The sequence below is a fragment of the Deltaproteobacteria bacterium genome (genome assembly GCA_016183235.1).
Classification (GTDB): Bacteria; UBA10199; UBA10199; order DSSB01; family JACPFA01; genus JACPFA01.
On record JACPFA010000049.1, the window covers coordinates 1 to 41,656 of the forward strand.

40 protein-coding genes are annotated in these 41,656 nt (G+C 44.6%); 25 read left to right on the forward strand and 15 right to left on the reverse strand.

The genetic code is table 11. The features are described 5' to 3' along the window. Positions 1 to 190 precede the first annotated feature (190 nt). The 8 genes from HYU97_12060 to HYU97_12095 all read right to left on the reverse strand — a co-directional run bounded on the left by HYU97_12060 (position 191) and on the right by HYU97_12095 (position 11,563). A complete protein-coding gene (locus HYU97_12060) occupies positions 191 to 997 on the reverse strand; it encodes an AAA family ATPase (protein MBI2337483.1) in 807 nt (268 codons plus the stop codon). 27 nt (positions 998 to 1,024) lie between these two features. Further along, positions 1,025 to 1,576, reverse strand: coding sequence for a transposase (locus HYU97_12065; GenBank protein ID MBI2337484.1), 552 nt, complete (start codon positions 1,574 to 1,576; stop codon positions 1,025 to 1,027). Then, the gene (locus tag HYU97_12070; protein ID MBI2337485.1) at positions 1,512 to 2,174 is read right to left on the reverse strand and encodes a transposase; all 663 of its coding nucleotides are present in this window, start codon (positions 2,172 to 2,174) and stop codon (positions 1,512 to 1,514) included. The genes HYU97_12065 and HYU97_12070 overlap by 65 nt, the downstream gene beginning before the upstream one ends. An 894-nt stretch (positions 2,175 to 3,068) precedes the next feature. Continuing rightward, a complete protein-coding gene (miaA, locus tag HYU97_12075) occupies positions 3,069 to 4,004 on the reverse strand; it encodes a tRNA (adenosine(37)-N6)-dimethylallyltransferase MiaA (protein ID MBI2337486.1) in 936 nt (311 codons plus the stop codon). Next, the gene (mutL, locus tag HYU97_12080; protein MBI2337487.1) at positions 3,983 to 5,806 is read right to left on the reverse strand and encodes a DNA mismatch repair endonuclease MutL; all 1,824 of its coding nucleotides are present in this window, start codon (positions 5,804 to 5,806) and stop codon (positions 3,983 to 3,985) included. The genes miaA and mutL overlap by 22 nt, the downstream gene beginning before the upstream one ends. Further along, the gene (locus HYU97_12085; protein MBI2337488.1) at positions 5,748 to 9,035 is read right to left on the reverse strand and encodes a right-handed parallel beta-helix repeat-containing protein; all 3,288 of its coding nucleotides are present in this window, start codon (positions 9,033 to 9,035) and stop codon (positions 5,748 to 5,750) included. Before HYU97_12085 ends, mutL begins: the two co-directional genes overlap by 59 nt. Positions 9,036 to 9,061: 26 nt before the next feature. After that, entirely contained in the window at positions 9,062 to 9,649 is a 588-nt protein-coding gene (locus HYU97_12090) for a hypothetical protein (GenBank protein ID MBI2337489.1), read from the reverse strand. 399 nt (positions 9,650 to 10,048) lie between these two features. Continuing rightward, on the reverse strand, positions 10,049 to 11,563 hold the full coding sequence (locus tag HYU97_12095; protein ID MBI2337490.1) for a hypothetical protein: 1,515 nt from the start codon (positions 11,561 to 11,563) through the stop codon (positions 10,049 to 10,051). Between the two features lie 111 nt (positions 11,564 to 11,674). Between HYU97_12095 and HYU97_12100 the strand changes: the two genes are divergently transcribed. The 3 genes from HYU97_12100 (at position 11,675) to HYU97_12110 (ending at position 14,515) form a co-directional block, all read left to right on the forward strand. Next, positions 11,675 to 12,808 (forward strand): pyridoxal phosphate-dependent aminotransferase, encoded by a 1,134-nt coding sequence (locus tag HYU97_12100; protein MBI2337491.1) that lies wholly within the window; start codon positions 11,675 to 11,677, stop codon positions 12,806 to 12,808. 673 nt (positions 12,809 to 13,481) lie between these two features. Beyond that, positions 13,482 to 14,108 (forward strand): hypothetical protein, encoded by a 627-nt coding sequence (locus tag HYU97_12105; protein ID MBI2337492.1) that lies wholly within the window; start codon positions 13,482 to 13,484, stop codon positions 14,106 to 14,108. Further along, positions 14,108 to 14,515, forward strand: coding sequence for a hypothetical protein (locus tag HYU97_12110; protein ID MBI2337493.1), 408 nt, complete (start codon positions 14,108 to 14,110; stop codon positions 14,513 to 14,515). Before HYU97_12105 ends, HYU97_12110 begins: the two co-directional genes overlap by 1 nt. Positions 14,516 to 14,531: 16 nt before the next feature. Here HYU97_12110 and HYU97_12115 read toward each other — a convergent pair whose 3' ends face one another. Beyond that, positions 14,532 to 15,323: a nucleotidyl transferase AbiEii/AbiGii toxin family protein gene (locus tag HYU97_12115; GenBank protein ID MBI2337494.1), complete on the reverse strand. Its 792-nt coding sequence runs from the start codon at positions 15,321 to 15,323 to the stop codon at positions 14,532 to 14,534. Next, positions 15,302 to 15,751, reverse strand: a complete 450-nt coding sequence (locus tag HYU97_12120; GenBank protein ID MBI2337495.1) for a helix-turn-helix transcriptional regulator — start codon at positions 15,749 to 15,751, stop codon at positions 15,302 to 15,304. The genes HYU97_12115 and HYU97_12120 overlap by 22 nt, the downstream gene beginning before the upstream one ends. A gap of 142 nt (positions 15,752 to 15,893) precedes the next feature. Here HYU97_12120 and HYU97_12125 point away from each other — a divergent pair, with 142 nt between their 5' ends. Both HYU97_12125 and HYU97_12130 read left to right on the forward strand, forming a co-directional pair. Beyond that, positions 15,894 to 16,697, forward strand: a complete 804-nt coding sequence (locus tag HYU97_12125; protein MBI2337496.1) for a phosphatase PAP2 family protein — start codon at positions 15,894 to 15,896, stop codon at positions 16,695 to 16,697. Then, positions 16,663 to 17,241 (forward strand): hypothetical protein, encoded by a 579-nt coding sequence (locus tag HYU97_12130; GenBank protein MBI2337497.1) that lies wholly within the window; start codon positions 16,663 to 16,665, stop codon positions 17,239 to 17,241. The genes HYU97_12125 and HYU97_12130 overlap by 35 nt, the downstream gene beginning before the upstream one ends. Before the next feature lie 416 nt (positions 17,242 to 17,657). On the opposite strand, the gene HYU97_12135 is transcribed toward HYU97_12130, so the two are convergent. Together HYU97_12135 and HYU97_12140 are read right to left on the reverse strand one after the other, a co-directional pair. After that, positions 17,658 to 19,598, reverse strand: a complete 1,941-nt coding sequence (locus HYU97_12135) for an AMP-binding protein (protein ID MBI2337498.1) — start codon at positions 19,596 to 19,598, stop codon at positions 17,658 to 17,660. Positions 19,599 to 20,196: 598 nt separating this feature from the next. After that, entirely contained in the window at positions 20,197 to 21,336 is a 1,140-nt protein-coding gene (locus HYU97_12140) for a type IV pilus twitching motility protein PilT (GenBank protein MBI2337499.1), read from the reverse strand. Between the two features lie 231 nt (positions 21,337 to 21,567). Between HYU97_12140 and tadA the strand changes: the two genes are divergently transcribed. From tadA to HYU97_12230, 18 genes are all read left to right on the forward strand, one after another. Further along, positions 21,568 to 23,268 (forward strand): Flp pilus assembly complex ATPase component TadA, encoded by a 1,701-nt coding sequence (tadA, locus tag HYU97_12145; GenBank protein ID MBI2337500.1) that lies wholly within the window; start codon positions 21,568 to 21,570, stop codon positions 23,266 to 23,268. Continuing rightward, complete coding sequence (locus HYU97_12150) at positions 23,268 to 24,506, forward strand: type II secretion system F family protein (GenBank protein ID MBI2337501.1); 1,239 nt, start codon at positions 23,268 to 23,270, stop codon at positions 24,504 to 24,506. Before tadA ends, HYU97_12150 begins: the two co-directional genes overlap by 1 nt. A gap of 181 nt (positions 24,507 to 24,687) precedes the next feature. Beyond that, positions 24,688 to 25,107, forward strand: coding sequence for a type II secretion system protein (locus HYU97_12155; protein ID MBI2337502.1), 420 nt, complete (start codon positions 24,688 to 24,690; stop codon positions 25,105 to 25,107). Between the two features lie 106 nt (positions 25,108 to 25,213). Beyond that, positions 25,214 to 25,627, forward strand: coding sequence for a type II secretion system protein (locus tag HYU97_12160; GenBank protein ID MBI2337503.1), 414 nt, complete (start codon positions 25,214 to 25,216; stop codon positions 25,625 to 25,627). A gap of 92 nt (positions 25,628 to 25,719) precedes the next feature. Next, positions 25,720 to 26,136: a prepilin-type N-terminal cleavage/methylation domain-containing protein gene (locus HYU97_12165; protein ID MBI2337504.1), complete on the forward strand. Its 417-nt coding sequence runs from the start codon at positions 25,720 to 25,722 to the stop codon at positions 26,134 to 26,136. An 8-nt stretch (positions 26,137 to 26,144) separates the two neighbouring features. Further along, positions 26,145 to 26,675, forward strand: coding sequence for a prepilin-type N-terminal cleavage/methylation domain-containing protein (locus HYU97_12170; protein ID MBI2337505.1), 531 nt, complete (start codon positions 26,145 to 26,147; stop codon positions 26,673 to 26,675). A gap of 32 nt (positions 26,676 to 26,707) precedes the next feature. After that, on the forward strand, positions 26,708 to 28,021 hold the full coding sequence (locus tag HYU97_12175) for a hypothetical protein (GenBank protein ID MBI2337506.1): 1,314 nt from the start codon (positions 26,708 to 26,710) through the stop codon (positions 28,019 to 28,021). Between the two features lie 12 nt (positions 28,022 to 28,033). Beyond that, entirely contained in the window at positions 28,034 to 28,501 is a 468-nt protein-coding gene (locus HYU97_12180; protein ID MBI2337507.1) for a hypothetical protein, read from the forward strand. A gap of 118 nt (positions 28,502 to 28,619) precedes the next feature. Further along, positions 28,620 to 29,471: an AAA family ATPase gene (locus tag HYU97_12185; protein MBI2337508.1), complete on the forward strand. Its 852-nt coding sequence runs from the start codon at positions 28,620 to 28,622 to the stop codon at positions 29,469 to 29,471. Further along, positions 29,458 to 30,195 carry a tetratricopeptide repeat protein gene (locus HYU97_12190; protein MBI2337509.1) on the forward strand — a complete coding sequence of 246 codons (738 nt, stop codon included), beginning with the start codon at positions 29,458 to 29,460 and terminating at the stop codon, positions 30,193 to 30,195. Before HYU97_12185 ends, HYU97_12190 begins: the two co-directional genes overlap by 14 nt. Then, on the forward strand, positions 30,195 to 31,145 hold the full coding sequence (locus tag HYU97_12195) for a hypothetical protein (GenBank protein MBI2337510.1): 951 nt from the start codon (positions 30,195 to 30,197) through the stop codon (positions 31,143 to 31,145). The genes HYU97_12190 and HYU97_12195 overlap by 1 nt, the downstream gene beginning before the upstream one ends. A gap of 152 nt (positions 31,146 to 31,297) precedes the next feature. Further along, the gene (locus tag HYU97_12200; GenBank protein ID MBI2337511.1) at positions 31,298 to 31,837 is read left to right on the forward strand and encodes a PilN domain-containing protein; all 540 of its coding nucleotides are present in this window, start codon (positions 31,298 to 31,300) and stop codon (positions 31,835 to 31,837) included. Between the two features lie 3 nt (positions 31,838 to 31,840). Then, entirely contained in the window at positions 31,841 to 32,500 is a 660-nt protein-coding gene (gene pilO, locus HYU97_12205; GenBank protein ID MBI2337512.1) for a type 4a pilus biogenesis protein PilO, read from the forward strand. Further along, complete coding sequence (locus tag HYU97_12210) at positions 32,497 to 32,856, forward strand: hypothetical protein (protein ID MBI2337513.1); 360 nt, start codon at positions 32,497 to 32,499, stop codon at positions 32,854 to 32,856. The genes pilO and HYU97_12210 overlap by 4 nt, the downstream gene beginning before the upstream one ends. An 18-nt stretch (positions 32,857 to 32,874) precedes the next feature. After that, entirely contained in the window at positions 32,875 to 34,359 is a 1,485-nt protein-coding gene (locus HYU97_12215) for a hypothetical protein (GenBank protein MBI2337514.1), read from the forward strand. 1 nt (position 34,360) lies between these two features. After that, positions 34,361 to 34,822 carry a DUF309 domain-containing protein gene (locus HYU97_12220; GenBank protein MBI2337515.1) on the forward strand — a complete coding sequence of 154 codons (462 nt, stop codon included), beginning with the start codon at positions 34,361 to 34,363 and terminating at the stop codon, positions 34,820 to 34,822. Next, positions 34,819 to 35,175: a rhodanese-like domain-containing protein gene (locus tag HYU97_12225; GenBank protein ID MBI2337516.1), complete on the forward strand. Its 357-nt coding sequence runs from the start codon at positions 34,819 to 34,821 to the stop codon at positions 35,173 to 35,175. The genes HYU97_12220 and HYU97_12225 overlap by 4 nt, the downstream gene beginning before the upstream one ends. Positions 35,176 to 35,318: 143 nt before the next feature. After that, positions 35,319 to 36,281: an MBL fold metallo-hydrolase gene (locus tag HYU97_12230; protein MBI2337517.1), complete on the forward strand. Its 963-nt coding sequence runs from the start codon at positions 35,319 to 35,321 to the stop codon at positions 36,279 to 36,281. Positions 36,282 to 36,513: 232 nt separating this feature from the next. On the opposite strand, the gene HYU97_12235 is transcribed toward HYU97_12230, so the two are convergent. Both HYU97_12235 and ispH read right to left on the reverse strand, forming a co-directional pair. Beyond that, positions 36,514 to 36,984: a DoxX family protein gene (locus HYU97_12235; protein ID MBI2337518.1), complete on the reverse strand. Its 471-nt coding sequence runs from the start codon at positions 36,982 to 36,984 to the stop codon at positions 36,514 to 36,516. Positions 36,985 to 37,169: 185 nt separating this feature from the next. Further along, entirely contained in the window at positions 37,170 to 38,096 is a 927-nt protein-coding gene (ispH, locus tag HYU97_12240) for a 4-hydroxy-3-methylbut-2-enyl diphosphate reductase (protein ID MBI2337519.1), read from the reverse strand. A 41-nt stretch (positions 38,097 to 38,137) separates the two neighbouring features. Between ispH and HYU97_12245 the strand changes: the two genes are divergently transcribed. Further along, complete coding sequence (locus tag HYU97_12245) at positions 38,138 to 39,631, forward strand: SagB family peptide dehydrogenase (GenBank protein ID MBI2337520.1); 1,494 nt, start codon at positions 38,138 to 38,140, stop codon at positions 39,629 to 39,631. Positions 39,632 to 39,753: 122 nt separating this feature from the next. Here HYU97_12245 and HYU97_12250 read toward each other — a convergent pair whose 3' ends face one another. Continuing rightward, complete coding sequence (locus tag HYU97_12250) at positions 39,754 to 40,182, reverse strand: hypothetical protein (protein ID MBI2337521.1); 429 nt, start codon at positions 40,180 to 40,182, stop codon at positions 39,754 to 39,756. Positions 40,183 to 40,579: 397 nt separating this feature from the next. On the opposite strand from HYU97_12250, the gene HYU97_12255 reads away from it, so the two are divergent. After that, a complete protein-coding gene (locus tag HYU97_12255) occupies positions 40,580 to 41,104 on the forward strand; it encodes an OmpA family protein (protein ID MBI2337522.1) in 525 nt (174 codons plus the stop codon). Positions 41,105 to 41,656: the final 552 nt, after the last annotated feature.

The window sequence follows — 41,656 nt, forward strand, 5'->3', positions numbered from 1 at the left end:
CCAAGAAGCTCTTAAAGAGCTAGACCTTTTGAGATCTCGAGGATCATAAGGTTTTAAAAGTCCCGTAAGGGACATAACCTTAAACCTCAGAAAGGAACGTGCTGTATGAACTATGCTACAAACTATATTGGATGTGATGCTGTTGCGTTTCACATTGACTGAGACTTGAGATTTCAAGGTGTTTGAGACTTTAGGCATGGAGGAAGAGTTCTGTTGAGGCGATGCGGACGTCGTCTGGGGTTACGACCTGTCGTTTTTGGGCGGCAGCGGTAATGAGGGCGCAGCGGGCGAGGTTATTGATGTTTCTGGGGATGCCCCCGGCAGCCTGGTGGGTGGCGGTAATCGCCTGGGATTCAAAGAGAGTCGGGCGGCATCCTGCGATTTTGAGGTGATGAGCGATGTAATCCGCGGTTTGTTGTTCGTTACCGGCGGTCAGGTGCATGCGTGCGGTGATACGGGAAGCCAGCGGGCGGGATGTGGGATAGGTTAATTTATCGATCAGATCATCCTGGCCCACGAGGATGACAACGATAATGGATTTGGAGTCGCAATCGATTTGAGTCAGAGTATGGAGTTCTTTGAAGGCCTCCAGGGACAAAAGGGAGGCCTCATCGATGATGAGGAGCGGAGTTATTTTTTGGGCGGCAATCTCTTTGAAGGTTTGGATGATGGCGTGATGCATACGGGCGCGGTTACCCGGCAGTGGGATGCCCAAGGCCATGAGGATGCGGCGATAGGTTTCGATGGTTGAGCCGGCCGAGGCAATGATTTCGATGGGGCGGTATTCGGGATGGGGGAGATTGTTTAAGGCCCAGCGGACGGCGGTGGATTTGCCTGCGCCGACCTCGCCGGTTAAGACGGCCCAGAACTTGTGAGTGGCCACGAAGTTGAAACGACCCTGCCAGTCCTTGAGTTGATCAGTCACCAGCAAGTCCTCCCATTTTAAATCTTGAGAGAAGGGTTTTTTGGCAAAGCCGAAGTGGTTTAAGTAATCCATGGTTGTTTTCCTTTCCTGGTTTTTTCATCATTGCCCAAACGGGACCTTGCCCGAAGGGGGGGTATTTTTTTGAGTGGAGGGCTCCATTTCAAAATCTCTTTTGGAGCGTTTGATTTTGGCATTGGAATGGGGGAGCACGAGCTTAAGAAGCCCCAAGGATTTGGGTCCATCGAAGGCTTCGACTTCATCGGGGCGGGTTGGATCAAACTTAAGCTCCAGTTTTTTGCCGATGGAACCTATGGGGGCTTCAAAAGCCCTGCCGTTTAAGGACACGACCCGATCTTTGCCGACTTTACGCAAAGCCCGATTTCTAAACATGGCCTCCAAGTGTTCAGGTGCAGGACGAGCGGCCTTCAAGTGTTGGATAAACCGCTCCAGTGGAGGCTCCCCGGTAGTGGAGTGGGGAGTTCGGTGATAGTAGCCGTCGATCCACGCGTGGAGAGCTTCATTGAGAGCCTCCAAGCTTTCCAAGTCAGATAAAGAGAGTTGGGGCAAAAAGTTCTCCCGCACGGTTTTAAACCAGCGTTCGCACTTGCCCTTGCCCTCGGGTTGGTAAGGGGTGGCATGGATTAAGCTCACTCCCAGGCTTGCCAGGGCATACCGCAGTTTGGCGGAACGAAAGGCGGAGCCGGGAGTGGTCATCGATTAAGGCGATCAGATAAGCTTTTCTGCTCTTGATTTTGGGGCCGTGCATGACATCGGACTGGGCCAAGTCCATGGGGTATTCCGCCTCAAAGCGGCGGCGGTCGATGGGCGCGGTTTCAGGAGCATCCATGAGGCCATGGCGTTTGAGCAGGCGATAGACGCTTATTTTGGGAAGATGCTGGCCTGAGGCAATGATTTTAAGGGAGCGGGCTTGGTAAATTAAAGCAGCAACGGTGAGTTTGGGTTTTTGTTTTTTAAGTTCAAGCAACGCTTGGGCCAGCTCACCTTTCATTTTGCGGCTTGACCCACGGTCACGGCGTGCTTTGGGGCGCAGGCCGTCAATGCCGGATTGGCGGTATTGGGCCAGCCACCGGAAGAGAGTGGCCCGGCTTAAGCGATAAACATGCCCGTTGGGAGCAATCGGCGTGGTTCCAACGATCTTTTCCATGAGACAGTGCAAATCTCCGCGTTCCGCTTCCAAAAGCGGGGTGATGCACTGGTAACGGAAGTAAGCAATCGGGTCATAATCCACGGGAAACCTCCTTTTTGAATTGATGGAGGCGACCCTAACGAGGAAAATCCCGAAGGACTATGACACTCTTGGGTGGGGGAGCCAAAACCGGGATAAAGGAGCCCGGCCTTTCCATAAAACGTGGCAAAGCCCTTCAAGAAAATCCCCGGCTATTTTGATTTTTTCGGCGACACGCATCCACCAGCGCATGCGGCTCCTGGAAAAGGAATCGTGGACTAAACGCCAGGGTTTATTTTGAAAACGCAATCGGCAGGCCTGGATGATCTCCCGGATGCTTGCCTGGAAACGGAGCCAAAGACCTTCAGGAAGAAGGGTTTTGGCCCGAAGACAAGCAGAACACCTCCAGCGCCTGAGCCAAATGCGCCCCCAAGAGCACCAACGCTCCCGAAAGTCGTGCCACCAGCAAGACTGCCCGCAGCACGGAGAATAATCCGGCTTAATCCAATTTGCCTCTTTACCTTTTATGAGGATTTCGTTTAAGGATGGTCCCCTGCCCTTATCAGGCAGGTTCTTTTTATGCATGGTCAAAGCTCTAGAATCCGGGAAGCCCTAAAGCAACCTGGATTCTGGACTTTGGTTCTCTTTTTTTCTTACCCGCCCATCTCATTCAAACTGAAACAACCAGTCTCATAGAGAGTGGAATGCAACAGCGAGGCGACTTTGCAGGTGAAGGCACTTTTTTGACCCATCGCGGAATCGCCGGGGCCCCCAATGCGGATTAGCGGGCACGGAAAACCGCGGCTCACGTCATCCCGGACTTGATCCGGGACCCATGATGGACAACGCGGAAGGCTTCCGTGCCCGCTAATCCCATTAGGGTCGGCGATGGAGCGCCGGGTCAAAAAAGTGCCTTCACCTGCAAAGTCGCCTCGCTCGCTTTTTAGGTACAGTAATTTATTTTATTAAAAATGTTTTGATCTGCTCAATCGCTTGGGCGATTTCGGCCTCTGAGTTTGGGTTGATCCAAAGATTTATTTTTTCTTTTTTAAACCAGGTGATTTGGCGTTTGGCGTATTGGCGGGTTTGGATGAGGATGGCTTGTTTGGCGTCGTTTAAGCTTATTTTATTTTGAATGACTTTTTGTAATTCACAATAACCAATTGCGGTGGCCGATAATTTTTCAAAATCATAACCTTGTTGCATAAGCCCCTCAACCTCGTTCTGCCAGCCAGCTTGCAGCATGGCTTCAATACGCTCTGCGATGGCGTGGTGAAGTTCTGGGCGTGGTAAATTTAACCCTAAAATAAAACAATCGTAGGGGGAAATTTGTTGTTGTTTTAGCAAATGCGAAGGTGGTTTTTGAGTGAGTTCGTAAATTTCTAAAAAGCGAATGATGCGGGCCTGATCGTTGAGTTGGATTTTTTTGGCTAAGCTGGGATCAACCTGTTTTAATTGGGCATAAAGATTATTTAAACCTTTACTTTTAATAATAGTATTTAACTTATTTCTAATAATAGAGTTTCTTTTAGGTAAATTATCAAGGCCGTAAAGGATACTTTTCAGATAAAGCCCGGTGCCGCCTACTAAAATAGGAAGAATTTTTTCTTGAAGTAAGGGTTCAATTTGTTTTTTTGCCCTTTCAGCAAAGTCGCCAGCACTCATGGTTTCATCAAGATCGAGTAGATCAAGTAAATAGTGGTTAGGGTTGCGTTCGTTTAAGGGTAATTTGCCCGTACCGATGTTGAGTTGGCGATAGACTTGTTGGCTATCAAAATTGATCACCGCACCATTCAATTGGCCAGTCAAGGTGCAGGCCAAGGTTGATTTGCCAACCGCCGTGGGGCCAACGATGGCAATCATTTTAGGTTTTAAAGGACTCGCTTGAACCATCGTTCGATTTCGTATTGGGAGATTTCGACCATCACCGGGCGACCATGGGGGCAATGATAACTGTGGGGTGTACCGTTGAGATCTTTTAAGAGTTGTTCCATCTCAGGCAAATTTAAAGGGTCCCCTGCCCTAATTTGATGATGGCAGGCCATAGTGGCCAAAGTGTGATCTACTTTTTCAATGAGTGGGGCCAGGCGGTTTTCATTTTCTAAGGAATCCAAAAGGCTAAATAAGATTTTTTTAGGATCTTCTTTACTCAATAAATTAGGCACGGCTTGAATCATAAAAGTGTTGCCACCAAAAAATCGAATTTCAAAACCAAACTGTTCTAATTCGTCGATATATTGTTTTAGTATTTCGCCTTCAGAGGGCCGCAGATCAACATTGATGGGATGAAGCAAGCGTTGCGAAGGGATAACCCCTGCCTCAAATTGTTGTTTCAATTTTTCAAACCCAATCCGTTCGTGGGCTGCATGTTGATCAATCAACACCAGCCGTTCATCAGCCTGACAAAGAATATAGGTCTGCAACAACTGCCCAATAATTTTGAGCTGAGTGTATTGCAGCGTTCCCGTTTTTATTTGACCAAAAAGCTCTTCACTATTTGGGCTGAGAGAGGAGGCGGCACCCCTATTCATGGGCCGAGCCTGCGCGGCGGGCCCTTCATGCGAGTCTGCCGGCATGGAAAGCCGCGGCCCGCCGCCCTCTGATTCCATGAAGGTCGCCGCGAGAGGCATCAGCCCATGAATAGGGGTGCCGCCTCCTCTCTCAGCCGAATGGTGTAATTTTTGTGCCCAAGGTGATTCACTAAGGCGACGATATAAAGTCTCAGAGATGAGACTATGAATGGCCCGACTATTTGCGAAGCGCACTTCGCGTTTGCTGGGGTGTACGTTCACATCCACTTGTTGTGGATCGATATTCAAATCTAAAATGACCATGGGGTATTGATCTCTCATCAACAAAGATCGGTAGCCCGCTAAGATAGCGTGATTGATAACTCGGTCTTGCACGTAGCGGCCGTTGACAAAGACAAAAAAGTTTTTGGATTGGCTGCGAGAAAAATTGGGGTGAGATAAAAAGCCTCTCATTTGAATACCTGGCACTTCGCGTTCAAAGCTATAGAGTTGAGCTTGAGTTTCACGGCCAAAGAGGTCCCCTACTCTATCCAGTAAATTAGTTGTGGTTTGAGTTTTTAATAAGGTCTTGCCTTGGTGAATCAGCGACCATTCAATATTGAGATGATAGAGGGCCATACTTAAAATAAAATCGTGGATGTGACCCCATTCGGTAGCGGTTGATTTGAGAAATTTTAAACGGGCTGGGGTGGCATAAAACAGGTCTTGTACTTGCACGGTCGTGCCCGCTTGGCGAGTAATGGGGCCAGTTTGCAGGGTTTGGGTATTGTCCCAAAATTGCCCCAGGGGTTGATGCTCGGGTGTTGCCGATTCTAAACGGAATTTACTCATAGCGGCGATCGAAGGTAGGGCCTCACCACGAAACCCTAGGCTGTGTAAATGAGTTAAATCGTCAAGGTGTTGGATTTTGCTTGTAGCGTGGCGGGTGAGGGCAAGCTCGATTTGATCGCCTGCAATGCCTCGCCCATTATCTGAAACTGCAATGAGTTGTTTGCCGCCTTCTTTTAAGGTAATGATAATAGAGGTGGCACCTGCATCAATGGAATTTTCAACTAGCTCTTTAACCACCGATAGCGGGCGTTCAACAACCTCGCCCGCGGCGATTTTAGTGATCAGTTCCTCGGGTAGTTTGCGAATGGGATGCATACCCTCGTTTAAGGCCATAGGGAATCAACATACCCAGGGCCAAAATCAATGTCCAGCCAAAGAACGGGGCGTTAGTTCCCATGGTTAGGGTATTCAAACTACAACCGCCTTTATCAACCAACTGCTTTAAATCATCGGGTCGGTTGATCAGTGGATCGGTGCCTTGAGCAAGTTCTTGGCCGTCTTTGGCGCCATCGCCATCGGTGTCGTCACTATTGGCACAAGTTTCACCGGGGTCACATTTGCCATTTTTATTGGCGTCTTCTTGACCATCATTGATGCCATCAAAATCGCTGTCGTTCAAGTAGCAAGCCGTTTCACCATCGTCGGTTAGGCCGTTCTTATTTTTGTCTTCATGGAAGTCAGAAAGGCCGTCGCCATCGGTGTCACCCTTGGTGGGGTCGCATTCGTCTTGGGCCACAAAGCCATCGTGATTTTTGTCTTCGAGCCCGTCACTAATGCCATCACCATCGGAATCGGAATTACGCGGGTTAGTTTCGCCAGGATCCACCGCACCATTTTTGTTTTTATCTTCAAGCCCATCGGGCAGGCCATCACCATCACTATCGGCATTGCCTTGATCGGTTTCACCAAAGTCGAGTACACAATTGAGATTAATATCTTCGGTTTTGTTAGTAAGACCATCACCATCTGAATCCATGAAGGGGTTACTAGCTGCAACCCCGGGCACGCATTCAAATTGACAGTCTGGATCTGAGTTTAAGGGACAAGAGTCTTGACCATCTTTGGCCCCATCACCATCGGTATCCGCTAGTCGTGGGTCAGTTTCACCGGGGTCGACTTGGCCATTTTTATTAAGGTCTTCGGTGCTGTCGGGAATGCCGTCGTTGTCGGTATCGGTTTTTTTAGGGTCGGTTTCGCCCGCATCGACAATGCCATTGGCATTGCTGTCTTCGATACCATCTAAAATGCCATCGCCATCGGTATCGTTGGAGGTAGCACTCATTTCATTGCCATCGCGGATACAATCGTGGTCGAGATCTTCAAATTTATTGGCCACGCCATCACCATCGGCATCTTTGTTTTCGGAAGGGATTTGGCCCTTGATACACTGATTACTACATTCTGGATCGGCATTGGTTGGGCAAGGATCGGTGGCGTCATCAAGCCCTTCGCCATCGCTATTGGGATTTTTAGGATCCGTTTCGCCAGGATCGACTTTACCATTTTTGTTAAGGTCTTCATCACCGTCGTTGAGACTGTCATTATCAGAATCTTGTTTGGTAGGATCCAGGCCATTCGCAATTTCAATACCATCGTTAATACCGTCTTTATCGGTATCAGGGTCATAGCCATCGGATTCGTTGCCATCTTTTAAACAGTTGTGGTTTTTGTCTTCATCGACCAGGGGTGCACCATCACCATCGGGATCATAGGTCGGTGCAACTTGGGCACCAGGCACACAAGCTGACTTACAGCTGGGTTCGCTATTTTTTGGGCAAGGATCTAAACGATCGTTGCTGCCATCGGCGTCAGTATCAGATTTTCTGGGGTCGGTTTCATTGGCATCGATCACGCAATTATGATTCCAATCTTCATAACGATCAGCAATGCCATCAAAATCAGTATCAATCGAATCATCCGGGATTTCTCCGGGGATACAAGGTTTGCTGCAAGTGGTGTCGGGGTCGGTGGGGCATAGATCGGAACCATCGGGCAAAGTATCACCATCGCTGTCGAGTTTTTTAGGATCCGATTCCCCTGGGTCTACTTGGCCATTTTTATTTTTGTCTTCTTCATTATCGGCTTTTCCATCGAGGTCGGTATCGGCATGGAAGGCCTTGGTTTCTTGGCCTTCGTCCCATTGGCCATTAGCATTTTTGTCTTCTAAGTTATCAGGGATGCCATCATCATCGCTGTCGGCCTTGGTGGGGTCGGATTCTTTGCTATTTTTGACGCCATTTTTATTAAAATCTTCAGTGCCATCGGGAATGGTATCGCCATCGGTGTCTTCATCGTTAGGGTTGGTTTCAGTTGCTTCTTGAAAAACCCCATCTTTGTTTTTATCTTCTTGGCCATCAAAAAGATCATCGCCATCAGAATCGGAATTCACAGCATCGCTTTCACCTTCGCTGGGGTCCCATTGGCAATTTTTGTTTTTGTCTTCTTGATTATCTTTAACCCCATCGCAGTCGGTGTCTTGCAATTCAGGAGAACCGGCGCCAATTGAACAGTTGCGAACCAGGTTGGTCCCCGGTTCAGTTGGGCCTGCACTACAGTCAATATCGGTATTGGTGTTGAATTCGCTTAAGTTATGAATGTTCGACATGGCCGAGGTAGAAGTGTCTTTCAAAAAGGCGATAGCAAACACTTCTTCACCAGTGGAAGCGTCAAAAATAAAATGCACGGTTCGGCTAGTAAAATCACTGCTCTTTTTTTCACCAATCAGAGTTACACCATCTTTAGGGTGAGTACGATAAAGTTCAACCCTTTCAACATCAGTGTCAAATTTGATGAGCACATCAAACTGCCCGCCGGGTAATTTAATGCCCGATTCGATGAGGGGTTTAAAATTATCGCCTGGAGAAACTAAGGCCTGTTCGCCATTGTCGAAGAAATTGTTTTTGCTTACTTCATTAAGGGCATTGTCTAAAACAACACCACTACCGGTGTTGTTTTTAAAGGTGCTGCCTGTGACCGTATATTTTGTGCCCGAAATCTTTAACCCTGTGCCATTGCGGTCGGCGATGATATTTGTGACGGCACCTTGATTACCCTCAAGGTTAAGCCCAACCCCTTTATTTTCTTCGAACTTAGAATTTTCAACATTAACAAAATCGGCTTTGCCGCAAAGCCCATCGCCGCCGGAGCCGCGAATAATCACATTTTTAAAGGTAACGCGGGTGCCTTTTTTTACGGTGATGGCACAACCGCTGCTAATGGCGCTGACGTCAATAACCCTCTGCCCTCCGATACCTTCAACAATAATGCCATCTTGATCCTCTGAGTTATCGAAGCTTAGGTTGGAAGAAAGTAATGTGTTGGTGTAAAGAGGGATCTTAGTGTGGCAAAATTTTGGATTCTCAGAACCCTTTAGATTAAAACCATCCACCTGGCGACGAAAGGAATCATTGTAGGCATGGTCATCAAGGCTTGTTTTAACGGGGCAAATTTGACCATCGCTACCACCACCTTCAGGAATCACCCAACCCGCAAGAGTTGGTTTTAATCCAGTAAGGCAAAAAAGGACAATTAAACAAACATACCCAATCCTTTTAGGATTCATAATGGGCTCCTTGTATTTTTTTAACATCAAAAAAATTTATAAGCGACACTTACATTCACGCTGTGTTGGCTGCTGAACCCAGCTTGTGTAGTGGGGTCTCCCTCTCTTGGTGCAGGGATATCAACTGTATTCAACGCAATCCCATAGGCATAACCTATATCAACATGAAGATCTTCAGTGCCCGTTCGAATCACAAGCCCTGGCCAAACCCGGGTTAATAAATCATCTTCAAATTCATAAGGGAATGGAGCATTAACATCATATGTGCCGTTTAGAATATTAAAGGCGAAATGTAATTGAGCCCCTATGCCAAAGTGCTCGCTAGGTTTCCATAAAATGTCGCCCCCTGCCCAAATAGCCCATTCTAGAGGGTCGCTATCAGCCGCCGAACTTTTGCGATTATTGGCCCTAAAAATATTAAGCGATCCGCCTAAACCAGCATCTAATTCTAATTGATCCTTGAGATAATTGTATTTGGCCATGAGACGAAGGATATGTTCGCTATAACTAGGCCCTGGGTCACCAATGTATTTCACCGCTGTTTGGTTAAGACCGCCATCAATACCAGGCAAATAAGAAATTTCTGCTTTAATTCCGTGTAGACCGTCGCCCATATGCTTAGCTCCTTGTAAGGTAGGGCCGTTATGCATAAAGCCCTTTTGGTTTTTTTAGAAGCTCCCCTATCCGCGCTTAAACTAACCTATGTAAATTAAACCGCTTTTTGTTACTAACCAGTCGGTTGTATGGGCTACAGATTGCGAGGGTTATGGAGCGAGACAAGGAAGATGAGCAAAAAGCGCGGAGGCGTAGCCATAGCTACGCTGAGCACTTTTTGTGAAATCTGACGCAAGTCGCAGCCCATAAACCGAAGTAAGCTGTAGCCCATACAGCCGACTGGTTAGTAAGACTGGCTGTAAGTCGGAGGTTCTGGTTTTAAGTTGCTTATTTTTTTTGTAACAATTCTAGGGAGTTTGGGTGACGGAGGGGTGTGATTCAAGAAACATCGTATTTAGCTAAGGGCGTTGGAGGGTGTAGCTTTTTTGCATAAGCTTGGGGGTTTCTAAACTATTATCTAAGTATTGAAAAACAATCGTATCGGTTGCGCCGTTACTTTGAATACGCACTTGCACCGATTCATACTTGCCGGCATTGCCAGGAATGTTTGTAAAAAAATCACCCGTATTAATCTCGTTACCTTCGTTATCGTACAACACAGCTTGTAGCCCCCGCTCATTTGAGACGGCTACAATGCTATAATCGCCGTTTGGGCTCGTGGCTGCATCGACATTATAAATGGGGTGAAAAACCGAAACGGGTTGGTTTCCACTGGCATTACCATCATAGTCAAAACGGCGATAAGACAAAAATCCAGCCGAACCATAAACCATAAAACTATCGAGGGTGTTGCTTTGAGTTGCCAAATTTAAGTAGTCGCCCGTGCTTTCGATGCCAGTGAGGATGGGATCGCTGGTTTCAGGAGACACCCCCGCCATGCGATAAACGGAGAGAACTTTGTTTGCACCAGCCGTGGTTAAAAGCCATTGACCTTCTGACAAAGGACTTATCGCAACATTCGATAAACCATTAGCCAAGGTGAATTCACCGGATTGGACAAGCTGCAGACCCTCATTATAAAGGCCCATTTTAATGAGGTTACCCCCTAAATAAGCCACGACGAGCAAATGCTGTTCGTCGGTCGCTTCATTATTTAAAATTGCAGTTCGGACTTGTAAGGACTTAACCGGAGCTTCAACGGTATCGGCCTCTGCTAAAATGTCTTCTTGGTTTAGGCCGCCTGTTTCTGCATTAGCGGAAAGAACGCGCACCGAAACATTTTTAGCATGGGTTTCGTTGAGGTTGTCAGAAGCTAAAAAAGCTATGGCTAGTGAACCATTGGGTAAGGTTTCGAGGGATGTGCTCAATAAAGTTTGGTTACTACTATAAAGATGGTGAGTTTTATCTGGCGTAGACAAGGCCAAACCTTTAAAAGCTTGGTCATATTGTGCCCACGCAGCAACCGGCCCCTGATTTGTAAAAGCTAATTTGTGATCATTGATCGTTTCGGCTGGTAAAGCAGCGTTGACTTGACGGGTTTCTCCTTCGGTAAGGAGGGAGGAATAATCGGTAGTTGAAGCGGATGCAGAACCGGTATCAGCACAACCGGTCAACGTTGAGGTCCCAGTTAGAAGCCCTAGCATTCGCACCCAAGGATTTTTGGCGAACAGTGCAATGGCAAGGCCTGCCACGGTTACTTCTCCAGCGTAGGGATGGGATGTGGGGCGGCTTGACGTAGGTGGAAGTGCAACTCCACGGGACAATTGAACTGCGTAGGATCGCTGGATCCATGCTTCCGCAGGGATGAAACCCCGGCCTTCTGTCATCCCTACCTTCGCAGGGATAACACCCCGTCCTTCTGTCATCCCTGCGGAGGCAGGGATCCAGAGTTTTTGGGTAACTACGTTTGCAATGCTAGTCCCTATTTCTGAAAAAAAATCTATTGTTGTCGATATGGGGTCAATTCTAACCATGGATTTTCCTTTGTAGATGTTGTAGGCCGATATCGTTCAATTTTAACAAAGGTTGTCAATATTTTACCCGCTTCTTTTCCCAAACGATTAGCAAATGCATGTCCTGAGCGCATGCGAAGGATCAGGTCTTTTTTGGCCATGGATATTTTAGAGGCAAGCCTTACCTTAGGTACCCAAGGCCACTCGGTGATTTCACTCGCCCTGGGCGAACCGGATCTAGACCCTCCTAAAATTGCCATCCAGGCCTTGCAAAAGGCCTTGGCCCGCAAAGTGACTAAATACACCCATTCCCAAGGCACGTTAGAATTAAGGCAAGCCATAACAGAGCACTATCGCAAAAAGTATGGAGTTAGAATCAGCCCGGAACGGGTGGTTGTTACTCCTGGCACCAGCCCGGCCATGCTCATCGCGCTCGGGGCCTTGCTTGAAGTGCGTGATGAAGTTTTATTGTCGGACTTGCATTATCCTTGTTACCCCAACTTTCTTTATTTCCTGGGGGCCAAACCTCGTTTTATAAAAACGCAAAGCAAAAACGGTTTTCATTTTACACCAGAGCAAGCCCGTCAAGCATTGCGACCCAAAACCAAAGCCCTTTGGATCACCTCCCCTTCTAATCCCACGGGGCACGTCTTATCCGCAAACACCTTGGCGCAATTTGCAAAATTAAAAAAATTTATGATCTCCGATGAAATTTATCATGGGCTTACCTATGAGGCAAAAGAACATTCTATTTTAGAATTTACGGACCAGGCCTTTGTGTTTAACGGATTTTCAAAGGCCTATGCCATGACCGGTTTTCGATTAGGTTACGTGATTGTGCCGGATGCCTTTATTGAACCCATCCGCAAACTGCAACAAAGTTTTTATATTTCGACCAACTCTTTTGTGCAGGCCGCAGGTTTAGCGGTATTGCAAAAAGGCGCGGTGGCCCAACGCCACATTCGAAAAATCTTTATGCAACGCCGCAAGGTTATTTTATCAGAATTAGCGGCCTTGGGAATGAAAGCGGCGGTTGCGCCCCAAGGGGCTTTTTATGTTTTGGTGGATGTTCGAAAGTGGACCAACGATTCTTATAAATTCGCCTTTGATTTATTAAAGCAGGCCCATGTGGCGGTGACACCAGGCATAGATTTTGGCAAAGCCGGCCTTGGCTACATCCGCTTTTCCTACGCCAATTCCATCACCAACATCAAAGAAGCCTTTAAACGCATCGGAAAATTTTTACTCACAAATCGTCGCACCTAAAAAGCGAGCGAGGTGCCCTTGCAGGTGACTTAGCTTTGCCGACCCGGCGCTCCATCGCCGACCCTCATGGGGCTAGCCGGCACGGAAGCCTTCCGCGTTGTCCATCATGGGTCCCTGCCTTCGCAGGGATGACATGGGCCTCGGCTTTCCATGCCGGCTAGCCCGCATGGGGGCCCCGGCGCTTCCGCGGTGGGTCGGCAAAGCTAAGTCACCTGCAAGGGCACCTCGCTCGCTTTTTATATAACTCTAAATATTTGAGTAGATATAAAAAGTTTGACTGAAGTGGGCTAAGGGTGTTGTCGAGAACCTGTAGCACAGGAGTAAAGCCGTAGGAGGTTCAAAAAATCTTATTATTTTTTTGAATTAGAGGATGACGAAGGAATACTCTAATTCAATTAAAAATAAAAGATTTTTTGGACCGAGTAGGCTTTACGGGTGCGGGTTCTCGACAACACCCTTAGCCCACTTCAGTCAAACTTTTTAGGTACGACGATTTACACCCAGGGGTGTCAAATTTTCCTACACTTTATTCCAATTTTGACACACTCCTCCATATTATTTTTTTCCTTACTTGTTTATAAGTATTTGCAATTATTAAGTAATAATCAAATTTTAGCTTGTTGGCCTTTTTGGCACAAGTTTTGCTCTACCCATTAAGGTGGAGAACTTTGAAATGCTAAAAAGGTTATTGGGTTTAGGGATATTATTAGTCACGTTCTTATTGACACCTCATCAAAAGGGCCTCGCTCAAACTCAACAATTGAAGGTCAAAGAATTTTCGGGAAGGATCATGAATATTCAGGTCAATCCCATTGTGTGCCCACAATGTTTGGTGACCTGCAGTAACGAAGATGGAATTGCCGAAGATGATGAAGTCCCTTTGTGTTTTTCGATCAAGCAAGCCGAATGCCAGGGCGAGAGTGGCAATTTAACGCCCGCCATGGAGATTGAAGTTTGGTTAGAACCAGTGGGCGAAAACAAACCAGTTAAGTTGGTCATGATTACCACTCACAATTTATATTTGCCTTTAAAGATGAATACCAGCACTCGCTATGTTGATTTGAATTTGCCGAATTTGGTGGCAAGCATGGCTGAGGTGGAATTTAATAGCAAAGGCATTCAAACAAAATTTATTACAACCAACGTGCCAGCCTTAGGGGACGTGATTATTGGAGCTAAGATGCAACCCTTGCGAGGCGCTGAAGGTAACCGTGAAGTTTCCGACTTGAGTTCAGATGAAAAATATGGTTCTAATGTGGTCGAAAGGGTAATTGTTACTCCCATTGGGGTAAGAAAGTAATGCGAGTTCTAGTTATTTTTATTATTACATTGTTGGTTTCCTCCACGCTTTCCGCGCAAATCGATAAAAAGACAGGTTTTATGGGGGATCCGGCTGCTAAGCGCGGTGGGCTTATTGGCTACGACGAAGGTCGCAAACAAGCCAAGCTTGATAAAGAGGCCGGTAGCCCGGCGGCGTCTAAAAATGCAGAATCCTTTAACCATCCTGAAAAATTTCATCGTGCTGAATATGGGTCGCAAGCCAGTTTTATTTTGGCTTTTAAAAGGGGATTTTTAATTGGCTATAACGAAGTTTATTCTGGCAAAAAGATTGATCCCAAAAAGTTAGAACAAGGGATTGATCAACACGCTAATGCGCAAAACAAGCCCACCTATCATCGTGTCAACGTTGTTGACGATGCCATGTAATTGTGGCTTACAAAGTTTATTTTTTCCGTGCAAACTTCTTTTGCTGCTGAAGCGAGGTTGCCAGGGCTTTTGTTTCTTGAAGAGGCGCAAGTAATTTTTCGTATGCAAGAAGACGATGAATCAATTCTTGTCTTAAAAGTTCAATGCGCGTGTAAGCTTCATCAATGGTAAGTTTAGCTTTTGGCAATAAAAAAGCGCATGCCTCTTTGCGCAAATGGCTACCTTTTAGGCTGATCAACAAAGATTCTGTATTGAGTCCAGCATCGAACGGCTTGCCCAATTTTATTAATTCTTCAATGTTCCATTTTGGGATTCTTTCTAAGATCCAATCGAGATCAAAGAGATCTTTTTCCGAAGCCCTACTCACTAAACATGCAACTTTCATTGCAAGCAACGTGGAAATGTCAGCAAAAACAAAATTTTCTTGGCTTTTCTTTGATTGACCTACTCGAAAAAGATTTTCATCCAATACGATATCGATCGTAAATTCATGCCGCTCTATTTTTGCTAAAGTTCGAAAATATCCTGCTGAAGTTCTCTCATGAGAAAAAACTGCGCCCTTCTCTTTGAGACTTCGAACGGCGCGCAAAGCAGCTTGCCATGCAAATTCATCTTGTGCAAAAAGATCAAGATCATCAGAACGACGGTGTTTGGCATAAAAGCCGGCCAAGGCTGTTCCACCAACCAGCCAAAGACCATCGGGGCAAAATGCAAAGATGTGAGCTAAAGCTTTATGTAAAGCAAAAGGCACGGCAAGCCGTGAAAGCGTTGGCAGGGGCGCTATATTTAAGAGTGATAAAGTGGCCATAAAGTTTCTAGTTCTGAACGACGCTTGGGTTTGATAAATTTTTTGTAATGAGGAAAGCATTCTAAAACTTTTTTTCCAATCACAAAAGAAGCTTCATGAAAGCCAAGCACTTGAACTAATCTGGCAAGTGCTGGCAAGCGACTTTCGCGCAATGCAGCCACAAAACTTTCCATGCTTGGATAAAGTTGATCCCACAAAAATAAAGTGTTGAATTCATCAAGCGAAGGAACCGTTTCGATCAGTTCAGCCGGGGAAAATCCAAACGATTGGGCCAAATGAAAAAGTGTTTTGGTTTCAATGTTAAGCAAAGGACTTTTGCCGCGAAACCATTTGGAAACGGCAGCACGTGACACGCCAGCACCTTCAGCAATTTGGGCTTGGTTCAATTTTTTTGAAACAATTATATTTTTAAGTGTTTGTAAATACATATTTTTATAATAAATTTGTTAACTTAAGTTAACAAATTTAAAAGACTTCGTCAAGAAGCAACTTTTTGTAAAATTTACATTGTCTTGAATGCCATACAATTATTATTTGGATTATCTTGGGTACCATGCTAACTCAAAGCCCATGACTCGAGGGATTGCGGCTCTTTTGATTTTATCTATTTTATTTTTTCCACTGCCGGCTTTTACCGAAGAATCTAAACCCTCATTAGAACCTGAAACAGCCCCTGAAGATTTTTTTGAAAATCATTCTCGCCGGGCAGAAAAATTTTTTTTCAAAGAAATGCCACGCCATATTGGCAACGATTTTAAATATACCTTTTGGAGTTCTACGGGTGCGGTTTTAGTTGGCAGCTTAGGGGCATCGGCGGCCTTTCATCCTTTAGATGATGATTTGAATCGCAAACTTAACGCCAATGAAATATTTGGCAAAACTTTTAACGATGTGAGTGGCTGGGTTCTTTCACCCTATTCGCAGTTTGGGGTTTCACTTATCACCTGGGGTATCGCCAAAAAATTGGATAAACCCAAATTAGCGATGACGATGGAATCAACCTTAGAGGCATTGGCTATTACCGAGGTTTTAACTCTAGGTGCTAAACTGGCCACACAGCGCACCCGGCCTAATGGGGAAAGGTTTAGTTTGCCCAGCAATCATACCAGTTCTATTTTTGCAACCGCTACCGTGTTAACGTCGGCTTATGGTTGGAAGGTGGCTATACCGGCTTATTCTCTGGCTACCCTTTCGGCTTTGACTCGTATCGATAGTAAAAAACATTGGCTAACTGATGTGCTAGCCGGCGCCAGCCTTGGCATTGCTGTGGGTTGGGGAACTACAAAATTTCATAAAAAAGAACATCCTGATATCTTTTTAACTCCACAGGTGACAAGTCATGGGGCAGCCATCCAGTTTACCAAGATCTATTAAGCACGAAGTAGCGCGCAAGCTTTTGCACCTGCCGGTGTTTTTGTTTCCCTGGATAGCCACGCATTCTCTCGTATTGTTTTGGGCCGTTGGGATTGGGCTGATTTTAATTTATATTGGAATTTATTATTTAGAAATCAAACTTAAGGTTCAAGTTCCCCTTTTAACCCGATTGATCCACTATTGCCGGCGGGGACCCACGCTGGATTGGGGCCCTATTTACTTAATGGTTGGGTTTTTAGTGGCGTCGAATTTAGGCCCGGTAAAAAATTTATGGTTTTGCGCCTATATCATTGCGGTTTGTGACTCAATGGCTTCGTTGGTGGGGAAATCATTAGGTGGGCCAAGGTTAGGCAAATTATCAAAGACTTATGTGGGGAGTGCTGCATTTTTGATGCTGGCATTGGTTGGATTTATTTATTTTTTTTCACCTGGCCATGCCGTGGGATTAGCTATAGTGCTTACTTTGGTGGAGATGTTTTCGGTGCATGATTTAGATAATTTCACTTTGCCAGTGAGTACGGCCTTATTGCTTATTTTAAAATAAATGTCACCGTCATCCCGGACTTGATCCGGGACCCATGATGGCGAAGAATCTTCCAATTCATCTGCAAATAGAGTCACGTCTTTTTGAATCCGGCTTAAGGCTCCCTCAACCCTTAAGCATTGGGGTTTCGGGTAGCCTCTTCCCGCTTCAAAAAGACTTTGGGCAAATATTTTTTACAAAGTCTTTTCGAGGTCCTTGCCGTGATGAAGCCATCGCGGAAGCGGCGACCCTCATGGGGGATTAGCGGGCACGGACTTTCTGTCATTGCGAGCCCAACGGGCGTGGCAATCTCACCGGTTAAACCGAGGGGATTGCTTCGTCGCAGACTCCTCGCAATGACAGAGGGGGCCCCGCCGCTTCCGCGCCGGCTTCACCACGGCAAGGACTTCAAAAAGACTTCGCATAAATATTTTTACTTAGGTCATTAAAGGGATTTGTTCTAAGGCTTGGGGGTTCTCGACGGATGATAAATCACCCAATTCTTTTCCTAAATATTTTTTCTTAATTAAACCCCGCACAATTTTGCCGGAACGGGTTTTGGGTAGCATGGGAATGAAATGCAAGGCCTCGGGCCTTAAGGTTTTGCCTAAGACATCGGTGATATTTTGCACGATTTCTTTTTCTAAGTTTGAGTTGGGGGCAAAGTCACTTTTTAAAACTGCAAAAACCACAACCCCTTCGCCTTTAATATCGTGGGGAACACCAATGGCAGCAGCTTCAGCAACAGCGGGGTGATTCATAACGGCTGATTCAATTTCGGCGGGGCCGGTACGGCGACCGGACACCTTAATAGTATCATCAGCGCGGCCGCGCAAAAACCAAAAGCCCTCTTCATCAACATAGGCCCAATCGCCATGATTCCAAATGTTGGGCCATTGTGAAAAATAAGTTTCTAAATAGCGTTCGGGGTCTTTTAAAAAACCTTTGGTCATAGAGGGGCTTGGTTTTTTGCATACCAGGTAACCCACTTCTCCCCGTAATGATTTCCCCTCTTCACTCCACACGTCAACATCCATCCCTAAGCTGGGGCCTTGGAGCGAAACGCCTTTAATGGGTGCGATGGGCAATGGTGCTAACAGACAACCAATGATTTCGGTGCCACCTGAAATGTTAATGATGGGGCAACGCTCGTGGCCCACTTTTTTGTAAAACCATTCGTAAGATTCAGGGTCCCAAGGCTCGCCCGTTGAACCCAAAATACGTAAATGTTTAAACGCATAAGGGCTTACCCATTCGTCGCCGGCCTTTTTTAAAACCCGAATGGCGGTGGGTGAAATCCCTAAAATCGTAACCTGGTGCCGCTCCACCATTTCCCATAAACGGCTGGCCTTGGGCCAATCGGGTGCCCCTTCATAAATGACAAAGCTGCTGCCTAATGCAAGTGTACCAATCATTTCCCATGGGCCCATCATCCAGCCAATATCGCTGAGCCAAAAGAAAACATCTTCGGGTTTGGTATCAAAATTATAACCTACTTCTTTAACGACTTGAGCCAATGCTCCCGCATGAGTGTGCACACAGCCCTTGGGCTTACCGGTGGTACCTGAGGTATAAATAACCAAACTCGGATCTTCGGCAGCCATTTTTTCAGTGGGGCAAGTTTGCCCACGGTGTTTTGCCACCAGGGTTTCGTAGTCGAGGTCTCTACCCTTTTGCCAAGGCGTGTCTTCGCGAAATAATCTTTTGACCACAATCACATGCTTGACTTGAGGGGTTAATTTTAAAGCCTCATCACAGGCTTCTTTGATGAGAATATTTTTGCCGCGGCGCAAACCGCCGTCAGCAGTGAAAACTAGTTTCACCTCGGCATGCTCTAGCCGTACTGCTAAGGGTTGCGGGCCAAAGCCAGAAAAAACAGGCACAACCACGGCGCCTATTTTTAAAATGGCAAAAAAAGCAAAAACCATTTCGGGGACCATGGGCATATATAAACAAACCGCATCCCCTTTTTTAATGCCCAATTCTTTTAAGGCAAGACTTAAGCCTTGAACTTCTTCGTGCAACTGTTGGTAAGTAATTTTTTTAACAGCCCCACACTCCCCTTCCCAAATAAAAGCAATTTTATTTTGCAGCTCTTCAAACTCTTGATAACGATCAATGCAGTTCAAGACAATATTGGTTTTGCCCCCCAAGAACCATTTTGTCCAAGCCAGCCCCTTAGAATCATCGTAAACTTTTTGATAAGGCTCATACCAAGCAATTCCTAAATCACGTAAGGCTTGATCCCAAAACCAACCGATGTCTTGCACACTTTTATCAAGCAACGCCGAGTAACTCTTAATGCCATGCCTTTGCATGAAGCGAGTGATATTGGCATTTTTAATCATCGCCTCACTAGGTTTCCATAAAATCGTCATGCGCGCATAAAATCATGCATGGCATTAAAGTAAAGAAAATTTTATCAGCGCAAATACGTGGCAAATTGTTGTACCTAAAAAGCGAGCGAGGTGACTTTGCCGTGGACTTAGCTTTGCTGACCCGGCGCTGCAGCGGCGACCCTAATGGAGTTAGCCGTCACGGAATCCTTCCGCGTTCTCCCGCCAAAGGCGGGAGCCTCGGCTTTCCATGACGGCTAACTTGCATTGGGGGCCCCGCCGCTTCCGCGATGGGTCAGCAAAGCTAAGTCCACGGCAAAGTCACCTCGCTCGCTTTTTATATAATCCCAAATATTTGCAGAGATATAAAAAGTTTTAGTGAAGTCGGCTGAAGCTGGAAGGGGTTTGTCCCCTCGCTGTTGCTCGGGATAAACTCCAGCTTTCACCTCTATGGCTATAAAGCCGTGAAAGCTGAGACTTTGAGTGCGCCTGGGGGCCGTAACCCCCAGGCGACACGGACCCCTGGAAGCTTCTGCCGACTTCACTAAAACTTTTTAGGTACGATAATTTGCAAATGATTGAAGAATAAAGTGGAAGATTCTTCACCCTGCTGGGTTCAGAATGACAGTGTTTTATATTATTAGGCGCGATGGGCGTTGGGATTGGCCAGGTTGGCGGCGTGGGATTGAGTGTTCATGCCCGTAGGCCGGCGGGTCTTTTTCCAAAGATTATCAAACTCACCCACATCGGGGCTGTATTCTCTTGCCACGGTCATTTCTACGATGCCCTTGGCTGCTAGCGCGATAAGTGCTTGATTCATGGTAATCATTCCACTTTCGGTTTGCCCCGATTGCATTAAGGCATAGATTTGATGAGTTTTGCCTTCGCGAATTAAATTTCGGATTCCGTGATTGGGAAATAACATTTCAATGGCTAAACAACGCCCGCCGCCAATTTTGGGCAATAAGTGTTGAGAGAGCACCGCTTCGAGGATAAACCCTAATTGGCTACGCACTTGTGGCTGTTGATTGGGTGGAAACACGTCGATGATACGGTCGATGGTTTGCACAGCGGTGTTGGTATGCAAGGTGGCAAAGACCAAGTGGCCGGTCTCGGCTACGGTAATAGCGGTTCGAACCGTTTCTAAATCGCGCATTTCACCGATGAGCACAATGTCGGGATCTTGGCGCAACAAATATTTTAAGCCATTGGCAAAACTCAAAGTGTGTTCCCCTACTTCGCGTTGGTGAATCAGACATTTTTTATGTTCAAAGATATATTCAATAGGATCTTCGACGGTGATCATGTGTTCTTTACGGAGGGCATTAATTTGATCCATGAGACTCGCGATAGTTGTAGATTTGCCTGAACCCGTTGCGCCAGTGACTAAAACTAGGCCATTGGGTTTGTGGATAATCTCAGATAATTTTTCAGGTAGGCCTAACTGCTCCGGCGTGGGGATTTTTTCGGGCAAGGCACGAAAGGCACCTGACATGGTGTATTTATCAAAATAACAGTTAACCCTAAAACGCGACAACCCCGCCACGCCAAAAGAATAGTCTAGTTCTTTATGTTCGTTAAGTTTCTTAATTTGAGCTTCGTTCAATTTTTCGGTGCAAAGTTTAATGGCCATCTCAGGGGTAATCACGGCGTCATCCAGGGGGTTTAATTGCCCATCAATGCGATAACGGGGTGGCGAAAAAGCCGAAATATGCAGGTCACTGGCACCCTTTTCCACCATCTTTTTTAACAAATAATCGAGGGTTAATTCACTTGGCATAAGGCCCCTTTTCCATACATTTTACGTACAATTCATTGAAAAAACAAACTAAAATTTAAAAATTAATTTTTACATAAGTTGGCATAAATATTGATTAAAAAATGGGGTGGGTAATTTTTTTAAAAAAACTATTTTTCTATTCCCATTATGTACTGATTCGGCTAAGATTAAATTTGCTAAAGGGGCAAAAATTCGCCGTCTGAGGCGAGTATATATAGTTGGGGTTTACTCGTGAAAGCGTCTACAAATTGCCAAGATTTTTTAAAGCACTTAGGCGAAGAGATGGTTCAGTCGGGTTTAATCACCTCTGATCAGCTCGCCGTGGCCCGGGTCACCCAAGACAGTATGGGTGGCAATATTGGCAACATTCTCCTAAAAAAAGGTTTCGTGGGTGAAGACCAAATCACCAATTTTCTTTCGGGCCGCCTCAATATTCCCTTACAATCCATTAAAGGTTTATCCATCGATACTAATTTGGTGCGTTTGATCCCCTATACCTTGGCGTATCGCTATTCCATGTTGCCCCTGGCCAAACGTGAAAATAAAATCCAATTGGCGCTGGCCGATCCTTTGAGCCTTTATTCCTTAGATGAAATTTCAAACACGCTGCATTGTGAATTAGAAGTGGTGCTAGCCCCCAAAGAAGAAGTGCTAAACGCCATGCGGGAGCACTATCGCAAACAAGATTTGCGCGAAATCGACATCGACGAAGTTGAAGTGATTAAAGAGACCGATGAAAACCAAGATGAAAACACCGAAAAGGTGCAAGAGATGGCTTCTTCGGTGGGCGCGGTATCAGCAGTCAATTCTATTTTTCTTCAGGCCTATCGCGAGAAGGCCAGCGATATTCATGTGGAGCCACAACGGGATTATGTGCGCGTGCGATTGCGCGTGGATGGTAGGCTCGAAGAACGGCAAATCCTACCTCGGCGTATGTTATTGCCGGTAACAAGCCGTATCAAAATACTTTCTGGGATGAATATTGCTGAACGCCGTGCCCCGCAAGATGGAAGGGCGCAACTCAAGATTTCTGGAAATTTTATTGATATGCGAACCTCGAGCTACCCCACCGCGTTTGGCGAAAAAATTGTCATTCGTTTATTGCGCAAAGACAATTTAATGAAATTGGAACACTTGGGTTTTTCATCCAGGGATTTAAAAGTTTTTTCTCAAGTTATTACTCAACCCTTTGGGATTATCTTAGTAACCGGGCCCACCGGTTCAGGGAAAAGTACCACCTTGTATGCTGCCTTGCAGAGGGTTAATTCGATTGATCGAAACATTGTTTCTGTTGAAGACCCGATTGAGAGTGAAATTGGTGGGGTTAATCAAGCCCAAGTAAATCCCAAAGCGGGCATGACCTTTGCTTCAGCTTTGCGAAGTATTTTGCGCCAAGATCCCGATGTCATCATGATCGGAGAAATCCGCGATGGAGAAACTGCCGACATGGCCTTACGTGCCGCTATGACGGGGCATTTAGTTTTTTCAACCTTGCACACGAATACGGCGGTGGGTGCCATTCCTAGGCTCATCAATTTGGGTGTCGCCCCCTTTCTACTTTCAAGTTCTCTTTTAGGTGTCATGGCGCAACGTTTAATTCGTAGAATTTGCCAAGACTGTCGCACTCCCACCCCAGCCGATCCCCAGATGCTGCGTTATTTGGGGATGCCTGAAGATGCAGTGGTTTATAAAGGAGCGGGTTGCCCTAAATGCCGCAATACGGGTTTTGCCGGCAGGATTGGCTTGTTTGAAATTGTCCCGGTTAAAGACAAAATGAAAACGATCATCGAACAAAACGCCAAAGAAGAAGAGATCATGGCTTACATTAAAAGTACCGGTGAATATCGCAGCATGAAAGAAGATGGCATTGAAAAAATTTTGCAGGGTGTAGTTACGCTAGAAGAAGTTATTAAAGTAACGGAGGCAGAATAATGGTTACGCTCGCTTACCGTGCTCGTGATTTGAAAGGCGTCTTGGTTGAAGGCGAAGTGGATGGCTATGAGTTTAAAGAGCTAGAGTCATCGCTGGTTAATCAAGGTCTTACCCCCGTCTCGATTGAAGAAATGAAATCGGGTAGCTTTAGCCTTGCCAATTTGAGTTTTAACCGCATCAATAACATGCTGCAAACGGTGAAGTCAGAAGAGCTGATTGTTTTTACCCGCCAGTTCTACACGCTTTTTAAAGCGGGTCTCAGTATGGAGATCATTTTAACAACTCTGTCTAAACAATGTCAGAATCCTAAATTAAAAGAAGCCCTCAATGCTATCAAAGTTGATATTAACTCGGGGACCTCGATTGGGAGGGCGTTTTCAAAGCATCCTAAAATCTTTGACTCCCTTTATACGGCCATGCTTTCGGCCGGTGAAGAAGCCGGTATTTTAGAGCAAGTCTTATTGGAGCTCACCATCGTTTTAGAAAAACAGGTTGAGGTAAAAACAAATATTAAATCAGCAACCCTTTATCCTAAAATCGTGGTGGGGGTTATGCTCGTTGCTTTGTATGTTTTGCTGACATTCGTTATTCCCAAATTCGGAGAATTTTACGACAAGTTTGGCGGCGAGTTGCCCGGGGCAACCCGACTTCTTATTGGCATCAGCGACTTTTTCTCCACTTTTTGGTGGCTCATTTTGGCTCTGGTTGCAGCGGCCGTTATTGGATATAAAAAATATTATTCTACTTATCGGGGGCGTTTAGTCATTGATGCCCTGGCTTTTAAGATCCCTATTTTTGGTGTTCTAACTTTAAAAGTGACCATGGCCCAATTTGGCCATCTTTTATCTTCACTTTACAAGAGTGGCATGTCGTTACCCCGTTGCTTTGAAATTATGATGGAGGTTATTTCGAATAAAGCCTTTGTGCAAGAAATTAGCACCATCAAAGCAGGCATTGAACGAGGCACCAGCATCTCAGAAATCATGCGCGATGGGCAATACTTCTCACCCATCATCATTGAAACAACGGCCATTGGCGAAAAGACCGGCAGTCTTGATGAAATGCTCGATGCCGTGGCTAACCATTATGATTTGGAAGTGAAGCATCTTACTAAAAATTTGACAACCATGATTGAGCCTATCTTGCTTTGCTCTATCTTTGGCATGGTTACAGTTATGCTACTCGCGGTGGCTATGCCCATGTGGAATTTATCGAAAGTGGTTATGGATAAAGCTTAAAAAGGAGGTGTGAGGAAACTGAAATTTTACGGGGGTTTAAACCCCAACTATTTAAAAACTCTTTAGCAAAACAAAAGCTCTTTTGAATTTCACAATTCAAAAGAGAATAAACTGGGGGCGCTTTTTTGAGTGTTCCTGAAACAGGGGTCTATTAAAAAAAGGGAAGAAAATGAAGAAGAAAATGAAGAAGAAAAAACAATTAGGGTTTACTCTTATCGAGTTAATCCTCGTTATCGTTGTGCTTGGTATCTTAGCCGTGTCGGCTCTACCTTCATTCTATGATGTTACGACTAGTGCGCGTAACTCAGCTCGCGAAGGTGTGGCAGGTGCGGTGAATGGTGGGTTGGCCACCTATCGGTCTAATGCCTTGATCAATGGTACTTCGACCGCCATTGCAGACATGTCGCCTGCGGTTGCCAACGCGGCTGCCTGTTCTGCTGCGGCTCGTTGTTTCTTGACGGTGTTGGATCAAGGTGTGTCCGATAACCGTTGGGTAAAAACCAATGCGACCACCTATGTATATAACGGTGCGTCAACCTATACTTATACTGCACCTACGGCTAACTCCGCAGGTTCGTTTATTTGTACGGCAGGTTGTTAAGGATAGTAGGTCAAAATATTGCAAGGTTGTGCGGCCCGCCGTTTAAGGTGGGTCGCATGGCTCTTGCGAAGGTTGTTAATATGGAGGGAGGAAAATGAAACGTAAAATGAAAAAACAATTGGGGTTTACTCTCATCGAGTTAATCCTCGTCATCGTCGTGCTTGGTATCTTGGCCGTATCGGCTTTGCCTTCATTCTATGATGTTACGACCAGTGCGCGTACTTCGGCTCGTGAAGGTGTGGCAGGTGCGGTGAATGGTGGTTTGGCCACCTATCGGTCTAATGCTTTGATCAATAGTACTTCAACAGCGATCGCAGATCTTTCACCCGCTGTAGCCAATGCTGCTGCATGCTCAGCGGCTGCTCGTTGTTTCTTGACGGTATTGGATCAAGGTGTGTCGGATGCCGCTTGGGTGAAAACCAATGCAACCACCTATGTCTATAATGGTACTGCAACCTATACGTATACGCCACCTACGGCTAACTCCGCAGGTTCGTTTATTTGTACGGCAGGTTGTTAGAGGCACATTAGTTAGTAGGTTATTGATGCCGGTGTTCGGTGACCCATCATTTAAGATGGGTCACATGACCACTGCAAAAGATGGGTGCGGGTATGGAAAGTGGATGGAAAAATCAACGTGGCATGAGCCTAGTTGAGGGAATATTAGCGATTCTTATTCTCTCGATTGGGATTACGGGCTTTTTAGGTAATTTTTACGAATATACCCGTAACGCAGTGGATAGCGAATTTATTGTTACTGCCAGTAACCTTGCCAATGAACAATTAGAGATTGTGCTCAATGACAAAAATAACGTGGGTTACGCTCAAATCAACAATGCAAAATACCCCTCTCCTTCCAACGTCACCATCGGCAATATAACTTTTGCTAAATCCGTTAATGTTTATGAAGTTTCAGGTAGCGATTTAACCAGTTCTAGCCCGGGTAGTGGTTTGAAGCGAATTGATGTGACCGTTTCATGGGGAACCGGTCAAACGATCACCTATAATGCCATCGTAGGTCAATATTAGGTTGAGTTATGATGAAGTGTTTTAAATATCAATGGGTCAAAAAACAACACGGCTTTACGTTGATCGAAGCTATTTTGGGTTCTGTGTTGTTGGGTATTTTAGCCATTAGTTTGGCCGCGTTTTTTAGTGCGGGGGCGGAGACCTTTAGTCTGGTGAAGAGCAGGAACGAAGCGGCAGAAAAGGCCCGCTATGCCATGCAACAAATTTACGGTGAACTCATGTATCTCGAAACCGTCGACATTGTAAATATGAACGTCAATAATTTTGGCTATATGGATGCTGCCAACGTGGAGACCCATTTGCAGATGGGGAATTATCAAGGATGGGCATCGGTTTTACGAAACAACGATGTCTTGGTTCCCAATGGGCAATCCATCGCTTTTAAATATTACGATGCCAATAATATCGAAACCACCAATATCAATAATCTTCGCCGCATCGAAGTCACCTTGGTGGTTCAGGCCGAAGACAATAAGAATGTTATCACTTTAAAGACCTCAATTTTCCCCAGAGGTTTTATTTATACAGGATTTCAATAATTAAAGTTCGCCTATGGCGAACGGAGGAAGTTATGGAAGCGAAACTAAAAAATAAAAAACACGACCGAGGGATTGCTGCCTTGATGACAGCAATTGCCTTGTCGGCCTTTGCCTTAATGGCAACAACCGAGCTGACTTATCGGTCAGTTCAAGAAAACACCAAGTTAGATCAATATGCTCAAATGCGGGCCGAACATCTATCGGCGGCGGGTCTTGAATATGCCTTAAAGACCTTGAAAACCGATGGAACCAGTCCCGTGGTGACAGGTAAAACCTTAAATGGCGGCACCTTTGATATCGTCACCGATCCGGATAAAAAAACCGTGATTTCCACTGGTCATTTTGGTGATGCGGTGGTGGCGCATAGTGTGCAAACACCCTTTGCCAAGGATTGTTTGAAGTGGAATCTGTCTAATGCCCATTCGGTGGGTGACAAACTCATCGATGTCAAGTGGGATGCTATTTGCAACCCCATGCCTACAGTCATCATCGACAAATTAAAGGTACAGTGGAATATCGACGTGGGTGATAAGATCATCCAATATTTTATCACGGGACAAGGTGTGCCGGGCCCAGAATATGATGCAGCGGTCGATAATCCGATTGGTGGTGCGGTTAATGATACGATCATTGATCACAAAGATTACACTCCGTCTCTCAATGGCCCTGGTGTAATACCCATCAACCAGATCCAATTTAATACCAATCCTATCCTCGGGGCACGTACCTATACGATGACTGCCTACTATAAGGATGGATCTTCGATTACCGATACTTTCGTAGATCCAACCCCTGTAGTTGCACCGACTCCGATTTTTACAATACCTAAGCAGGGAGAGATCGAGGTCACAGCTAATAAGCTATTCAAGCTTGATATCTTGGGTTCGGCTATCACCTGTGGTGCCAGTGGCCCTGAAATTTACGTCAAGGCTTGGTATAAAAAGAAACCCGCAACGGGTGGATGGAGTAATTATATTACTCTGTGGGGAGGGGCCGACCTCGATGGTGGGGAAACCTTCCAAACCACCCCAACTGAATCCACCACCTATTCTTTTAAAGCAAATGCTTGGAAGAGCGGTTGTTATAATCAAAGTTATCTTTCAACCCAATCGGCCCAAGTTAAAACTTTGGTCAATGGTGACCAAGCACCGGCGCTGGCTGGCTTTGGTGGGCAAAAACCCGTTTTGGCTTTCCTCCAGCCTTATCTCAATGCCAGTGGAAAGCTTGTGCTTGCCTCAAACCAAGTCATCTTGTTGTGGGAGTTGGGGGTCAATATGACCTACAATGCCAATAGCCCAGCCGCTGATTTTCAAGACTTGGTGATGTTAGTCACGATTGGTCCATAAGGTACGTGGTTTATGAAAGCACGAAACAACAACCGTGGTTTTACGTTGATTGAAATGATCGCAATGATGACTGTGGTGGCCTTAACCTCCATGGCCCTCATTGCGATGTATGATACCAATCAAGTGTCGGTGGAATTGGCCCGTCGAAAAATCGCTTCCGATATTCGTTTCGCTCAGAGCCGTGCCATGACGACCAAACAAGTCCACGGGTTTCGTGCTATCACAGCCACGAGTTATGAAGTTTATGTTGGTGCACCAGGCAACCCTATTACAAACCCTGCTACCGGTGCACCCATGATTATCGATATGACAAAAAATTTTAAAAACACTTCACTCGGTTCTGCAAGCTATCAAGTGGAATTTAATACCCGAGGCCTTCCTACCTTGGCAGTCGATTTGACCATGAGTGTGAACAACACGGGTTCTACGCCAAAAAATATTGGGGTCATCAAAGGTACAGGTGCCGTTACCCTCCCTTAACGAAGGAGATAGGCCCCACATAAAAATAGTTGATTGTCTTGAAGATTCAATATATTACCTTTCGTTATAACATTATCCTTCACAAGTTGCCTGTGTTCCAAAAACGAGATCCATCTTTATGTACATTGAATTTTTCGGGTTAGCCGAAAAGCCTTTCAATATCACCGCGGATCCCAATTATTTATTTGAATCTTCTATTCACGAGCCTGCGCTAGACAGCCTCCTCTATGGTATTGAATCTAAGGCCGGCATCATGGTTTTAACGGGGCCTGTGGGCACAGGCAAAACAACCCTTTGTCGCAGCATTTTAGAAAAATTATCGAATACCACGAACACCTGTTTCTTAATGAATCCCATTTTTGATCCCATCGATGTATTAAAGGCGATCAATCAAGATTTTGGTTTAGCTAATCAAGGGTCGCTTAAAGAATTGATGGATGTGCTCAATCAATTTCTTTTAGAAAGTATGGAGGCAGGTCTTAACAATCTCATTATTGTAGATGAAGCCCAAAATCTTTCGATTGAAAGCCTTGAAACCCTTCGCCTCCTCTCTAATTTAGAAACAACCAAACATAAAGTTTTACAAATTCTTTTGGTGGGGCAACCTGAACTTGTTGAAAAGCTGGCCTCCCCTCGCCTCTTACAGCTCAATCAACGGGTGGTGATTCGGGTTTCTTTATCAGCTTTAACCGAGTCCGATAGTAACCATTATATTTTACATCGTTTAGCTAAGGCCAACGGTTTGGGGAAAGTGCTGTTCGACGAAAAAACCTTAAAAAGTATTTTTAAATACTCGCATGGCTTTCCGCGCATGATTAACCTTCTTTGTGATCGGATTTTATTGGCCCTTTATGCAAAAGGTTTAAGACAGGTAAACAAAAAAATAGTGAAGGCTGCTTATCAAGAGCTAAAGGCCAATAATATTCAACGACCCTTTTGGAAAAGGAGACTAAGTAGTGTCTATCATTAATGATGCTTTAAAAAAAGCAGAACTTAACAACCCAAATGCCAACTCTAACCCCGGGGCCAATCCTGGGCCACAAATTCCTTTGCCTAGTAAAAAATCAGGGGCTAGCCTGGTACGTATTTTGATTCTGGTAGGGGTCGTATTAATCGGTGTTTTTTATATTATTTACACCCAGCTATTCCCATTTCTAGCTGCTAGATTTAAAAATAAAGTGCCAGAGCAACTGCAAGGTTTGGCGCCCAATACAGATGGAAATAAAAATTTGGCCAACATCATTCAAAAAGGAAAAAAATCGTTTGAAATTGGTCAGCTCGAACATGCCCTCAAGCTCTTTCAAGAAGCCTTATTGATCGACCCTAATAACAGCGAAGTTTTAAATAATCTGGGGATGGTTTATCGTCAGCAAGATAATATGAATGAAGCCCTTAAATATTATCAACTCGCTATTGAAAAAAATGCCAGTTGTGCGGAGTGCTTTAATAATATGGGGGTGGTTTACACCAAGCAGAATAGCTTTAAAGAGGCCGGCGAATCTTTTATTAAAGCGATTACTCTCAAGCCAGAATACCCCGATGCCTATTTTAATTATGGGGCTTTACTTGAAACTCAAGGCAACAGCAAAGAGGCCATTGTGCAATTCGAAAATTTTATTCAACATGGTGAATCGGTGAGTAGCGAAGTTAAAAGCGCAATACAAGCACACATCGAGGAATTAAAGAATCTATAATGGTATTACTTGATATATTCGATAAAGCGAAAAAGAGTATAGGTATTGGGATTGAGAAAGACGGTTCTGTCTTTCGTGTTGCAAAAACCACCGCTCAAAAAAATTCCCTCACAATTGATTTTATCGGTGAGTTTCATTTGGCAGATCCTGACAAACCCGAAAAAGACTTAAGTTTTAAAAATTTTTTAGAAAAGAATCATCTCATTAAACGGAGGGTGGCTACCAATTTAGAAAATACAGGTCTACGCATTCGACGCATGGAATTACCCCCCATGCCTGAAAATGATTTAGTAAGCGCTGCTAAATTTAACCTTAAAGATCAGGTTGAAGGACAGGTTGAAGATTATGAGATTCGTTATAGTATTTTAGGTAAAAGCCAAGGGGTAATTCCTAAACAAGAGTTGGTGATCTATGGGATTCCCAACTCGGTTATTAAACAAGAAGTTGAATTGTTCAAAAGTCTCAATCTTAGGCTTGATGTTTTAGAGCCTTCCTCGGTTTCGGTGGCGGCATGGTTTGACAGGCTTTATCCAGATGATCCTGGTATCAATGCCATTGCCCACTTTGGGGAGGCTAGCTCTATCTTTGTGGTGGTGTCTAACGGCAAGTTTTTATTTTCGCGATTGTTAGACAATCCCGAATTACTAGGCTTAGGAGATCGCACAGAATTTCCTGATGCCGATGCCATGCTGCAAACTTCGCTCAATATCCAAAAAAGCATTGATTCTTTTTGCATGATTTTTAAACGGGACCGAGTTGACCGCGTTGTTCTATCCGGCAAATTGGCCGAAAGCCCAGGGTTTGAAGAATTTCTGGGGCGCACTTTAGGAATTACGGTTGAAAAAATCGATAAACTTTATGAAACACAGTTTGCTTTTGATCCTTTGTTGCATAAGCAAGAGTTAATCAAATATACGGTGCCCTTAGCTTTGTCGATTACACCGGTTTAAGGGGACCTCTAAAAAGGGCCCATCTGCGGCGTTGCCCGCAAAGCCGCGATCCTCACGTATTTCCATATACGCTCCGGTCGCGTCTTTGCGTGCGCCTTGCATCTGGACCCTTTTTAGAGGTCCCCTAAAATTCAAGTTATTAGAAGTGATTTATGGTTGATCGAATTAATTTCCTGGTCAAGGAAACAAAAGGTTTATCTTATAAACATCTCATCAATATCATCATAGGGATGGTTTTGTTGGCTGTGGCTATTATCTTGGGGCAAAAACAACTGCATCGTTATTACGTAAAAAAGGCAGCCTTTATGCAGGCTGAGATCGAACGTATTCAGAAGAGCCAAGAAGAATTATTAAGAAAAAAACCCAAACGAGCTTCTTTTACGGCGCAAGAATATGTTGCTAACGCAATGCGGGGGTCAACCAATTGGTCGGCGTTTCTTTTAGACCTTTCGAAGGCCTTGCCCGATGGTTTGTGGCTTACTAAAATTACTTCAGCCGAAGGCGGTAAGTTTTTAATTGAGGGCCGATGTTTTCGCCCCGAAACGGTGCCCAAGTTTATTGGGCAATTAAAATTATTATCGATGGTTCAAACCATTGGTAATCCTTCTACGAGTAAAGCCGATTCAGAAGTGGCTTCTTTGTTGGCCTTCAAGCTCACCGTGATTTTGAAAAGCCCTAAGGAAGGAAGTTAAGCTATGCCGAAAAAAGTTAATCTCAATCAAGCCCCTTCACTGCGAGAAAAGGTCATGTTTGGTGCAGTGATGGTAGGGATTGTCGTCGCTTTTTTTCGGTTTTTTTATAGCCCGCAGGGTTTATTGAATCGTGATGCTAAAATTGAATTAGAAAAAATTCGTCCTAATTATGAAGCCTTTATGCAACTCGAATCTTCTCCGCTTAATGTTCCCACCACTCCCACAACTCCCCTCCAAGAAGAAAAAGATACTTTTTTAGAAAAAGCAGCCTCCCATTTTTCAAACCCACCCAAATACAAAGAAACTTTATTAACCGACCTTAATCAAAAATTAGTGAGTCGAGATATGTTGAAAACAAATCAGCTCGATGGTATCACCTTAGGCAATGAGGCAGTTAAGAACGACTTCAGTGAGTTTACTTTTAGTATCAATATTATTGGAGGTTATTTAGGAATTGTGGAATACATTAGCCGAATTCCACAATTACCTATGCTCATTGCCTTCAACAACCTTAATATCGAAACCGCTAGTGATAAAACGGGGCGACTCAATATGAAATTAGGGGGAATTCTTTACGTGCCAGTGCCTGGCCAAAAGGCGGTGGAACTTACTCCTACTAATCCTGCCCCTACCTCTAATCCTAGAAAGGATGGTGTAAAATGAAAGTAATGTTTTACGGGTTGCTTGGCTTTTTTCTATTTTCTACCACAGTGATGGCTCAACCCCTTTCCGATCTCAACCTAGAAGCACTCAAAAAATACCAAAAAGAACAAACCGGTGACAATACCTCTAAAAATCCCTTTGTCCCCGGCGTTCAAACTCTTAATGACATTTCAATTCAAGATCTGATTTTGAGTGGCACCATTAAAGGCGAAGCCCAATCCTGGGCCTTGGTTAATGGTCAAATCATCAGCAAGGGGGAAAAGTTAGCGGGTTACGATGTCGAAGATATTCGCGATGGAATCGTTGTTTTAAAACAAGGTAATCTTACCTTCGAACTAAAATTGTCCGGTCTTTAAATCTAAAAAGGGTCCCTTATGAAACATTGGATTCGTCTTTTTTTGATGGCTATTTTGTTATGGCTTCCAGCAAGTTCCTTTAGCCAAACTTTAGGCCAGCTTAATACCGGCAATGTTGGTTCTTACCAAATTAACGACAGGCATTATGTATCGCATCGTCAAGGCAAGTATAATCTTGCCTTTAAAGCAGCTGACCTCAAAGAAACTTTACGTTTTATTGCCAAGGCTGCAGATATTAACATGCTCATCCCTGAAGAAATGGCTGGGGGTACGGTTACGGTCAATTTAAGTAGTATTGATTTGTTAGATGCTATTGGGGTAATTTTGCGAACCAATGGTTTAGATTATGTGGTCGAAGGTAACATTGTGCGAGTGGGTCGCGCAGAAGAATTTAAAACCGATGAAGATTTGCTTACCTCAACGGTTCGCCTTAAATATGCTACGGCCAAAGAACTGGTGGCGCCAGTTAAAGAACTGTTGAGCCAAAAAGGCAAAGTCATTTCAGACGATCGTACCAATACCATTACCATTAAAGACATTCCCATCAGCGTTGAAGTGGTTAAACAAATGATTCAGGTGATTGATATCCAAGATGCCCAAGTGCTTATTCAAGCCAAGATTGTGCAAGTTAATACCGACTTTCTACGCGACATTGGTATTCAGTGGGGGGCTGGCAATACGGGATTTGGAGATAAAGTTCAGACCACGGGTTTAGGAACGAGCATTGGTAAGACCGATTCAGGAACTGGGCTTAATGTCAATTTGCCCGCCTCGTCCGCTACCAGCGGGATTGGCTTGCTTTTAGGCCGTTTTGCCAATTTTCAAGTCGATATGCAGTTAACCGCCGCTGAACAAGCTGGCGACATTCGCATTGTATCAAAGCCATCGATTGTAACCAGTAATGGTAAGGCCGCCAATATTCGTAGTGGTGAAACGCTATTAATTAAAACCTTGGGGAGCACGGCAGGTCAGGCCGGTGAGTTAAAAGAAATCAAAACCGGAGTTGAATTGCAAGTTACTCCCCAAATTTCCATTGATAACCAAGTTAAATTGACGATTTCGGCAACCACTTCGCTGGCTGATTTTTCCCGTTTGGTCGATGGTATTCCCATCATTATCGACAATCAAGCCAGCACTACGGTTTTGGTGCGCGATGGAGAAACCACAGTTATCGGTGGTTTATTGCAATTGCAAAAACAAAAAGGGAAAAAATCAGTTCCTTATCTTTCTAGAATCCCTCTCCTAGGTGGTTTATTTAGACAGAAACTTCGCAAAGATAAAGATGTTGAGCTTATGGTCTTTATTAAACCCACCATCATTCGTCGCATGCCGGTTAAGATGGGCTATCCCTACCCTGAAGACCCTGAGCATGCTGCTGAACCCAATGCGTGGGCAAGTCATTCGATGGTTGAAGATTCCATGAAGAAGAAAAAGAAACCCAAAAAAGATTCTTCTACTACGACAACAACTTATCAACGTCGCCATAAGTATTTAAGAGATTAAGTTGCAACGCTATAGTCAATTCCCCTTCCCTGCCTATCGGTATGTGCCGGCAGAATTACCTCACCCAATGATGGTCAGCAAGCCATCAGAACAAGATGAACAATTTCGTTTTGGCGTTGACCTTTTTAATCATGGTTATTTTTGGGAAGCCCATGAGGTGTGGGAAGGGCTTTGGGTAAAATCAAAAAATGAGGAAAAATTACTTTTACAAGCCGTCATTCTTTATGCAGCGGGCTTGTTAAAATTAAGGCAAGACCAATTAAAAGACTTTTCTTCTTTAACCACAGCAGGTTTTCATAAGCTAAACAATCTTAATGAAATAGTCTTTTTTAATATCAATATTTCAAAATGGCAGGGCTTCGCGCTTAATTTCAAAAAAAGGATTGAACAAGAAAAAATTACGGTACAGAATCCCTGGGAAGAACAAGATTTTCCATTTATTAAACTGGAGGAAGAGTTATGAGTGTATGTCAAATTACGGTTCAGGAGAGCGAAAAAAATCTGATGGAAGATAATGAAATTATTTATATTGATGTGCGTACGGCTGTTGAATTTGCCCGTGGCCATGTGCCAGGGGCTATCAATATTCCGGCTTTTGAAATGAACCTTGGCAGTATGGTCCCTGTGCTAGAAAAATTCAAACTTGCGGTGGCAGAATCTTTTCCCAAAGAAAAAAAGCTGCTCATTGGTTGCCAAAAAGGTAGCCGCTCACAAGCAGCCTGTGAATATTTGCAAGCTTTGGGCTATGAAAATTTGAATAATGTTGTGGGTGGTTTTAGTGCCTGGTGCGAAGCTGGTTTGCCCGTTGAAAAATAGACCTCTTGCATAACCTACTACGCGACCCAATGACTTCGTTGGGTCACCCCAAAATCCTCACGTATTTTCATATACGCTGCGGTTTTGGGGCCCCGCCCCGCCTTGTCCTTGGGTCGCTCGCTACGGTTCTACAAGAGGTCTAAATGAAACGATTTTTTCTTTATTTGCTTAGTTTCTTACTCTTGAGTGGGGCAAGTTTTTATATTTGGCTCCTCAAGGCTAGCCGTATTCCTGCCCTAGAATTTGACCACCCTATTTTAGAAACCAGTGGCATTAAGAAAAGTAGATTGCGTTTTTCGATCTTAGATACGGGCTATTCAGAAGTCCCCGAAGGTTTTGCGCGGGTTGGTGGTTCATGGTGGCAATCCATAAAACTCGAACATCCGGTTGTGGTCGTGGATCATCCTAAAGGGGCTTTTTTATTTGATGCAGGGCTGGGCTCGCAAATGGATGTTCAACTAAACCGCTTGCCCTGGTATGTAGGGGTATTTCTAAAATTCACTTCAACTCATTCTGCTAAATCTCAATTAGAAAAATCCCCTGATATTTTGCAAAAAATTAAATTTTTCATTTTGTCTCATGTACACTGGGATCATACAAGCGGCCTCAGCGATTTTGTTCAACTGCCCATCAAGGTTTTGGCAGCGGAACATGATTGGTATTTAAAAGAAGGCGATTCTAAGCTTCATGGGATTTTAGCTTCGGCCTTTTCCCACCCTGATTTTAAATGGGAAATCATGACATTCCAGAATAAGGCTTATGAAGGCTATGAGCAAAGCCTTGATTTGTTTGGCGATGCTTCGGTGGTGCTGGTGAATATGGCTGGGCACACCCCAGGCTCGGTTGGGATGTTTCTTAATTTAAGTGCAGAGCGGCGCTATTTTTTTATTGGCGATACCACGTGGCTAGTTGATGAGAACGGGTTTCCTTATTATAAAAGCAAACTAGCTCGGATTATTTCAGACAATGATATTCCTCAAACTGTTTATCAATTGAGCCATTTAAGAAAACTAAAAGAAGCCAATCCTAAAATTATTTTAGTCCCCCAGCACGATGCCCGCACTCTTAAACAATTAGCCACTTGGCCTCAGTGGACATCTCTATAATAAGGTTGAATTCTAAACAAAAAAATTTATGCAAACTGCAAACTGCTTTTCTTGACCGGCGCTCCAGCGGCGACCCTCATGGGGCTAGCCGGCACGGAAGCCTTCCGCGTTCCCGCCAAGCGGGCCGCGGTTTTCCGTGTCGGCTAGCCCGCATGGGGGCCCCGCCGCTTCCGCGATGGTCAAGAAAAGCAGTTTGCAGTTTGCATAAATTTTTTTGTTTAGAATTCGATATTTATAACTCAGTACTGACTTCTTTTTGGCACTTGCTTTTGCACTTACATAACAAAGCATCAAGGCTTAATGGCCCACCCCCATTAAAGATTAGAAACACCGCTACTGCCAATATTGTTAATGGATATTCATAGCCATTTTCAAAGACCTCGGTTGCTGGATTATCCATTAAAAGGCCATTATTCCAATGCACGAAAAAGACCGCTACTGACATGGCACTGGCAATGCCCAAGGCGGCGACTCGAGTGAGTAACCCCACTAAGATTCCAAGCCCACCTAAGAATTCACAAGCAATGGCCATGTACACATGAAATTGGGGGCTGGGCTGGGTAAACCCAAGGCCAGCTAAAAATTGCCCAACGCCTTCCATATGCTGAATTTTCCACCACCCGTGGACGGCCATAATAACCCCCACCGCAACTCGCAAAAATAACAAGGCCAAAGGTTGAATTTTATTAAGAGTGGCAAGCATAAACGATCCTCCTTTTGTCATCATTCGCGATGAATGGATGCCGGACCCCCGGCTCGTGGGCCGGGGCAGGCTCGTCCGGCATGACGTCATCCCGGACTAAGCCTGCCCCGGACTTTGATCCGGGGATCCGGGATCCATGCATGACATGCGCAGTATAAAGAAACTTTTTTCAATTGTCGAACATTTCAATCGGTGGGAACTAATTCTTCTTCAGCGTCTTTGGTTTCTTGTCTAAACACCACCTGACCCGGATAAATCTCAGAAACCCTCTTTTGTACATCAATGATTTGAGATTTGGGCGTTGAGGTGCCAGCTCCGATGCCAAGATGCATAATGTCTTGCAACCATTCGGGCCTTATACAATCGGGAGAATCAATATGGTAAGTGCGATTGGGTAAATATTTGCTGGCCAGCTTAGCTAGATTAGTGGTGTTAGAAGAATTATAGCCCCCCACAATAAACATGGCATCAACCCATTGGGCAAGATCAGTCACCGCCTCTTGTTGATTTTTAACGGGCTTACAACGGGTGTCGACGGCTTTCATGTCGGGGTATTTGGTACTTCGAATATAATTAATGAGATCTTGGAATTTTTCTTTTGTAATGGTGGTTTGACAAATGGCAATCGTTTTACCCAAATCATTGGGAAGTTTATCGACCTCTTCCTCAGAATAAACCACACTAATGTTGTCACCATAACTGCGGCTAGCAATGATTTCGGCATGATTAGGGTTGCCGATTAAAATAATATGATAACCTTGGCTTTCAAAACTTTCGATTTTTTTATAAACCCATTTTAGCAAAACTGGGCAGGTGGCATCGTGAAAAACAATGCCTTGCCGAGTTAAGCGTTGTTTTAATTCTTTAGGATAACCATGGGCTGTAATAACCACTTCTTTAATATTTTGCCCTACCAGATTTTCAATTTCTTCATAACGCTCTAAAATGGGGATGCCTTTTTCATTGAGATCATTGACAATTTTAGGATTATGCACGATAGGGCCAAGGATAGGCTTGGCGTGAGTTTCGGCAAGGTCAATCGCCGCTTCAACTCCAAAACAGGTGCCGGCACTGCGGGCAATAATAACTTCTAATATTCTTTCCTGATCCATGCCGCTTAGCTATTGAAAGAAAAGGAGGAAAAGTCAAGGTCATGTTGGCTTTCGGAATTGAATTTCATCAATTAACAAAACTGTCATATCAATCGGTGCGTGAAAATGTTTATCAACCCGATTGGAATCAGCAACCCGCCCCCTTTCGTCATTTTCAACAAGGCCCCCTCTTGTTGTTAGAACCTCATCCTACCACTCCCCTTATTTCTTTAAGCCAAACTTTTTCTAATTTAGTTAATGTAGAAACTCACAGCTTGCTTGATTTAACAACTTTGAGTCAAATTTTTAAATACAGCCTCAGCATTCGAGAATGGCGAGAAATACCCAATTCAGGGCTGCGGTATCCGCTGCGAGTCAATCCCTCTTGTGGGAATCTTCACCCCGAAGAAATCTACGTAATGTTGGGATCGGAGATGGTAGGCCTTTATCATTATAATCTTTTAGAGCAGTGCTTAGAAAAACGTCAATCTGAAGACTTGCGTTTATTAATAGCCAAAGCCACAGGTTATCCTGAGCTTGCTAACCAGACGGCTATTGCTGTTGTGACGGGTATTGGGTGTCGCCAATATTGGAAATATCGAAATCGAGGCTATCGCTATCTTCTGCAAGATATTGGCCATGCCAGTGGCGCCTTAATGTTGGCAGCAGCAAGCCTGGGGTTTTCGGTTCGGTGTATTGCTAATTTCCCCGATCAAACCATTAAAGAATTATTGGGGCTTAATTTTTTACCCGAAGAACCTTTTGCTATCATCTCCATCGGAAAAAATTTGCAACAGTGGAAATATCCTAGTTTAAAACCAGAAGAAATCCCTCCGATTCATGAATTTTTGGGGGCACATAATAATCTAGGTGCAGAAGCCATTAAGTTTGAAGACATTGTTAAAATGAATGCAGAAAGTTTGTTAGATATAGCTGACCTAAAACCCCCTTTACAGAATAAGCCAATAACTCAAGACTATTCTTTTCCTTTTATTAAGATGCGATTTGCCGATGTAGCCTGGCAACGCAAATCCGCTCAAAGTTTTGATACCAAAAGAATGCTATCGCAAGAGGAGTTCAACTTGTTGGTTGAGACATTAAAAATTCCCTTGGCAGCGGATTTTCTTGGGTCGGTTTTTGGTGGGGCTCCACAATCATGGTTAGAATATTATTGTTTTGTGCATCAGGTGGAGGGAATGGTGCCAGGTGTCTATCAACTTGTCCCTGAAACCTCACAATGGATTTTACTGCAAGAGGGCAATTTTAGCCAAGAGTGCGCTCAATTGCATTTAGAACAAACTTTTTTAAGCTCGAGCGCCATCACTTTGAGTATGGTTGGAAATTTTCAAGCAAGCCTCGATCGATTTGGAGAACGAGGTTATCGATTATTAAATTTAGAAGCAGGTCTACGCGGTCAATTGCTTTATCTTACAACGCAAGCTTTAGGTTTGCGAAGTGTGGCCATTGGGGCCTTTTATGATGATGAACTGAACCAATTTTTGAGCCTGCCCATTCCACAAAAACAGGTCATTTATAGTTTTGCCATAGGTTATTAAAACGCGATGTCAATACGAGCTTAAGCAACACACTTCTGTCATTGCGAAGCCAGCAGGCTGAAGCAATCTCTTCTGCTTGAGCGATGGGATTGCCGCGCCCGTTGGGCTCGCAATGACAGAGTTTATTCATCAGGGCTAGGGCTTGGGGTGCTGCTAATCAAATTTTCAGCTGTCTTACCATGATCATCACTTAAGTCGGTTTCTTCAACGAGAGGAGACTTTGAAGTAGAAGAATTAGATTTAAAAGACCGTTGAATCGATAAACGAGCTTTGTCTAATAGATTGCCGGTGGCAAGAAAGCCTTTCTTAATGCCTTTGCCTAAAGCTTGCCCAACGCGTTTAAACCCACCGCCAATTTCTTTGACCCCTCCCTTGAGTTCTTCACCGGAGCTGTCTTTTTTTGAAGAGGTTTTTACCGGCTCGATACTGTTGGGAGCATCCAAGGCATCACTGGTATCGGAATTTTGAGATTCAGGCGTTTGGGGTGGAACGGCATTGGCGCCCTGAATGATAAAAAATAATAATAGAATCGATAAAGCAAATGTCCTCATGCAACCCTCCATATAAATCACGTCATCCCGGACTTGCTCCGGGACCCATCTATAATATAGATTAAGAAAAATTGCCAAATAAGTTTGTACAAATTTTGTACAAACTAAACTAGAACTCAAAATGTCATTCCCGCCCCTGCCAGAGTTTACCCCTGCGCAGGCAGGGGCAGGGGTAAACTCCGGCGGGAATCCAGAACTGTCTGAAAGCGCTGGATCCCTGCCTCCGCAGGGATGACAGCAAAGCTGTTATTTATTTAATAACGGCAAACATGCATAGATAAAGCATTAGCGGTTATATCAATAAAGTTGTTTGCAAGTCCTCAAAATTTTTGTATATTTCCCTTTAGTGTTTCCGACTCGATTATTGATAAAGCCCAAATTGTAACAAGGAGAGAATATGTTTAAGAAGTCTTTATATGTAATTTTACTAGTGGCGGCTGTAGCCATGGTATCGAGTCAGGCAATGGCCATCCAAGATGCGCCCCATGCCCAAATGTTAACCCCCTATGATGATCCATCGGGTCCACAACGCCCCAACTGTGAGTATTATAGTTGGAGAATTCCCCCCTGTCTTACCCAACCCATGGAAAGCAAGGTTGTTCTAGATGGGGTGAATTTCGATTTTGACAAATCGAGCTTACGCCCTGAATCCTATGCCATTCTTGACGGCAACGTTACTAAACTAAAGAGCAATTCTAAGAAAGTAACTGTTGAAGGTCATACCGACTCCATTGGTACCGACGCCTATAACCAAAAATTATCCGAACGACGAGCTCAAACTGTTTACAACTATTTTACGAGTAAAGGGATTGGTGCTGCACGGTTAACTGCTGTCGGGAAAGGTGAAGCCTCACCCGTTGCCGATAACAAGACAGACGAAGGTCGATTCAAGAATCGTCGTGTTGAATTACACGTACATTGATAGCTAAAAGCTAAAGATCTAATTTGCGCAATAGAAAGCCCTTGGGGTCAAACTCAAGGGCTTTTTTTTACCCCCACACCGCTTTGCATAAATGCCTTTACTCTTCGTTGAAAACAAAATTTACTCGCTGCGACGTACCTGCTAGTACGTCTCACTCGCAATTTCGTTTTCGCCTCGATTAAAGGCATTTCTGCAAAGCTATAATGCAAGTAACGCCTGCGGTGCAATTTCATTTCTGCCTTGATTAAGGACAATTCTGAAAGGCTATTGGGTCATTAATATTTGATGGATATAAAAAGTGAGGGGGGTGGCTTTGCAGCTGAAGTTAGCTTTTTCGACCCATCGCGGAATCGCCGGGGCCCCCAATGCGAGTTAGCCGTCATGGAAAGCCGAGGCTCGCCCTTGGGGCGAGAACGCGGAAGGATTCCGTGACGGCTAACTCCATTAGAAGATATGGATGACCTCAGCACTTGCCACCGGGCGCTGGTTAGCCCAATAAGAGAGTGCAACAAAATGGTTTGTTGCAACAACACTTAAGCAAAGGAGGCCATC

Excerpts from the sequence above, each read along its gene's own strand:
- miaA (MBI2337486.1), bottom strand. The coding sequence starts at position 4,004 with ATGGTTCAAGCGAGTCCTTTAAAACCTAAAATGATTGCCATCGTTGGC.
- HYU97_12085 (MBI2337488.1), bottom strand. The coding sequence starts at position 9,035 with ATGAATCCTAAAAGGATTGGGTATGTTTGTTTAATTGTCCTTTTTTGC.
- HYU97_12235 (MBI2337518.1), bottom strand. The coding sequence starts at position 36,984 with ATGCTTGCCACTCTTAATAAAATTCAACCTTTGGCCTTGTTATTTTTG.
- HYU97_12250 (MBI2337521.1), bottom strand. The coding sequence starts at position 40,182 with ATGAGGACATTTGCTTTATCGATTCTATTATTATTTTTTATCATTCAG.
- HYU97_12150 (MBI2337501.1), top strand. The coding sequence starts at position 23,268 with ATGGTTACGCTCGCTTACCGTGCTCGTGATTTGAAAGGCGTCTTGGTT.
- HYU97_12095 (MBI2337490.1), bottom strand. The coding sequence starts at position 11,563 with ATGGTTAGAATTGACCCCATATCGACAACAATAGATTTTTTTTCAGAA.
- HYU97_12185 (MBI2337508.1), top strand. The coding sequence starts at position 28,620 with ATGTACATTGAATTTTTCGGGTTAGCCGAAAAGCCTTTCAATATCACC.
- HYU97_12160 (MBI2337503.1), top strand. The coding sequence starts at position 25,214 with ATGAAAAAACAATTGGGGTTTACTCTCATCGAGTTAATCCTCGTCATC.
- HYU97_12180 (MBI2337507.1), top strand. The coding sequence starts at position 28,034 with ATGAAAGCACGAAACAACAACCGTGGTTTTACGTTGATTGAAATGATC.
- HYU97_12140 (MBI2337499.1), bottom strand. The coding sequence starts at position 21,336 with ATGCCAAGTGAATTAACCCTCGATTATTTGTTAAAAAAGATGGTGGAA.
- pilO (MBI2337512.1), top strand. The coding sequence starts at position 31,841 with ATGCCGAAAAAAGTTAATCTCAATCAAGCCCCTTCACTGCGAGAAAAG.
- HYU97_12215 (MBI2337514.1), top strand. The coding sequence starts at position 32,875 with ATGAAACATTGGATTCGTCTTTTTTTGATGGCTATTTTGTTATGGCTT.
- HYU97_12170 (MBI2337505.1), top strand. The coding sequence starts at position 26,145 with ATGATGAAGTGTTTTAAATATCAATGGGTCAAAAAACAACACGGCTTT.
- HYU97_12195 (MBI2337510.1), top strand. The coding sequence starts at position 30,195 with ATGGTATTACTTGATATATTCGATAAAGCGAAAAAGAGTATAGGTATT.
- HYU97_12245 (MBI2337520.1), top strand. The coding sequence starts at position 38,138 with ATGTTGGCTTTCGGAATTGAATTTCATCAATTAACAAAACTGTCATAT.
- HYU97_12230 (MBI2337517.1), top strand. The coding sequence starts at position 35,319 with ATGAAACGATTTTTTCTTTATTTGCTTAGTTTCTTACTCTTGAGTGGG.
- HYU97_12125 (MBI2337496.1), top strand. The coding sequence starts at position 15,894 with ATGACTCGAGGGATTGCGGCTCTTTTGATTTTATCTATTTTATTTTTT.
- ispH (MBI2337519.1), bottom strand. The coding sequence starts at position 38,096 with ATGGATCAGGAAAGAATATTAGAAGTTATTATTGCCCGCAGTGCCGGC.
- HYU97_12130 (MBI2337497.1), top strand. The coding sequence starts at position 16,663 with ATGGGGCAGCCATCCAGTTTACCAAGATCTATTAAGCACGAAGTAGCG.
- HYU97_12135 (MBI2337498.1), bottom strand. The coding sequence starts at position 19,598 with ATGACGATTTTATGGAAACCTAGTGAGGCGATGATTAAAAATGCCAAT.
- HYU97_12100 (MBI2337491.1), top strand. The coding sequence starts at position 11,675 with ATGCGAAGGATCAGGTCTTTTTTGGCCATGGATATTTTAGAGGCAAGC.
- HYU97_12060 (MBI2337483.1), bottom strand. The coding sequence starts at position 997 with ATGGATTACTTAAACCACTTCGGCTTTGCCAAAAAACCCTTCTCTCAA.
- HYU97_12155 (MBI2337502.1), top strand. The coding sequence starts at position 24,688 with ATGAAGAAGAAAAAACAATTAGGGTTTACTCTTATCGAGTTAATCCTC.
- HYU97_12105 (MBI2337492.1), top strand. The coding sequence starts at position 13,482 with ATGCTAAAAAGGTTATTGGGTTTAGGGATATTATTAGTCACGTTCTTA.
- HYU97_12200 (MBI2337511.1), top strand. The coding sequence starts at position 31,298 with ATGGTTGATCGAATTAATTTCCTGGTCAAGGAAACAAAAGGTTTATCT.
- HYU97_12165 (MBI2337504.1), top strand. The coding sequence starts at position 25,720 with ATGGAAAGTGGATGGAAAAATCAACGTGGCATGAGCCTAGTTGAGGGA.
- mutL (MBI2337487.1), bottom strand. The coding sequence starts at position 5,806 with ATGGCCTTAAACGAGGGTATGCATCCCATTCGCAAACTACCCGAGGAA.
- HYU97_12090 (MBI2337489.1), bottom strand. The coding sequence starts at position 9,649 with ATGGGCGACGGTCTACACGGAATTAAAGCAGAAATTTCTTATTTGCCT.
- HYU97_12110 (MBI2337493.1), top strand. The coding sequence starts at position 14,108 with ATGCGAGTTCTAGTTATTTTTATTATTACATTGTTGGTTTCCTCCACG.
- HYU97_12255 (MBI2337522.1), top strand. The coding sequence starts at position 40,580 with ATGTTTAAGAAGTCTTTATATGTAATTTTACTAGTGGCGGCTGTAGCC.
- HYU97_12210 (MBI2337513.1), top strand. The coding sequence starts at position 32,497 with ATGAAAGTAATGTTTTACGGGTTGCTTGGCTTTTTTCTATTTTCTACC.
- HYU97_12225 (MBI2337516.1), top strand. The coding sequence starts at position 34,819 with ATGAGTGTATGTCAAATTACGGTTCAGGAGAGCGAAAAAAATCTGATG.
- HYU97_12120 (MBI2337495.1), bottom strand. The coding sequence starts at position 15,751 with ATGTATTTACAAACACTTAAAAATATAATTGTTTCAAAAAAATTGAAC.
- HYU97_12115 (MBI2337494.1), bottom strand. The coding sequence starts at position 15,323 with ATGGCCACTTTATCACTCTTAAATATAGCGCCCCTGCCAACGCTTTCA.
- HYU97_12175 (MBI2337506.1), top strand. The coding sequence starts at position 26,708 with ATGGAAGCGAAACTAAAAAATAAAAAACACGACCGAGGGATTGCTGCC.